The organism is Pseudophaeobacter sp. A-200-2, from assembly GCF_041008815.1.
Lineage (GTDB): Bacteria > Pseudomonadota > Alphaproteobacteria > Rhodobacterales > Rhodobacteraceae > Phycobacter > Phycobacter gallaeciensis_A.
Genome location: NZ_JAXGFU010000002.1, coordinates 337634 through 393006, shown reverse-complemented (window position 1 = coordinate 393006; position 55373 = coordinate 337634). Strand labels below are relative to the sequence as shown.

Genomic DNA, 55373 nt, shown 5'->3' with positions numbered 1-55373 from the left:
TGTGCATAGGCCATATCGATGGCCTCCCCGATCGAGGCGCAGACGGTATCCGCTGCGGCAGGATCTGATGACACAACGATATTCAGGCGGTTTTTCAGCGGCTTGAACGGCAGGCTGTCCCAGGTCCGGCGCCCCATCACGATGGCACCGCCCAGTGTTTCACGCTGAAACGCCTTCAGATCCTCGGGCGCGTGCCAGGGTATCGTGTTGTCCTTGCCAATGGCGCCATCTCGGGCGCGGGCCGCGATCAGTGTAATCATCTCTGCTGCCCCCGTTAAACCGCGACCGGCGCCTTGATGGCCGGATCGGGATCGTAGTTCAGGAATTCAAAGTCCTCGTAGCGGAAGTCGAAAATCGATTTCACGTCCCGTTTGATCCGCAGCTGCGGCAGGGGTTTCGGCGTCCGCGACAGCTGCTCCTGCACCTGATCCATATGGTTTGCATAGATATGCGCATCCCCCATGGTGTGAATGAAATCACCCACCTCATAGCCTGTCACATGTGCCAGCATCGCCTGCAACAGCGCGTAAGAGGCGATATTGAACGGCACGCCCAGGAACATGTCCGCCGAGCGCTGATAGAGTTGCAGATGCAGCTTACCGCCCAGGATCCGCACCTGCCACAGGGTATGGCATGGCGGCAGCGCCATATCCGGCACATCGCCCGGGTTCCAGGCCGACACGATCAGGCGGCGGCTGTCGGGCGAGATTTCGATCATCTTCACCAGATCCGCGATCTGATCGACACTGCCCGCGCGATAGAGGGCTTCGTCCCCCGTGGTTCCGGGCACCAGATCCAGACGCGGGAAACGGCGCCACTGATAGCCATAGACCGGCCCCAGATCGCCATTCTCATCCGCCCATTCATCCCAGATCGACACCCCGTTGTCCTTCAGGTAGCCGATGTTGGTATCCCCGGAGAGGAACCACAGCAACTCGTGAATGATCGAGCGCAGGTGTAGCTTCTTGGTGGTGACCAGCGGGAACCCATCGGCCAGAGAGTAGCGCGCCTGCATGCCGAAACAGGACAGCGTCCCGGTCCCGGTGCGGTCGCTGCTACGGGTGCCATTCTCCAGAATGTGGCGCAAGGCGTCGTGATATTGCTGCAAAGGTCGTCCCCTCCCCGGCCGCGCCCGGTTGCCGGGCTGTTTCGCCTTTGGTCATACCCGTTGCACCGGCTCGCGCCAAGGCCTTGCGCCGCAGCGCCTGCTGCCAACACCCCAAAGACGAACTATGGCATTCAGGCCAGCCCCGTCGACAAAGTTTTCCCCATCCCGCAAATCCGTTGACTTTTTGGGAGCTGCGGCAAATTGTGAGAAAAAAACCGCCCAGAAGTTCGAGCAGAGGCAGGCACATCATGAATAAGATTACTGGCGCATTTATTGCGGCGCTTGCGCTATCGGCGTGCGGCAACGGGAATCCGTTCACCGAAGACACGGCTGATAACGGCGGCGACACAGGCACCGACACCGGAACAGATACCGGTATCGACGGGGACGGCCGCCCACCGGGGACCCCCTCCCCGACCGCTGACACCTCGATCTTCCGCCGCGAAGGTACCAGCACCGAAGACGCCTATATCGGCAATGGCTACGCCACCGAAATCAGCTATGACAGCAACAACGATACGTTCTCGGTGGACAACCTCGCCTTTGACGGGGACGGCACCTATGCCCGCGGCACCGCCGTCAGCAGCCTTGGCCCCTTTGCCGTTTACGAGGCCGACGCCCAGTACAGCGACATTACCGACAACGAGCCAATCAACCAGTTCACCCACCGGGCGATTTACGGCGTCAGCACCTCCGGCAACAGCAAATTCGCCATTGTCCGCACAGGCGCCTATGCCGGTTATGGCTTTGGCGGCTTCGTCTATCAGCGCGACAATTCCGTCACCCTGCCCAGCAGCGGACAGGCGCAGTATAATGGCTCCCTGGCCGGCCTGCGGGACTACAACGGCGCCGCGGGACTGGAGTACACCACCGCCGACGTGCAGATCGCTATCGACTTTGACGACTTTAACCCGGCGACCGGCGGGCGTGGCGATGCCGTGAGGGGCAGCCTGACCAACCGGACCATCTACGACACAGACGGCAATGACATCACCAATGACGTGATCAACCGGATCAACGTCGACAAGAACCTGACGCTATCCAGCATTCCGGTTGCCGTCTTCGATGTCGGCCCGAACAATCTGGATGACAACGGCGAAATCATAGGCACCCTGCAAAGCACCTATGTCGATGCCAACGGCACGGCCCAAACCTATGAAACCGGCAATTACTACGCGGTGGTCTCGGGCGACAATGCCGAGGAAATCGTCGGCGTCGTTGTGCTGGAAAACTCGCTTGACCCGGCTGCAAATTCCGTCCGCGAGACGGGTGGCTTCATCGTCTACAATAACTGAGCCTGAGATGCCTCGCGTTCAGCCGCTCAGCCAAGGTCTGGGCAGGGCTGCACTGGTCCTGCTCTGCGCGACGGTTCCGGCCTCTTTCGGGGCCGTGACCACGGCTGCGCCTTCGGGTGAAACGGTGCTGACCCCGGCTCAGATGCGCGCTGCGGCGACGCAGCTCCTGAAGGTCAGCAATCCGAAACAGGCCATGGCCCTGGCCGAGGCGCTGATCTCACGCGACCCAGAGGACCGCACCGCGCTCCTCATCAAATCGCGGGCGGCGCGGGATCTGGGCGACTATCCCACCGCACGAAAAACAGCCAAACAAGCCTGGTCACTGGCCGAGACCGACAGCGACCGATACGCAGCCGCCCTGATCATGGCGCAAGCGCTTTCCTCGGGCGGGCAACGCACCATGGCGCAATTCTGGCTGCGCCGCGCCGTGGAACATGCCCCGGACGAACAGCTGGAGCGCCGCGCAGTGCGCGATTTCCGATACCTGCGCGCCAGCACCCCCTGGCTGCATCGGTTTTCCTTTTCGGTTTCTCCCGAATCCAACATCAACAACGGCTCCTCCGAGCGGTCCTCATTCCTGAATTACGAGCTGGCAGAGGTGCTTCTGGGCCAACCCGTGGAGTTCGAGCTGGGAGGCACCCAGATGGCGCTCTCTGGGATCGAATACGCAGTGGGCTTGCGATCCCGATACCGGTTTCACGAAACCGAAACCCGGGCTCATGACCTCGCCTTCTCATTGGATGCGCGTAGCTATACCCTCTCTTCCGAAGCCAAGGCACAGGCGCCCGGCGCCGAGGGCAGCGACTTTGCCTTTGCCACATATCAGATGGGCTATGGCTTGCGTGGCATCAATCTGGACCGTAGGGGCGAATTCCGCGTCGCCGCCGATCTGGGGCAAAGCTGGTACGGCGGTGAGGAATACGCCCGCTTCCTGCGCCTTTCTGCCGGGCAAAGCTACAAGCTGGACCGCGGCCGCCGGATCAACGCGCGCCTGTCGCATGAAATTCAGGACGGTGTCGCGACCAGCGACCAGGACACCTGGCGCGCAGATCTTTCCTACAGCTTCAAGCTGCCCTCTGGCGCAACGCTCTGGACCAACCTGTCTGTGGCCGGGGCAACGTCAAACTATGCCCCCGACGAATTTGAGGAGGTCGGCCTGCGCACCCAGCTGACGCTGGGCAAGCCGATCCTCGGCGCGACGGCGCAATTTGGTCTTTGGGGGCGGGTCCGGGATTATGACGTCTCCCCGCACAGCCCGGACGGGCGCCACGATGACCGCTACCAGGCAGATGTCTCGCTCACCTTCAACAAGATTGATTACTACGGTTTCAACCCGACGGTCAGCATTTCAGCATCCAAGCTCGACAGCAATATCGGCCTCTATGAATCGCATCGCTTCGGCGTGAACTTCGGCATTCAGTCAGCTTTCTGACCCCCGCCCCCTCGACTTTCCGGACCTGAAGGTTACTGTCGGCCCGAACGTGATCAGATCAGGGAAAATCACATGCCCCTTACCTATTTGCACACTATGGTCCGCGTTAAGGACCTTGAGAAATCCATGGCCTTTTACAAGCTTCTGGGCCTTGTAGAGACGCGCCGCTATGACAGTGAGCAAGGCCGGTTCTCTCTCATCTTCCTCGCGCCTCCGGGTCAGGAAGATGCCCCGATTGAGCTGACCTACAACTGGGATGGCGACGACGGACTGCCGAGCGACAGCCGCCATTTCGGCCATCTCGCCTATGGCGTCGATAACATTTACGAGATGTGCCAGCACCTGATGGACAATGGCGTCACCATCAACCGCCCGCCGCGCGACGGGCGCATGGCCTTTGTGCGTTCCCCCGACAATATCTCGGTCGAGTTGCTGCAGAACGGTGAAGCTCTGGAACCGGCAGAGCCCTGGGCCAGCATGGAAAGCTCCGGGCACTGGTAAAGCCAGCAGCCCTCCGGCTGCTGGGCCAGAGCACAGGAGCCGGTTCAGGACACCAGAACAGAACACGTGAAAAAGGCGGCCCCGTTTCCGGGGCCGCCTTTTTCTGTTTTTGTCGCCTTTATTAGCGCTCGGCGCCGCGGTGATCTGCGGGCAGCGCGTGTACCTCTATACGCCCCCTGCCGTGTTCGGTCTGTCGGGGCCTTGATCTTTACTGGCTAAACACCGTTTCCCTTTGGGGCCATGTATTGATCTGTTGAGGCATTCTTGCCTGTGCGACACTCACCCTCGCGGCTGAGCTCCTGTAGGTCGCAAACGGTTCACTCTTGAATTCTTCAAGTCGGGGTTTTGGCTGCGTTTTACAGCCGTACTAGGGTCTTCTTAACAGGTAGATCGAGCAGCCTTTCTGGCTGCATGGCAGCGGCTTTGGACCAAACGGTCCAGCACCATATCAGTAGATGTAGCGGATCTGGTCAGACCAGTAGCGCTCCACACGTTTCAGCGAGGCGGTAATGTCTGCAATACCTTCTCCGCTGATGACACCTTTGCCTTCCAGGCCTTCTGCGTGACGCGAGAACAGCCCAGCCACGATATCGCGGATTTCCCGGCCACGCGGCGTCAGACGCACACGCACCGACCGGCGGTCGATTTCGCAGCGCTGGTGATGCATGTATCCCATGTCGACCAGCTTTTTCAGGTTGTAGCTGACGTTGCTACCTTGATAGTAGCCACGCGTCTTCAGTTCGCCAGCGGTGACTTCATTGTCGCCGATGTTGAACAGTAATAGCGCCTGGACGGCGTTGATTTCCAGAACGCCTACGCGTTCAAATTCATCCTTGATCACATCCAGCAACAACCGGTGCAGACGTTCTACCAGCGCCAGTGCTTCAAGGTAGCCAGTCATGAACCCTTTTCGGTCCTGCTGGCCAATTGGCAATTCCATACTCATTCGCATCTCCGACTCGAATTTGCTGAGAGACAGAATGCCTACAATTTCCGAAAAATCAGTTAAGCTGAATTTTTATGATTATTGATAGGTTTGCGCAATGTGTTGAACCAGCTCAGAAAACGCTTCGGGCGCCGGGACCTGCCCCGTAACCCATTGATATAAATCCTGATCATTTTCATGAAGCAGCCGGTCATAGAGGTCGAGATCCGCCTCTGACATGGCCGCAAGGTTGGCCTCAGCATAAGCGGACAGAAGAATATCCATCTCTTTGATTCCACGCCGCATCGACCGCATCTGCAAACGCTTCAGCCGGTTTTCGCGTGTTTCTGCCCCAGGGGTCTGTCCGCTCATGTGAGTCGCTCTCGTCTTATTGTGCTGCGTTCTGTAGCAGGTTCCGCAGTTTCTTTTCCAGACGCGCAGCGCGGTCCGAACCGGCGCGCAGCTCGGCGCGCAACTCGCGCAGCTCGCTCAGCACGGAAGAGAAATCGCCAGCTTCCAGTTCCAGCTCGCCCGGCTCGGGCATGCCGTCGCCTTCGCCCGTCAGCAGCCAGGTCATCGACACGTTCAGCAAGCCGGACATCATCGACAGTTTATTGGCGCGCGGCTCGGACAGGTCCTGTTCCCAGCCCGACAGGGTGCTTTTCTTGACGCCCAGACGCCGCGACAGCTGGCCCTGGGTCATGCCGGCCGCCTCTCTTGCAGCTGCCACGCGGTCGCCGAACGTCGCGGCCTCCGGTCCGAACCAGTCTGTTGTATCGTTGGCCATTTTGGCTCTCCCTTAATTGAACGCGCCAATGCCGCTTGATCGCGATTTGGCCGCACCCTATGACAGTTAACAGCAACATACAAACCGGGGCCACTCCGCCATGTCTTTTCTGTCAGCAACACTTTCTCGCGTAAAACCGTCACCCTCTATTGCCATCAGCACCCTTGCCGCCGAGCTGAAGGCGCAGGGGCGCGATGTGATCGGTCTAAGCGCCGGTGAGCCGGATTTCGACACGCCCCAGAACATCAAGGACGCTGCCGTCGCCGCCATCGCGGCGGGCAAGACGAAATACACCGCACCCGACGGCATTCCCGAGCTGAAACAGGCGATCTGCGCAAAGATGAAGCGCGATCACGGGCTGGATTATACCCCGAAACAGGTCTCGGTCGGCACTGGCGGCAAACAGACGCTTTATAATGCGCTGATGGCAACGCTGAACCCGGGCGACGAGGTGATCATTCCAGCCCCCTATTGGGTCAGCTATCCCGACATGGTGCTGCTGGCCGGCGGAACCCCGGTCTCGGTCGAAGCCTCGCTGGAAAGCGATTTCAAACTGACGCCCGAGCAGCTGGAAGCCGCAATCACCCCGAAGACCAAGTGGTTCATCTTCAACTCGCCCTCCAACCCCAGCGGTGCGGGCTATAACCGGGCCGAGCTGAAGGCGTTGACCGACGTCCTGATGCGCCATCCGCATGTTTGGGTTATGACCGATGACATGTATGAACATCTGGTCTTTGACGGGTTCGAATTCTGCACTCCTGCCGAGGTGGAGCCGGGCCTTTACGAGCGAACCCTCACCTGCAACGGCGTTTCCAAGGCCTATGCCATGACCGGCTGGCGCATCGGTTATGCTGCAGGCCCCGAGCATCTGATCGCCGCCATGCGCAAGGTGCAGTCGCAATCGACCTCGAACCCCTGCTCGATCAGTCAATGGGCCGCAGTCGAAGCGCTGAACGGTCCGCAGGATTTCATTGCCGAGAACAACGTTGCTTTCAAACGTCGCCGCGATCTGGTGGTGGCTGCGCTGAATGATATCGACGGGATCACCTGCCCGACGCCCGAAGGCGCCTTCTACGTCTACCCCTCCATCGCCGGGCTGATTGGCAAGAACACGCCCAAGGGCACCGTCATCAGCGATGACGAAGCCTTTGCCACCGCGCTTCTAGAAGAGCAGGATGTGGCCGTGGTCTTTGGCGCGGCATTCGGTCTGTCGCCGAATTTCCGCATCAGCTACGCCACCTCGGACGAAGCGCTGGTAGAGGCCTGCCGCCGCATCAAAAGCTTCTGCGACACCCTCAGCTGAACCGGAGAGACCGCCTATGTCCGCTGCGCTGCCCGAGTATTACTTCCGTGTCCGCGAAAACGGGGCCTTTGTGTTCCGTGTGGATACGGAGAACCGCCAGCGCCGGATCGACATGGATCAGATCGCCGTTGTGAACACACGCAACGGCGAGATCCGCCCGCATGGGGACCGCCAGCTTTCCGCCCGCGACATGGAGGCGATCGAGACCTGGATGGCAGACCGCATCGCCACGCTGGCGCGGCGGGACATTGATGACATCCACCGGGCGGTGGACCATTTGAACCTCACCGCCCATTGGGTGCAAAGCAAGGCCACCGACGAACAGCTGGATGAAGTCTCGGATGCATTGTTAATGGCGATGCACGACCTGCGCTCGGTTCTGGTGCGCAAGAAGGCCGACCAGCTGATGAAATCTCGCAAGGACTAAACCGGCCTGTCGCCGTTTCCCGTAACCCTGATCAGATCGCGGCGGCAGGTACCCTATGGGCGGCCTGACGCCAGAACCGGATCAGCAGGAAGAACCCGGCACAGCTGAGCCCCAGCGCCAGCCCGTACCAGACCCCGACACCGCCCCAACCGAAGGTAAAGCCGAACAGGTAGGAGGCCGGGATGCCGACCACCCAATAGCTGAGCGCGGCGATCACCATCGGAACGCCGGTGTCCTGCACCCCGCGCAACAGCCCCAGAACCACCACCTGCATACCATCCATCAGCTGAAACAGCGCCGCCGCGGCCAACAGCCCGGCCCCGATAAGCAGGATTTGTGGCTTGTCCGGATCCTCGGTGCCCAGAAACAGCGAAATCAGCGGATCCGGCGCGGTCAGGAACAGGATGATCGTCGCAACCGACATGGCCAGCGACAGGGCGATCACGACCTTCGCCCCACGCGCCATATGTGGCCAGTCGCGGCGCCCATAGGCGTTGCCGGACCGGATCGTCGCCGCATTGCTGAGACCGAGGTGCACCATGAAGGTGAGGCCCGACAGCGTGATCGCAATCCCATGCGCCGCCAGGGTGGCCGTGCCCAGCCAGCCCATCATCATCGCAGAGGCGGTGAACAGGCTGATCTCGCTGAGATTGGTCAGCCCGATCGGCACGCCAAGGCGGAAGACCTCTCGCAACATCTCCCAGTCGGGGCGGTGAAAATTACGCATCAGCTCGTGCTCGGCCAGCGCCTTCAGCGCATATGCAAGCACTGCCACCAGCGACACAAGCTGCGTCAGCACCGAGGCAATCGCCGCACCCGTAATGCCCAGCTCTGGCGCGCCCCAGTGGCCAAAGATCAGCGCATAGTTCACCACGGCATTGACGAGAGCCGCCAGCACCGTAACCCAAAGCACGACCTGCGTGCGCTCCAGCGCCGCCAGATAGGATTTCAACACCATCACCAGGAGCGCCGGGAACAACCCCCAGCCTGCAATACGCAGATAGGCCGAGGCATCCGCCGCCACCCCCGGTTTCTGCCCCAGCATCAACAACAACGGCTCGGAATACCACAGCACCGGCATCGCCAGAACGCCATAGGCCAGCGACAGCCACAACCCCATGCGGGTGGAGCGTCGGATCTGGCGCTCTTCCCCAGCGCCTGCTGCGGCCGCCACCAGCGGCATCACTGCAAAGGCAAAGCCAGCCCCCAGCATGAAAAAGACAAAGAAACAGGATCCGGCCAGCGTCACCGCCGCCAGTTCATCGACGCCATACCAACCCAGCATGATGGTATCGGTCATGTTGATCGCGAACTGGGCCACATGGCCACCGATCAGTGGCAGGCCCAGAACCGCCACGGCCCGGGCATGTGCACGATATGTCATCACAGTTTCCATGCTCTCGCATTAGGGCCGCCCGCCCCCTCTGGCAAGAGGTTACGTCTCATCTTGAAACGTTCCTCCCTGGCTGCCAGTCGAACACTGCCAAATCCGAATGACGCAGTGTCGCGCGGAAATTGCACAACATCCGCTACACATGTCGTGACCACGGGCTACCGTGGGGCCATTGGTTTCAACAGGAGAGCATTATGCGCGAACAGATTGCAGCGATCGGACTTGCGGCGGGACTGGCTGCGGGCACGGCGGCAGTGGCCGAAAACCGGATTGACCGGATCCGCCCCGATGCGCCCGAACTGGCGGCCTTTGGACCCCATCCGATCGGGGTACAGACGCTGACCTTCACCCATCCCGGACAACACGATATCCTTAATACAACGGCCGACAGTCAGCCGATCTATGACCGCCCTCTGACAGTCGAAGTCTGGTATCCGGCCGCCCCCGGCACCGAACCCGGCGGCAGCTATCGCACCGTCCTGCGTGATGGCGCGACCGAAGTCACGTTGCAGGGCCACGCTGCCCGCGCAGCAGAGCCCGCAACCGGCGCCCGCTTTCCGCTGGTGGTGATCTCTCACGGCTATCCCGGCAACCGCTTCCTGCTGTCGCATCTAGGCGAAAACCTGGCCTCCAAAGGCTATGTGACCGTCTCCATCGACCATACCGACAGCACTTACTCCGATCAGGCGGCCTTTGGCTCGACCCTGCTGAACCGCCCCATCGACCAGAGGTTCGTTATCGATCAGATGGCCGCGCTTGATGGCCCGCTGGGCGACATCACCGATGTCTCGCAGACCGGCGTGATCGGCTATTCCATGGGGGGCTATGGCGCCCTAATCTTTGCCGGGGCGGGCGTGACCCAAGCCTCGACCGAATACAGCTGGGGCACGCCCGCCGGGCTGTTGTCACGGCATCTGGTCGGATCGGACAGCCACAAGGCGCTGGTGGACGAGCGGGTCAAGGCGGTGATCTCCATCGGTCCCTGGGGCATGAACACCGGGTTCTGGGATGCCACCGGGCTGGCAGGCGTGGAAAAGCCGGTGATGATGATGGCAGGCAGCGCCGATGATGTGTCGAAATACCCCGCCATGCGGCAGATCTTCGAAGGCATGGTCAACACCGACCGGCATCTTCTGACCTTTGAGGCAGCCAACCATAATGCCGCCGCCCCGATGCCCGCCCCGATCGAAAGCTGGCAACCGGTGGAAACGCTCGATTTCGTGCCGTTTGAACACTATGCGGATGCGGTCTGGGACACCAACCGGATGAACAATATCGCACAGCATTTCGCCACGGCCTTCATGGATCTGCACTTGAAAGGCGCCAAGGACAAAGCCGCGTATCTGGAGGTGATCCCGCGCGCGGCGGATGGCGTCGTCGACACGGACGATGCGGGCAAGGAAGGCCCCGGTCATACCTATTGGAAAGGCTTTGCGCCGCGCACCGCGCAGGGGCTGACTTTTGAAACCCTGCCCAAAGGCGAATAGTAACTTAGAAAGCCAAGCCCCGCTGCCGGAGCAACCGGCTGGCGGGGCTGATCAGCACGACAGGTCAGATCGCCCGCGGCATGATCTGAAACGCCAGAAGCGCGATCACACCGCCCGCCAGCAGTTCCAGCCCCGCTGCCAACGCCAGCGCGCCGCGCCCCTGCATCCGGTCCAGTGCGCCCTGTCGCAGGCTGACCGAGGCAATGGCCACCGCCACAGTCACACTGGCCGTGCCAAGCCCCATGGCAAAGGCCCCGGCGATCCCCGCAGGCAGCACATCCATACGCCATGTCACCAGGAGCAGGAACACCGCGCCGGTACAGGGACGCAGCGCCACCGCGCCGATGATTGCCAGCGCATCGCGCAGCCCATGAACCTGTGCTGCCTCCTCCAATGTCGGACCATGCCGGTGACCGCAGCTTGGGCAGGCATCTGCTGAGTGATCATGGTCGTGGCTGTGCGCATGCCCGTGATCACAGGCGACAGCCTGCCCACCCATCCCGGCCTCGGCAAAGCCGCGCCGCGCGCGCATCAGGCGGCGCGCCCCGCGCTGGAACAGGTACACACCAACCAGCGCGATCAGACCATAGGACAGCGGCGCCAGAACCTCTTCGGCTATGCTGGTCATGCGCTCCCGGCCCCAATCCATCACGGTCAGGCCGCCCGCGACCAGCACGACCGCCGTCGCTGCCTGCGCCAGCGAGGAGGCCACCGCCAGCACCGCCAGCCGTCCCATGGCCACCGAGCGGTCCATACCGTAGCCGCCGATCACCAGCTTCCCGTGCCCCGGCCCTGCTGCGTGAAAGAACCCGTAAGCGAAACAGAGTGACAAAAGCGAGATCAGCGCACCCGGTTGACCGGCCTTCAGCGCCCGCAGGCCCCGCGCCAGCGCCGATTGCGCCTCGCGCTGGCCAGAAGCCGCCCAGCGCGCCACATCCTGCGCGCCGCCAAACCCCCAAAGCCAGATGGCAATGACAAGGACCGCGAGTGCGGCGAGTGCTGTAAAGGCCCGCATCTCAGTCCCCGCAGATCAGCTGCACTGTATCGGCAAAGGCCTCTCCGACCTCCGGATAGGCGGCCTCGGCCTGATCAGCAGGCATGGCATACAGCAGCTCTTCGACCAGCGTGTAGGCACGGTCGAGATCCGGTTCGGTGATTTCGGCCCGGCACCCTGCCCCGACCGAGACGCCCTGATTGACCGTATAGGCCGTGTAATAGGTGGGATCATAGGCCCGGATCACAACGGCCTCCGCCGGGACCGGCGCCTTCAGTCCGCGCCGGTGGCGGGTAGTGATCCGCCCGTCCACCACTTCGGTCGACAGGTGTTCAGGCGCCGTCAGGGCCAACGACGCGTCGTTCCGGGTCAGGTAGGTGTCCCCGTCGTAGCCTGCGCTCCAATTGAGATCAAAGCCTTTGAGGCGCGCCAGTTCATCGTCGGTCAGGACCCCGTCCGCATCCGGGTCCAGCCCCAGATCCTCGAAAATCAGCAGCGAATAGAATTCGTCGTAGGCCCAAGTGACCTCGACCGCCTCAAGCGCTCCGCCCGCGCCAATCTGCACCGCCAGACCGGTATCCACAAAGATATGCGGATGCGCCTGCACAGCAGCAGGCGCAAGAGCGACGCAGGTGGCAAAGACCGGCCCTGTAAGGCGTTTTTGCAGCGTTTTCATGTCCTTTGGTTTAGCCGCAAGCCCCGCTCCCAACAAGACGGCATCCCGCCGCGCCAAGGCGGATCGGCAAAGGTCAGCGCAGCCGGGAATTGGGGTGCAGCGCCTTGCCCAGAATATGGTCCGAGCGGTGGATCACATGATGTGCCTGACCGATGATTAGCGGATCCGGCGCCGTGGCGATTTCAGGGTCCTTTCCAGGATAATCCAGCGTGCTGAGGAAATGGCGCATGCAGTTCAGCCGCGCCCGTTTCTTGCAGTTGGATTTCACCACCGTCCACGGCGCATCTGCGGTGTCGGTGTAAAAGAACATCGCCTCTTTCGCCTCGGTATAGTCATCCCATTTGTCCAGCGAGGCCTTGTCGATCGGTGACAGCTTCCACTGTTTCAGCGGATCAGTCTCGCGCGATTTGAACCGGCGCAGCTGTTCGTCCTGCGTCACCGAGAACCAGTATTTGTAAAGCCGGATACCCGAGCGCACCAGCATCTGTTCCAGATCCGGCGTCTGGCGCATGAACTCCAGATATTCGCTCGGCTCGCAAAAGCCCATCACCCGCTCGACCCCGGCGCGATTGTACCAGGAGCGGTCATAAAGCACGATCTCGCCGCTGGTGGGCAGGTGTTGCAGGTAGCGTTGGAAATACCATTGCCCGCGCTCTTCGTCGGTCGGCTTGTTCAGCGCCACGACGCGTGCATGGCGGGGGTTCAGGTGCTCGGTAAAACGTTTGATCGTGCCGCCCTTGCCCGCCGCATCACGCCCTTCGAACAGCATGACGAACTTTTCCCCGGTCTCCAGCGCCCAGTGCTGCACCTTCAGAAGCTCCGCCTGCAGCTTTGCCTTCTCTTCTTCATAGGCTTTGCGGGCCATTTTGCGGGCATAGGGGTACTTGCCGCTTTCAAAGGCGCGGCGGATTTCCTCCGGCGCGGGCGGGCGCGGCGTAGCGCCTGGCTGGGGGGTGCTGGTGTTCGCGGCGGCTGGCCCTGCGGGAACTGGCTGTGCGGGGGGTGTGGACATATGGAACTCCTTACAATCACATTTGCCGCCAGCTTACCGGCTTTGCTGCGCGAACGCGCTGACCTGTATCAAAGGACTGGCGCAAATTGGGTGTCACGTGACGAAATCGTTGCGCCCTGTGCGGTCTGGCATCAGCCTGTTCTTGATAGCGCGGAGGATATCAGCATGCAGGCAGGTTTCGAGACACTGAACGGCAAAGCCTTTTTCGTCCGCCGCTGGGGCGACCCTGCCCTGCCGCCACTGCTGATGCTGCACGGGTTTCCCGAATATGGCGGCGCCTGGCAGGAACTGGCCGAACGCCTGTGCCACAGGTTTCACTGCATCGCACCGGATCAGCGCGGATATGGCCAAAGCTGGGCGCCGCAGGACGTAGGCGACTATGCCACTTCCAGATTGGTTGCCGACATGGCGGTTCTGATCCCAACGACCGGCGCCCCGGTCACCGTGCTGGGACACGACTGGGGTGCAGCAGTGGCCTATGGTCTGGCGATGTTCCGACCCAATCTGGTGTCGCGGCTGATCATCGCCAATGGTGTGCACCCCGTGCCCTTCCAGCGGGCGCTGGCTGCCGGTGGACCACAGGCCGCCGCCTCGCAATACATCGCGGACCTGCGGCGCGACGGATCGGAGGCAGATCTAATGGCCAATGATTTCGAAAAGCTACTGGCCCTGTTTGGTGCCCCGATGGATATGAGCTGGCTCAGCGGTGAACGGCTGGAGGCCTACAAGGTGGAATGGTCCCGCCCCGGACGCCTTCGCGGCATGGTGAACTGGTACCGAGCCTCGCCCTTGCAACTGGCCCAGCCCGGCAGCCCGATCCCAATGCCGGACCTGCCGCTGAACCGGTTGCAGGTTCCCCAGCCGCATCTGCTGATCTGGGGCGCGGATGACAGCGCCCTTTTGCCCGAAGCGACCGAGGGGCTTGAGGATTTCGCCCCCAACCTGGCACGCATCACCCTGGAGGGCTGCGATCACTGGCTGCACCATCAAAGACCCGATGAGATGAGCCATGCGATCCAGACATGGTCAGAGCAGAACGTCTGACTCGGGGCTGAATCGCAGGCGCATCTGTCTTGCGCCTTTGTCGCGACTTACTTGTGCCCCCAGTCGTTCGGATCTTCCGAATTGTTGGGGCTGAGCCCCAGCACATCGCCATCGGTCGAGCAGCCAAGCCCCAGAACGGTCCGGTTGGCGTAGGAAAAATAGGCTGTGACCTGATTGATTTCGAGGATCTCCCCATCGTCAAACCCGGCATTGCGCATCGCCTGAATGTCGGATTGCTCGACGCTGGCAGGCGCCTCGGTCAGCTTGCGGGCGTAGCCCATCGCAACCTTCTGCGCAGGCTCCAGCGGTGCCGCCTCGGGATCGCGCGCCTCGATCGCCGCCCGGATCGCCAGACCGCGTTCTTCGTCCTGCAACAGGCGCTGCAGGCCGGCAAAGTGATGCTCGACGCAATAGGCGCAGTCATTTAGAGAAGACACCCAGACGCCAAGCACCTCCAAGAACCACTTGGGAATGGTATTGCCGGTATGGTGCAGGACGTTCTTGTAGATCGCCATATGCCCTTCCATCGAATGCGGGCGCAGGCTGTGCACCATCATGATGTTATCGACATTGCCGCCCGGCCCGGTCACCCGATCATAAAGTTTCTTCAGCTTCCCGGTGGCCTCGTCAAAGGGGACGGTTCTGATCCACGCCATATGCACTCTCCTCTTGCTTTGCGGCAGCTTACCCAACCGCAGCGCCGGGGAAAGAGGCAAAGCCGAAACGAAGTGATCACAAATCGGACAGTCCTGCCCGGCGCGCCACCGCGGCAATGGCCGCAGTGATATCCTCGTCCCGCGTGCGGTGGTTCGTCAGCGCGGCGCGCAGCAGGACCCGGCCCCCCATGCGTGTGGTGGAAAACACAGCCTCACCGCTTTCCTGCAGGTCCTGAGCTATTGCAGTATTAAGCCGCGTTTGCTCCGCAGCAGGCAGATCCTTCCGCGCGGTGAAGACGCAGACGTTCGACACCACCGCAGCGCCCAGCGCCATGCGCGGCTGTTTCTCGACCTCATCGGCCATCAGAGCCGCAAGTCGGCAATTGTCGGTAATCGCTGCGGCAAACGCCTCTTCACCATGCATTTCCAGCGCGCACCAGACCTTGAGGCCCCGATTGCCGCGTGACAGATCGATGCCATAGTCACAATACCACGGATCGCCGCCTGCCAACCCGCGCTCGGCGCCCTCCAGATAGGCTGGGCGGGCGGCAAAGGCGGCGCGATGAGCGGCCTCATCCGCGATCAGAACCAGACCGCAGTCATAGCCCACATACATCCATTTGTGGAAATCCAGCGCAATACTGTCGGCCCGCCCGATCCCGTTGCTGAGGCAGCGCCATGGCTCTGCCGCGATGCGCGTCCAGGCGCCAAAGGCCCCGTCCACATGCAGCCACAGCCCGTGATCCGCTGCCAGATCCGCAAGAGCGTTCAGATCGTCGAACAGGCCCAGATCCACAGAGCCAGCAGTCCCGACAAGAAGAAAGGGAACCGCACCTGCTTCCCGGTCCGCCGCGATCATGTCGGCCAGCGCCGCGGGGTCCATCTGCCCGTCCACCAGTGGCACCTGCCGCAGGTTCTCCGCGCCCACCCCGATCAGCTCCAGCGCCTTGCGGGTCGCATTATGCACCCCGACGCCTGCATAGGCCGTGAGCCGCACCGCGCCCTGCCCTGTCTGGCGCACCTCGGGCAAGGCCCGCACCCGCGCGGCCTGAAAGGCAATCACCGTTGCCTGCGACGTGCCCGTGGTCAGAACGCCACTGGCGCCCTCTGGCATCCCCATCCGGCGGCGGGTCCAGTCGATCACAGCGCGCTCCATATAGACGGCGCCGTGATCGCGCCCGCCGACATTGGCATTGACCACCGCGCCCGCCATGCCCGCGATCAGGTCGGAAGCCAGCCCAGAGCCCTGCACCCAGCCCCAAAACCGGGGATGCACATTGCCGCCATGATGCGGCAGCACATCCTGTTCGATCCGTCCCACCAGATCACCGCCCTGCCCTATCCGGTAGCGCGCAGGCAGATCTTCGGGAACCGGTTGCCAGGGACGGTCACGGATCTGTTCCAGTTGGTCCAGCGATGCCTCCAGCATCCGGTGCGCCTCGGCACGGAATGCGGTCCAGTCCTTTGGGTCCAGCCCATCACCCTTGCTCATGCCCGCCCCCTCTCTCGCGCGATTTGCCTCCTTACATGGCACAGCGCCGCAGGGTTATCCACAGGCCCCGTCGCCCTCTTCCCCGCGGCGCTGACACCTGCCATAATGCCCCTTAACCAAAAGCAACCAAGAGCAGCCCGAAACAGATGGCCAACGATCTCCTGAGCACGCCTGACGCCGAAACCTATGACGCCTCCTCGATCGAGGTTCTGGAGGGGCTTGAACCCGTCCGCCAGCGGCCCGGCATGTATATCGGCGGCACGGACGAACGCGCGCTGCACCACATGGTGGCCGAGATCCTCGACAACTCGATGGACGAGGCGGTCGCCGGCCATGCCAACCGGATCGAGGTAGAGCTGCACGCCGATTACTCGGTCACCATCCGCGACAACGGCCGCGGCATCCCGATCGACCCGCACCCCAAATTTCCCGACAAATCCGCGCTTGAGGTGATCCTCTGTACCCTGCACGCGGGCGGCAAATTCTCGGGCAAGGCCTATCAGACCTCGGGCGGCCTGCACGGGGTTGGCTCCTCGGTGGTGAACGCCCTGTCTGATCTGATGGTCGTTCAGGTGGCCAAGAACAAGGAGCTGTTCGAACAGCGCTTCTCCCGCGGGATTCCGCAGGGGCCGGTGGAAAAGGTCGGCGCGGCCCCCAACCGGCGCGGCACATCGGTCACCTTCCACGCGGATGAGCAGATCTTTGGCTCGCACCGCTTCAAGCCCAAGCGGCTGATGACGCTGGTGCGCTCCAAGGCCTACCTCTTCTCGGGCGTGGAAATCCGCTGGAAATCCGCCATCGACGACGGTGAAACCCCGACCGAGGCGACCTTCCACTTCCCCGGCGGGCTCAGGGATTACCTCTCCGAGGTGCTGGGTAAGGCCACGACCTATGCCGATGCGCCTTTTGGCGGCAAGGTGGAGTTCCGCGAAAAATTCGGCGAGCCGGGCTATGTGGAATGGGCGATCAACTGGACGCCCGCCCGCGACGGCTTCATCCAGAGCTACTGTAACACCGTCCCCACCCCTGAAGGCGGCACCCATGTCGCCGGTTTCTGGGCCGCGATCCTGAAAGGCATCAAGGCCTATGGCGAGCTGGTCGGCAACAAGAAGGCCACGCAGATCTCGCGCGAAGACCTGATGACCGGGGGCTGCGCGCTGGTTTCCTGCTTTATCGCGGACCCCGCATTCGTCGGCCAGACCAAGGACCGCCTGTCGACCGAAAGCGCCAGCAAGATGGTGGAAAACTCGGTCCGCGACCACTTTGACAACTGGTTGGCCGCCGATACCAAATCGGCTGGCGCCATCCTCGATTTCCTGATCCTGCGGGCCGAGGAGCGCCTGCGCCGCAAGCAGGAGAAAGAGACCCAGCGCAAGAGCGCCACCAAGAAACTGCGCCTGCCGGGCAAGCTGACCGATTGCACGTCAAAAGACCGGCGCGGCACCGAACTCTTCATCGTGGAGGGCGACTCGGCCGGTGGCTCGGGCAAGGGCGCGCGCAGCCGTGAATATCAGGCGCTGCTACCGCTGAAGGGTAAGATCCTGAACGTTCTGGGCGCGGCCTCGAACAAGCTCGGCTCGAACCAGGAGATCAGTGACCTTTGCGAGGCGCTGGGGGTTGGCCTTGGCACCAAGTTCAACCTCGATGATCTGCGCTATGACAAGATCATCATCATGACCGATGCGGATGTCGACGGCGCGCATATCGCCTCGCTGCTGATGACCTTCTTCTTCACCCAGATGCGGCCACTGATCGATGGCGGTCACCTCTACCTCGCCTGCCCGCCCCTGTTCCGCCTGACGCAAGGCGCGAAACGGGTCTATTGCCTGGATGAGGCAGAGCGGGACAAATGGCTGGAAAAGGGTCTGGGCGGCAAGGGCAAGATCGATGTTTCCCGCTTCAAGGGTCTGGGTGAAATGGATGCCAAGGACCTGAAAGAGACCACGATGGACCCCAAGACCCGCAAGCTGATCCGGGTCACCATCGACGAGGACGAACCGGGCGAGACCGGCGATCTGGTGGAGCGTCTGATGGGTAAGAAACCCGAGTTGCGGTTCCAGTATATTCAGGAGAACGCGAAGTTCGTGGAGGAGCTGGATGTTTAGGAGACAAAATTGATCTGGGAAAGTAGCTATTGGAAAAAGCCGCTATTGCGAGCTTCGACAAAGATTACAGAACTCTCACAAACACCCAATCCGTCAGATGATGATCTCGGCAATCTAGAGTACCTTGCAATGAATGGCTTCTACGCCATCAGAAAACTCTTAGAGGCCGAAACCAAACTTTCGAGAACCACTAGCGAAGGGCATTATCGATCAAAACGCTATCCTCTCAGGCAGGAACACGCAGAATCAAAGAAATACCCCGATAGAATATTCAATAAATCCCCGAACCATTATTATGATTTGGCCAATCCCATTCAGGCCTCGTCCAACCTAGCCTACATTTGTAACCAGTTCATCCACTCATATGTGTTCGTGTTCTCAACAGACGCAAAGGGGCAGTTGGACGGCATTTTTCTCAGCTCAGATCGAGATCGCAAGACTCACTGCAATTACATAAGCTTAAAAGAGGTATCTAGAATTTTCAAAATCGTCGGAGAAGACTATCCTACCGATGCGCTGCTGGTACGCAACGGTGACGGTGATTGGAAAGTTCTAATGTAGCCAGCTTGCACTTCCCAAGGACCGCGCCTGACCTTGGGGAGGCGTAAAGCGCCTTCCCGGGGGGAAGGTCAGGCGCGGGCCGTGCGGCTACGCGCCACGCCCCAACGGGTACCCAGCAGGCGGTGCCTCTTGGGGCAAGTGTTTCGGCGTGGGGCTCCGCCCGTTCTTACCCCAAACAGTGCCCCGCACTGTTTGCCGCTACGCGGTCCGGGACGAACTCCCGAGGGGAAGGTTAGGCGCGGGCCGTGCGGCTGACGCCTCACGCCCCAAGGGACCACCTTGCAGGCGGTGTATCTTGGGGCATGTGTTGAAGCGTGGGGCTCCGCCCGTTCTCGCCTCAAACAGTCCCCCGGACTGTTTGTCCCTTCGGGATCCGGCGTGAACCCTGGATGTAAGGCCAGGCGCGGGCCGTGCGTCTGACGCCTTACGTCCCAAGAGGTACCCAGCAGGCGGTGCATCTTAACTTCCCTCCTCCCTAGGCTGCCTGAAATCACCGTGGCTTTCGCGCGGGTCAGCGGCTAACCTCCGGCGCAAAACAGGGAGACAGACATGACCGCCACCATGACCGCCGCGGATCTGCAATCCGTTCTGGCCGAAGGCTTTGCTGATTGGGTGCAGGCGCTGGATCTGACCGTCACCGCGGCCAGCCCGGAGGAGACCACCCTGCGCATGCCGCTGACGCCGAACCTGGCGCGCATGGGCGGCATCGTCTCGGGACAGGCGCTGGCGGCGCTGGCCGATACTTCGATGGTGCTGGCGGCCTTTGCTCATCAGGGCGGCGTGCGCCCGCTGGCGACAACGGACCTTCACACGCAATTCCTGCGCCCCGGGGTGGGCAGCGCGATCCTCTGCCGGGCGCAGGTGGTGCGGGCAGGCAAGGCGCTGGTCTTTGCCCGCGCCGAGATGAGCGAAGAGGACAGCGGCAAACTGGTCGCCACCGCCACAGCCAGCTTCTTTGCCGCCTGAGCGCGGGCGCAAAACGGCTATACCGCCCTTCCTTGCTGCGCTAGCGTGACCTCATGATCCTGCGTCTTTTCCTGATTGCCCTGATCCTCGCATCCTGCGGGCGCGAGCTGACGCAGCAGGAGCGTGCCTTTCTGTCGGACATTCACGGCAGCGACCTGAAGCCGGAAAAGGTACGCATCATGGACGGTGCGCCGGTGGCCGCGACCACCTTCCGCCGCAAACCGCGCCCGCGCGTGGCCTGCCGCGAACGTATCCTGCCGCCAGTGAAGGACGAGATCGTCACATCCTCCCCCGCAGCGGTGACGCTGTTCAACCGGATCTATTATATCCGCGACTGGTACACCGAGAATTACCTGCCCGCCTACCCCGAGCGCCTGTATCTGGTGGAGGCGATGCTGCTGGCCCATGAGGTGACCCATGTCTGGCAATGGCAGAACCGGGCCCGCACCGGATATACCCCACTGCGGGCCGCAGCCGAGCATCGCGGCAACCCCGATCCCTATCTGTTCGAACTGGACCAGAGCCCCGATTTTCTGAGCTATGGCTATGAACAACAAGGCGCCATCGTCGAGGAATACGTCTGCTGCCGCGCATTGGCGCCGCAGGGCGCCCGCACCCAGCGTCTGCATGCCATGCTGAAGGATGTGATGCCGGTTTCGGACCTGCCGCAAAGCCGCCAGAGCGACGTCTACCTGCCCTGGAAAGGCGCCGATCTGCGCGGCATCTGTAGCTGAGGCATATGCTGCGGCTCAGCCTTCGGCCTGGATGCTTTCGAGGTAGGTCATCAGCGCGGCCAGCGGGCGCGGTGTCGGCGTCAGGGTGCCTTCGACCTCAACCGGAATCAGCTCGCCTTCCAGCAGGGCGCCGAATTCCGGCATGTATTCGGCGCTGACCTTGCCGCGTCCGTAGCCATCGATCTGCGACAGCACTGCAGCGCGCGGGAACGCACCGTCATGGCGCGCGTTGATCTTGCGCAGGTCGGGCGCATCAAGCGTGGTCTCACGCTGGGCGATATCACCATTTTCGCCATGGCACAGCGCGCAGTTCTGATTGAACAGAATCTGTCCTTCCTGCGCGGTAGGCATACTGTTGACGATTTCGGTGCAGGCCACGGCAAACCCGGCCACAAGCGGCAGCATGCAAAGGATCGTTTTGGTCTTCATGGCATCGTTCCTGTCGTTCTGGCCGCAACCGTCTCAGTCAGGGGCACTGTAACCGGCAGGTTTTGCAGCGTAAACCGGCCGCGGCAGAGATGCACCCAGAAACCGGGGCCGCGTGCGCGCGGGCCTATTGCGGCGCGGCCGCCACCGCCCCTTCCTCCAGATGCAAAACCCGGTCCATCCGCGCGGCAAGGTCAAGGTTATGGGTCGCAATCAGCGCCGACAGGCCAGAACTGCGCACCAGATCCATCAAGACGCCAAAAACCTGATCCGAAGTCCTCGGGTCCAGATTTCCGGTCGGCTCGTCCGCCAGCAGCACACGCGGCTGGTTGGCCAGAGCCCGGCAAAAGGCAACCCGCTGCTGCTCGCCCCCGGACATTGCTGCCGGACGGTGCCCGGCGCGGGCCGAAAGGCCGACAAGATCCAGCAACTCTGCCGCACGCGCCCGAGCCGCCTTCTGACTGGCGCCATTGGCCAGTTGCGGCAGGACGATGTTTTCTGCGGCGGTGAATTCGGGCAACAGGTGGTGGAACTGGTAGATAAAGCCCACATCGCTACGCCGCAGACCGGTGCGCGCCCGCTCGCCCAGCCCGGTGACATCCTGCCCGCCGATACACAGGCTGCCCTCGTCCGGGGTATCCAGCAGACCGGCGATATGCAGAAGGGTCGACTTGCCTGCGCCAGACGGCGCGACAAGGGCCACGACCTCGCCCGGTTTCAGGGACAGATCGACGCCCCGCAGCACATCCACCTGCGCCGTGCTGCCCCGGTTATAGGACTTGCTGATGCCTTTCAGCTCCAGCGCCAATGCGGCTGCCTGCGATACCTGATCATTCATAGCGCAGGGCCTCCACCGGGTTCAGCCGGGCCGCCCGCCGGGCCGGAAAGATCGTCACCACGAAGGACAGGCCAAGCGACAGGGCAACGGCCGAGAGCACATCGGGCAGGTTCAGCTCTGCCGGAAGCGCATAGATGCCCCGGATCGACGGATCCCAGACCCCGCCGCCCATTGCGTAGTTCACGAAGGAGAAGATCTGATCAATATAGATCGCGAAGAGGCAGCCCAAGACCACACCGCAAAGCGTTCCAATCACACCGGTAAAGGCACCACAGATGAAGAACACCCGCATCACCGATCCTTCGCTCAGGCCGATGGTGCGCAGGATACCGATATCGCGGCCCTTATTCTTGACCAGCATGATCAGCCCCGAAACGATGTTCATCGTGGCGATCAGCACCAGAATGGACAGGATTATGAACATCACGTTGTCCTCCACCTCCAGCGCGCGCAGGAACCCACCCGAGGCATCGCGCCAGGTCCAGGCCCCGATCCCCTGTCCCGCCGCGCGCAGCAGCGGCAGCACCAATAGATCGACCTTTTCCGGGTCAGCCACCATGACCTCGATCTCGTCAGCAACGCCTTCCCGGTTGAAGAACGCCTGCGCCGCGTCAAACGGCATATAAAGCCGGGTGCGGTCGATGTCATAGCGCCCTGCCGTGAAGATATAGACCACCTCATAGGCGTTGATGCGCGGGCTGGTACCAAAGGGGGTCTTGACCCCGTTGGGAGAGATCAGCTTGATCCGGTCGCCGACACTGACGCCTAGTTCGCGCGCCACGCCGGACCCGATCGCCACGCCATCCCCGAACCGCTCCAGATCGCCAAGGCTTTCCTCGCTTTGGGCGACGCCGGGAATGGCCTCCAGATCCGCGGCAGCGATACCAAAGACCTCGACCCCAGCATTGCGCTGGCGCAGGTTGGCCATCACCTGCCCCTTGATCAGCGGCGCGGCGCGGATCACACCGGGCACCTGCGACGCAGCTGCGGCCATCTCGGCGTAGTCTTCCAAGGTCCGGTCGATATTGCCCTCTGCCGTGACCTGCCCATGAGAATAGAGCGTCACATGCGCGTTGGCGCCCAGGATGGTGCCGACAAACTCAGACCGGAAGCCCGAGCGCACCGCCAACGTGGCGATCAGCGCAAATACCGCCAGAGTGATCCCGATCAGGCTGATCCAGGTCATCACGCTGACGCCGCCCTCGGCCCTGCGCGCGCGCAGGTAGCGCCAGGCGATCATCCATTCAAAACGTGAAAACGGCGGAGGTGTCGTGGCCATGTGTGGTCCTGCCCGGGAGATTTGCGGACAACCTGTGCTGTCCGGCGTGCAGGGTCAAGGCAAGGCTGCATTGCCAAGGCGGTTTTGGTTTCGTGGCTGGCCATCTCGCGACGGTTCCGCGCGACGGCGGGTCCCCTGCCCTCACTCTGGAAGCCACCAAGAGACGCGCGCTCCCCACTTACGTAATTCTACTTAAGATTGCAGAAATTGCCGATTCATCCGATTGTATATATTCAAATATGTCCGAATACATCGGCGTCAAAATTTCACCTGAAACGTTACTTTTTCGTTTACTTTCAGTATTTTAATTACCCACAAAGTAACCATTTCGTGACTTCACCCCCAGGATCACAGCGACGTCAGAGACTGTGAGGGAGCCTCCCCTTGGCATCTCCACAATTCCCCCAGAAAGTGCACAAACTTCAATTCAAACTGAGGATAACTCAATGACCGATCTTCGCATCGTCGCAACCAACACCTCTGCCCACGGCGGCACCTACACGACCCCTTTCTGGTTCGCCGCCCACGACGGCAGCTTTGACCTCTACAACACCGGCGAAGCTGCATCGGCTGCTCTGGAAGCCCTGGCCGAAGACGGTAACTTCGCTCCGGCAAACGAAGCGGTTGTGGCCGCAGACGCGGATGCCGTAACCGGCGCAGTGCTGGGTGCAGGCACCCCGCCGATTCTGGCACCGGGCGAAACCGCAACCGCAGAATTCTCCGTCGACGGTTCCTCCAACGGTCACCTGTCGCTGGCCGCAATGGTCATCCCCTCGAACGACGCCTTTGTCGGCACCGCAGACTCGCTGCAACTGTTCGACGAAAACGGCCACTTCATGGGCGAGCAAAACATCTCCTTCGCAGGCAGCGACGTGCTGGATGCGGGCACCGAAGTGAACTCCGAGATCGCAGAAGAAGTGCCGCTCCTGGGCCAGATGGCTGCCAACACCGGCACCACCGAAGGTGGCGTCGTCGGCGCGCATGAAGGTTTCCTGCCCGAAGGCGAAGGCAACATCCTGGGCGGCACCAACGCGCTTGGCGAACACATCGACGCGGTTGCAGCAGACTTCACCCGTGAGGGTGCTCAGATCGCCGACATCCACATCAACGAATACGCTGTGACCGAAGGCTCCAATGGTTTTGACTTCTTCCGTGGTTCCTCCGTGGATGATCTGGTCAACGGCGCCGGTGGCCGTGACGTTCTGATCGGCCGTGGCGGCTGGGACGAGCTGGACGGCGGCGAGGGCAACGATGTCCTGATCGGCAACAGCGGCAACGACATGCTGACCGGCGGCGAAGGTAACGACATCCTGAAAGGCGGTAGCGGTAGCGACACTCTGGACGGTGGCGCTGGTCGCGACATCCTGAAAGGCAACAAGGGCAGCGACGTGCTGGACGGTGGCGCTGGCCGTGACCGCATGAACGGCGGCCACGATGCGGACCTCTTTGTGTTCCAAACCGGCTACGACCGTGACCGCATCATTGGCTTCGATGCGAACGAAGACACGATCGCGCTGCACATCGAAGGCGTCGAAAGCTTTGACGATCTGAGCGGTCTGGCCACCGACCACGGCAACCGCACCATCCTCGACTTCGGAGAAGGCGATGCGCTGGTAATCAAGGGTGTGACCTTTGATGAGCTGAGCGCAGCTAACTTCGACTTCCTCTAAGCAGGCGAGCGCAGCAAGCTTTTCGGTTTGCTGCGCAACGTCCTGTAGGAATGGCGATAGATACAAAAAGGGGGGCATCACTGCCCCCCTTTTCCATTTCAGTCTCGCGTTTGGAGGTTTCAGCCTAGTACCTCAACCCTCTGCGCGCCGCCGCTCAGAAGCCGCGGCCCGAGGCGTGCTCGGCGTAGATCTCGGCGATCTTTTTCACGGCGTCTTCCGGGGGCAGTTCCACGCTTTCGCCAGTCCGGCGCGAGGTGAGTTCCACCACGCCGTTCTTCAGCCCGCGCGGACCGACCGTAATACGCCAGGGCAGACCGATAAGATCCATGGTGGCGAATTTGCCGCCCGCGCGTTCCTTGCGGTCATCATACAGCGGGTCAAGACCAACCGCAGTCAGCGCGGCATAGATCTTGTCACAGGCCGCGTCGGCTTCTTCATCGCCTTGCTTCAGGTTGACGATACCGCAGTGGAACGGGGTCACGCCTTCAGGCCAGATGATTCCCTTATCGTCGTGGCTTGCTTCGATGATCGCGCCGACCAGACGGGAAACACCGATGCCATGGCTGCCCATGTGTACGGGGATGGATTTGCCATCGGGGCCTTGCACCGTTGCCCCCATCGGTTCGGAATATTTAGTGCCGAAGTAGAAGATCTGACCAACCTCGATACCACGAGCACTGCGCTGACGCTCGGCCGGGATCTGGTCGAACAGCGCCGCGTCGTGGGTTTCGTCGGTCCGGGCATAAAGGGCGGTGAATTCTTCCATTACTGCGCGGCACTGGTCGTGATCATCATAGTCGATATTGCGCTGGCCAAGGCGGATATCGGTCACCGCGCTGTCGTAGAACACTTCGCTCTCGCCTGTGTCGGCCAGCACCAGGAACTCATGCGTGTCATCGCCGCCAATGGGGCCAGAGTCCGCGCGCATCGGGATCGCCTGCAACCCCATGCGCTCATAGGTACGCAGGTAGCTGACCAGATGACGGTTATAGGCGTGCAGCGCGTCTTCCTTGGTCAGGTCGAAGTTATAGCCGTCCTTCATGTAGAATTCGCGTCCCCGCATCACGCCGAAACGCGGGCGGATCTCGTCGCGGAATTTCCACTGGATCTGGTACATGGTCAGCGGCAGATCCTTGTAGCTGCTGACATGGCTGCGGAAGATATCGGTGATCAGCTCTTCGGCGGTGGGTGTGAACAACAGATCGCGCTCGTGCCGGTCGGTGATGCGCAGCATTTCTTCGCCATAGGCATCATAGCGGCCGCTTTCGCGCCACAGGTCTGCCGATTGCATGGTGGGCATCAGCACCGGGATATGGCCCGCGCGCATCTGTTCCTCATGGACGATGCCTTCGATTTTCTTCAAAACCTTGAAGCCCAGCGGCAGCCAGGAATAGATCCCGGCGGCGGACTGTTTGATCATGCCGGCCCGCAGCATGTAGCGGTGGCTGACGATCTGGGCCTCTGAAGGCGTCTCTTTCAGAACAGGCAGGAAGTAACGGGACAGGCGCATGTCGCTCTCATTCGTTCAAAGGGGTTTTCAAGCGGTCTAAGCCATCGCCGCGCCTCAGGCAATCGGGCTTTGGAGTGGCGGCAGCGGACAAACCGGATATTAGCCCGGAAACCACTTGAACCACTGGTCAGTTTTGTAAATGCTGGTTCAAATTTATTGCGGAGGCCCAGATGCGCGACACCATTACCGAACCCGCCCGGGAAATCCCCGTCGTGCATCGCACCGATGTGCTTGTCGTAGGCTCTGGCCCCGGCGGGCTGGCGGCGGCACTGGCAGCAGCGCGCTGCGGGGTCGATGTGACCCTGCTGGACCGGTTCGGCTGCTTTGGCGGCAATATCACCGCTGTCGGCGTCGAAGGTTTTGCCTGGTACCGGCACGAGCAGACGGTCGAGGCCGGTGGCATCGGCTGGGAATTCGAGGAACGCGCCAAGGCGATGGATGCTGCCGTGCCGGAAAGCCAGTCTCTGTCTTACGAACTGGACGCCGAAGGCTTCAAACTGGTCGCCGATAGACTGGTCGAGGAAGCAGGCATTCACCCGATGCTGCACCGCATGTTCGTGGCCCCGATCCGCGAAGGCAACCGGATCACCGGCGTGATCGTCGAATCAAAGGCAGGGCGCGAGGCGATCCTGGCGCAACGAGTGATCGATGCGACAGGAGACGCCGATATCGCGCAGATGATGGGCGCCCCCACCATAAAGACACCGGTCGAGGAAATGCAGGCCGCTAGCGTGATGTTCCACATCGCAGGTGTCGACAAGCAAAAGTTCATGGAAGGGGTCAAGGCCGACCCGCAGACCTACAGGGACTGGTCCACCGGGGAGTGGGAGGTGGAGACCTCCGGCAAGGAGGATGAGATGTTCTCTCCCTTCCTCGCCAAGCCCTTTGCGCAGGCGCTGCGCGACGGGCTGATCCCTGCGCATCTCAATACCATCGGGGGCACCTGGGGGGCTGTTCATGACAGTGGTGAGATGACCTATATGAATCTGGTGCATCTGGCAGGCTGCGACGGCACCGACCCGGACAGCATGACCCGGTTCGAGATCGAAGGACGCAAGCAGGCCATGCACGCGATCAATGCGCTGAAGGCCTATACGCCTGGCTGCGAAGGCGCGCGGCTGCGCAATTTCGGCATGACCATCGGCATCCGTGACACCCGCAAGATCGACGCCCATCACAACATGACCGAGGATGAGACCCGCAATCAGGGCCGGTTCGAAGACACCATCGGCATCTACCCGGAATTCATCGACGGCTATGGCATCCTGATCCTGCCCACCACCGGGCGCTATATGCAGATTCCCTATCGCGCCATGCTGCCCAAAGGGGTGGAAAACCTGCTGGTGACGGGCCGCGCCATCGGCGGCGACAAGGTCGCCCATGCCGCCACCCGCAACATGGCCTGTTGCGCGGTGGCCGGTCAGGGCGCGGGCGTTGCCGCGGCACTATCCGTCAAATCCGCCTGCAGCCCGCACGCGGTGGACATTGCCGCCGTACAAGGTGAACTGACCCGTCAGGGCGTGCGCATCCACTGACGCAGACCGTGCAGAAACGCCCCTGCCCTACCCGGTACTCATTTGGCGGCACTTGCCGCTTGGCTGTTGCATGAGGCAACCGCATGGGCAATGACTGGGGTGATTGGCAAACAGATCTCAGAGAGGCGCTTGGCATATGGCACTTCCGGCGAAGAAGCAGTTTCAATACTGGGGCGTTGCTGCCGTGGTTTTCGCAATCGTCCTCTGGGCTTTGGGAGACGTGCTGCTACCCTTTGTGCTGGGCGCGGCGATTGCCTATCTGATTGATCCCATTGCCGACCGGCTAGAGGCCGCGGGCCTCAGCCGTACTGCCGCAACTGCGGTGATTACTATCGGCGCCATGCTGGTCTTCATGCTGCTGCTGCTGGTGGTGGTGCCGACGCTGATCTACCAGCTGAGCGATCTGATCCGGGTTCTGCCCGAAGCCTTTCGCGATCTGCGCAACTTTGCGCAGGAACACTTCCCGTCGATCTTCACCGAAGGTAGCCGCGCGCAGCAAACCATCGCCTCCATCGCTGGCACCCTTCAGGGCAAGGGGATCGAGCTATTTGAATCCCTCGTCGGCTCGGCCGTCTCGGTCGTCAACCTGCTGGTGCTTTTCGTGATCGTTCCGGTTGTCTCGGTCTATCTGCTGCTGGACTGGGACCGGATGATCGAACGGATAGACGCGCTGCTGCCGCTCGACCATGCGCCAGTGATCCGCAATCTGGCCGGTGAAATCGACGATGTGCTTGCCTCCTTCATCCGCGGCATGGGCACGGTCTGCCTGATCTTGGGCGTTTACTACGCTGTCGCCCTGATGCTGGTTGGTCTGAATTTCGGACTTGCGGTGGGGTTCATCGCCGGGCTCGTCACCTTCATTCCCTATCTGGGGGCGCTGGTGGGCGGCGCTCTGGCTATCGGACTTGCCCTGTTCCAGTTCTGGGGCGAATGGTGGTCGATCGGACTGGTAGCCGGGATTTTTGCACTGGGTCAGGTGATCGAGGGCAATTACCTTACTCCGAAACTGGTTGGCGGATCCGTTGGCCTGCATCCGGTCTGGCTGCTGCTGGCCCTGTCGGTCTTTGGTGCGCTTTTTGGCTTTGTTGGCATGCTGGTTGCCGTGCCTGTTGCGGCAGCCTTGGGCGTAGTTGCACGTTTCCTCACGGGACAGTATCTGCACAGCCGTCTGTACCAGGGACTGAGTCACCGGGATTCGAAAAAGTAATATGGCGCAACAACTCAGCTTTGACCTGCCCGCCAAAACGGCTTTGGGCCGGGACGACTTTTTTGTCGCCCCGTCGAATGCCATGGCTGTGGCGCTGCTGGATCCGGGGTTCTCATGGCCCAGTGGCAAACTGGTTCTGACCGGCCCTGCCGGATCGGGAAAGACGCATTTGGCCCATGTCTGGGCCAGCCAGTCCGGCGCCCGGATCGTATCGGCGGCAGATCTGACCGAGGCGATGGTGCCCGAGCTGGCAACCGCGCCCGTGGTCCTGGAGGACGTGCCGCAGATCGCCTCTGACAAATCCGCCCAGGAGGCCCTGTTTCACCTGCACAACTTGGTGCTGGCGAACGGGTTTGCCCTGATGATGACGGGGCGCGCGGCACCCAACCTTTGGGGGCTGAGCCTGCCGGACCTGCAAAGCCGTGTTCAGGCCGCCACACATGCCGAGCTGCAGCCGCCGGACGATGCCTTGTTGGCTGTGGTTCTGGCGAAGCTCTTCAATGACCGCCAGATCACCCCGAAACCCGACGTGATCCCCTATCTTGTGGCCCATATGGATCGTTCGTTTGCTGCGGCAGCCCGGATCGTCGAACAACTAGACCGGCTGTCGCTGGCGGAAAAACGCAACCTGTCGCGCCCCCTGGCGGTGCGGCTGATGTCCGAAGACCGCAGTGTTGCGGGCGAAACCCGGGTTGCCGGGACCGGCGGTTGACCCCGGCCCCACCCTAAACCATCCTAGATTCGAGACCCAAGACGGAGCGCCGACACCCGTGACCGAGGATCCTGCCACCCCCGACGCCACCGCCGACTGGGGGCCCTTTGGCCGCCCGCTGTTCGATGATCCCGATTCAAGGGCGCTGTCCCGGGTCGGGGTGGTGGATGTCGGATCAAACTCCGTGCGTCTGGTCGTCTTTGACGGCGCGGCCCGCAGCCCGGCCTATTTCTACAACGAGAAGATCATGTGCGCCCTGGGGGCTGGCCTCTCGGAAACCGGGCGCCTGAACCCCGAGGGACGCAAACGCGCGTTGGCCGCGCTGCGCCGGTTCCAACACCTTGCCGATGGGATGGGATTGCCCCCCCTGTCGGTGGTCGCCACAGCTGCCGTGCGCGATGCCGAGGATGGCCCTGAGTTCTGCGCCGATGTACTTCGCGAAACTGGGCTGAAGATCTGGGTGATCGACGGTCAGGAAGAGGCGCGCCTGTCCGCACAGGGCGTGTTGTTGGGCTGGCCCGGCTCTTATGGCCTGGTCTGCGATATCGGCGGCTCCTCGATGGAGCTGGCGGAAATCCACGACGGCGAGGTCGGCAAACGCGTCACCTCCTCTCTTGGCCCGCTGAAACTGCGGGACATCAAGGGCGGGCGCCGGGGGCGCAAGGCTCATATCGCCGAGGTCATGGCGGAACTGCGCGAGGAAATGGGCAAGCAGACCGACCGTCTGTTCCTGGTCGGCGGCAGCTGGCGCGCCATCGCCCGCATCGACATGGCCCGGCGCGGGTATCCGCTGAAGGTTCTGCACGAATACCGGATGAGCGCCAAGGACGTGCGCGCCACCCTGAAATATATCGAGAAACGCGACATCGAGGAACTGCGCGCCGAAACCGGCATCTCCAACGCGCGGATGTCCTTGGTGCCCTATGCGATCGATGTGCTGTCCCGACTGGTCAAGACCTTCAAGCCCAAGGATATCGCCGTCTCAAGCTATGGCATCCGCGAAGGGCTGCTCTACGAACAGATGCCCCAGCGCCTGCGCGAACGCGATCCGCTGGTCGAAGCCAGCCGTTTTGCCGAGGCCAAGGACGCCCGCATTCCCGGCTTTGGCAAGACGCTCTATGATTTTGTCATCCCGCTGTTCAGCAATGGGCCGCACACCAAAAAACGCCTGATCAAGGCTGCTAGCCTGCTGCATGATGTCAGCTGGCGCGCCCACCCGGATTACCGCGCCGAGGTCTGTTTCGACAATGCCACCCGCGCCAACCTCGGCGGGCTGAAACATTCCGAACGTGTGTTCCTCGGCCTGGCGCTGCTGCATCGCTACCGCAACAAACGGCAGGGCACCGCCTTTGAGTATCTATACGATCTTCTGGATGAAAAAGGGCAGAAAGAGGCGGAAATCCTGGGCAAGGCGATGCGGTTTGGTGCCATGCTGATGGTCAGCGAAAACGGCGACATCGGCAAGCTGAAATGGCAACCGCGCAAGAAGCACCTCACGCTGGAACTGCCGAAAGCCTCCGAAGCCCTCTATGGTGAGGTCGCCGAGGCCCGCCTGAAATCGCTCTGCGACACGCTGGAGGCAGAGCTGACCGTCAAAATTGTTGGCTAACCCGGTCGCCTGGATAGACCGATTGGATCAACGGATAACAAAGGCGCGCGTCACCCTACGGCTTGCGCCCCTTAGAGATCCGTAATCCCGTTCTCCGGAACGTCGTTCTTCTCTTCAGGAGAGGGCGCCTCTGGCTTCTTGCGGATGATGATATCGCCATTGGGCAGGATTTCCGGTAGCTCGTAGCTGCTCCAATCCTCGACCTCGGCCGCAATCGCCGCCAGCGCCGGTCCCATCTCGGACAGAAATTCCCGCATGGAGGGGCCGATTTCCGCGGCAAGCCCTTCCAGATCTTCCAGCGCCGGGGCCATCTCCTTGCGCAGCCCTTCCCAGAACAGCTCGGCGCCCTTTTCCATCAAACCTTTGCCGTTCTCTTCGCGCTCCTGCGCCGCCACAGGGGCGGACAGGCACAGCAAGCAGGCGGCACTTACATGTAAAAACCGTTTCATGGGTCCAATATAAGCTTCCTGTGCGATGATTTTAAGTCAGATCGATATCGAGGCTGACAGGGAAATGATCCGAGGCCATGAGCAGCGCCTCGCGTAGGACCTCATCGGCATAGCAATCAGCGTCCTCGAACGGGTGCCAGATCCGCCAGCGAGGATTATAGGCCGTCAGGCTTTGTGAAATCATCACATAGTCAAGGCACGCCCGGAAGAACCGTTTCTTTTCCTCATCATAAAACCGCGCGGTGCTGGGCACGATGCCTGGCCGGGGCTTTTTCAGGCTTTCGGCATGGGGGTCGGTCAGATCCTGCCCCATGATAATCTCAACCGAGGATTGCCCGAAAAGGCGCTCGTATTCATCCAGACCCGGACCATCGTTCAGATCGCCCATCAGGATCAGATCATCCCCTGCCGCGATATGATCGGCAATGCGCCGGTGCAGCCAAATCGCCTGTGCCAACTGCGTGCGCCGGTTCTCAATGGCGCGCTGGATGATGGCGTCATGCCCCTTCACCCCATAGGGCGCCTTGGATTTCAGATGCGCGCCGATCATCCGCAGGGTCTTCCCCCCGGCTGTCGTGACACTCAGCTCCAGCGGGGGCTTTGAAAACCTCACATGTTCCGGGATGGAATCGGTGTCGAGGTCCAGCTCGAAACGGGTATCGAAACGCGGCGCTTCCTTGCTGCTCCGGGCATCGTGTTCGGCGCTCAGCACCGCAGGATCGTACATCAGGGCGATTTCCTGATGGGTATCGGTGGCAAAGCCGCTGATCACCTCATTGGCGCGCAGCCCCGCTTCGGCGGCAAAAGCGCCAAGAGCGCGCACGGTCCGCTGCCGCCGCCCGGTATTGGGCGCCTCGATCACCATCACCGCATCGGCATCGAGGGTCTGGAACACATGCGCCAGCGATACCCCTTGGGTATAGCGATCCACCCCGTGCCGCCCCGAGGGCTTATTGTCCAGAATAAGCTGGTCATTCTTGTCGAAGAGGTGTGAAAACCACTCGATATTATAGGTGACCAGCCGCATGTGCCCCGCATCCGTTGATCTCGTCCCAGGCGCGGTTGATGTCGATCATCCGCTTTTCCGCCAGACGCACCGCCTCTTCGGGGACGCCCCGAGCCAGCATCGCATCGGGATGGGTTTCCCGCACCAGCTTGCGCCAGTGCTTGCGGATTTCATCAATCGGCATATCCGCCGACACCCCCAGCACCGTGTAGGGATCCTTTGGCGCATCGGTCACAAACCGCGCGCGCAGGGCGGTGAACTGTTGCGGAGTCTGACCGAAGATGCGGCTAACCTCTTCCAGAAACTCATTCTCGCCGGGATGATAGAACCCATCTGCCAGCGCGATGTGAAACAGCCCTTCCATCAGATCGCAAAGGGTCGCCGGATCATTGGCAAACATGCGCTGGATACGCGCCGCATAGTCCTGATAGCCCGCCACATCGGTGCGCGCCATGTTGAACACCCGCGCCGCGCCTGCCTCGTCATCGCGGGCGATCTGGAACACCTCGCGAAAGGCAGTCACCTCGTCCCGGGTGACCTGCCCGTCCGCCTTAGCCATCTTGGCCCCCAGCGCGATCACCGCGATGGCAAAACCCACGGTACGTTCAGGTGGCGCCCGCAGGCGATCAAAAACATCCGCCAGGCTTTCACCCTTGGCCAGCGCGCCCAGCGCATCAGATATGCGGCTCCAAAGAGACATAAGAAAAGCCTAATGCGGTTTGCGCGACCTGTCAGGACCACAGGCACCGGAAACAGGTGGTTTTTTAACGCAGCAGACGAATACCGTGCGGCGTGTCGAATTCTGCCTCCATGGCGGCAGGTCCGGTTTCAAACACCAACCGACCGTCGTTGAGCGGCAAAAGCGCTTCAAGATCGGCCGCATCGGGATGCGCGATCACAAGGCGCCGCAACGCGCAGCCCTGCTGCTCCAGCCGGGGCGCGGGATGGGCGCTGTGCCATTCGATGAGCGCCGGAAACAGATTGTCAAAAGGCAGCTTGCCATCGGCGGGCACTGCCATATCCCAGACCAGATCGCCTCGGGTCAGCGGCACCGGGGTCCCGGCCCCATCGGGCATCCGCTCCAGCAATTCCGGCAGGCCGGTTGCGCGGCAGATCCAGTTGGTCAGGCGCGGCATCCCGGAGAAACTATCGAGATCGAACCAGCGCGGGCTGCGTTCCGGCGTTGCTTCGGGATCAATGGCGATGGCCTCCAGATAAAGCCCGTCGGCCAGCCCCAAAAGCCGGTTGTGCGTGCCGAATACCGGGTGCTGCCCGCCTGTCTGAAGCGGCACGCCAAGCGCGGCTTCGACATGGGCCGTGGCCTCCGCAAGCGTTTCACCGGCGACGGCAATGTGATCCAGTTCCATGGCTAAGCCCCTGTTGCGACTGATTTGTGTCGTTGTCTTTCGCGCGGACCCTAGCAAATTCACAGCGGAAGGAAACCCGCCACCTGAGCCGAAGGGCGCATAGCAACATCGCGGGTCTGACTGGGGGGGCCGATTTCAGCTTGATCTAAAGTCAACTTCAGAAATTAGGCTTGGAATCATCTGGCGCCCTGCCCGGCCTCGCGCCGCGTAGAAACGCGCATCATGACATACAGCAAAGACCCGCGGGGCGCGCCCCGCCGGAACCGGAGAAGATCATGCACGACCAACTGCCCCCGGAACAATGGGCCGCTCAACATATCCTTGGCATCTATGAAACCCACCTGCCGGTGCGGGATCTGGACCAGTCGCTGGCGTTTTATTGCGGCCAGTTGGGGTTGCCGCTGGCCCGGCGGCTGCCGGAGCGCAATGTCGCGTTTCTCTGGGCCGGACCAAAAGAAACCGGGATGCTGGGGCTTTGGGGCGCGGGTAGCGCTCCGCTGAGCATGCAACTGCATTTTGCGTTTCGCGCCACGAAAGAGGCGGTACTTCAGTCCTTTGAGCGCCTGCCCACCCAGGGTATCACACCGCTTGGATTTAATGGCGCACCGGCGGATGAGCCTGCAGTTCTAGGCTGGATGCCCGCGGTCTCTGTCTATTTCAAGGATCCGGACGGCCATTCCATCGAGATGTTGCATATGCTGGATGAGGCGCCAGATGCGGATTTTGGCGTGGGCGGTTATTCAGTATGGGAGAACCGGACGCACCGCTGATCCTGACGAGGGGAAGGCGGCTGCAACAGAAAACCCGGCGCCACGGGGCACCGGGTGTCTCTTTTTCAGGCTTGCGCCAACGCGCGGATCGCAGGGATCAGCTGCGCGCCTCGCGGATCAGTTTCAGGATATCCTGCGCCGCCTCGGGGATATTGGTACCGGGGCCGAAGATCGCCTTGACGCCATTGTCATAGAGGAACTGATAGTCCTGCTGCGGAATAACACCGCCGCAGATCACGATGATATCCTCGGCGCCTTGCTCTTTCAGCGCCTGAACCAGCTGCGGTGCCAGCGTCTTGTGACCTGCGGCCTGGCTGGAGATCCCGACCACATGCACATCGTTGTCGATGGCATCCTGTGCGGCCTCATCCGGGGTCTGGAACAGCGGGCCTACGTCGACGTCAAAACCGATATCAGCAAAGGCGGTCGCGATCACCTTGGCGCCGCGGTCGTGACCGTCCTGCCCCATTTTCACCACCAGAAGACGCGGACGGCGTCCTTCATCTGCAGCGAATTCATCGATCGATTTCTGGATCGCGGCAAAACCTTCGTCGCCTTCGTAAGCGGCGCCATAGACACCGGCCAGAGTTTTCACCTCGGCGCTGTGACGGCCGAATTCCTTTTCCATCGCCATGCTGATCTCTCCGACCGAAGCCCGGGCGCGGGCAGCTTCGACTGCGGCGGCCAGAAGGTTGCCACCTTCCTTGGCCACGCGGGTGACTTCATCCAAGGCAGCCGTGCAGGCCGCATCGTCGCGGGTGGCGCGGATCTTTTCCAGCCGCGCGATCTGGCTTTCGCGGACCTTGACGTTATCCACATCCAGAATGTCGATCGGGTCTTCTTTTTCCTTGCGGTACTTGTTGACGCCGACGATCACCTCTTCGCCGCGGTCGATCATCGCCTGGCGACGGGCAGCGCTTTCTTCGATGCGCAGCTTGGGCATGCCAGAGGCGACCGCCTTGGTCATGCCGCCCATCTCCTCGACCTCTTCCATCAGGGCCCAGGCCTTGTCGATCAGCTCATTCGTCAGGCTTTCCACGTAGTAAGAACCGGCTAGCGGGTCGACCACATTGGTGACACCGGTTTCTTCCTGCAGCACCAACTGGGTGTTTCGGGCGATACGGGCCGAGAAATCCGTCGGCAGGGCAATCGCTTCGTCCAGCGCGTTGGTGTGCAGCGACTGGGTGCCGCCGAGGACAGCCGACATCGCTTCATAGGCGGTGCGGATCACGTTGTTATAGGGATCCTGCTCTTGCAAGCTGACGCCCGAGGTCTGGCAGTGGGTGCGCAGCATCTTGGAACGATCGTTCTTGGCGCCAAAGTCGGTCATCACCCGGTGCCACAGGGTACGCGCGGCCCGGAGTTTAGAGATCTCCATGAAGAAGTTCATGCCGATGGCAAAGAAGAAGGACAGACGGCCTGCGAACTTGTCCACGTCCATGCCGGCCTCGATCGCGGCGCGCACGTATTCGCGCCCATCAGCCAGCGTATAGGCCAGTTCCTGCACCAGGTTCGCGCCGGCCTCCTGCATGTGGTAGCCGGAGATCGAGATGGAGTTGAATTTCGGCATCTCGTTCGACGTATATTCGATGATGTCCGAAATGATCCGCATCGACGGTTCGGGCGGATAGATATAGGTGTTGCGCACCATGAACTCTTTCAGAATGTCGTTCTGAATGGTGCCCGCCAGCAAGCTCTTGTCGTGGCCCTGCTCTTCACCTGCGACGATGAAATTCGCCAGGATCGGGATCACCGCGCCGTTCATGGTCATCGACACCGAGACCTTGTCGAGCGGGATACCGTCAAAGAGGATCTTCATGTCCTCGACACTGTCGATGGCAACGCCGGCCTTACCGACATCGCCCACCACGCGGGGGTGGTCGCTGTCATAACCGCGGTGCGTCGCCAGGTCGAAGGCAACCGAGACGCCCTGCTGGCCGGCAGCCAGGTTACGGCGGTAGAATGCGTTACTTTCTTCGGCGGTAGAGAATCCGGCGTATTGCCGGATAGTCCAGGGGCGGCCCGCATACATGGTCGCCTTCACGCCGCGCGTGAACGGGCCGAACCCTGGAAGCGTGCCCATATGGGGCAGCGCCTTGGTGTCTTCCTCGGTATAAAGCGGCTTGACGTCGATCCCTTCGAGCGTCTGCCAGGTCAGGTCCTCAAGCGGGCGGCCACGCAGCTCTTTTTCAGCCAGAGCCCGCCAATCGTCTGTCTTCGTCATGGGGTCTTCCTCTCGTCAAGTCGGTACGGAGCGGGTTTTGTCCCGCCACCTGTTTTTCCGGGTCATACATTATACGGGCCAGGCCATCGGCGCCCGAGGCCAGCCACATGAGGTCATCAGCGTAACGCTCGCGCAGCACCGCGCTTTGCACCTCGTCCAGGGGGCGCCAGCGACCCTCTCCTTCGGGCAGGCTCCGGGCGGCCGAGGTTGGGATCATGCCGCGCAGTTCTTCCAGTCGCGGGGACGCCGCATGGCGCATGCGGGCGTTTTCGCGTGGCGCCTTGCACCCGGTCAGCAGCTCCAGCTGCAACTCGGGACGGCCCCCAAAGGTTTCAAAGGGCAGCACCCGGATTTCAGTATCCGGCATACTGCAGGCCATGTCGGTCAGCACATCACGCCAGCTGCGGGTGTTTTCCAGCAGCCGGTTCAACTGCCCCGCGGCAGGCACCCGATGGCCACGCGCAACTGCATAGGTCAGCGCTGAGGTCCAGTAAGCTTCGAGGCTGCGCAGGTTCACCGCCAGCACCGACACCCTGCCATCAAAGGCTTCGTTGAAGCGCGCCAGACGCTCTCCGATCCCGCAGTAGAGCCCGGCAAGTCGCAGGTTTTCCCGCACGCTGCCGATCATGTTCTCGTCGCTGATCAGCAACTGCTCGGTACCCGCATCGCGGCTCTGGTCCAGACGCATCCGAAGCCGCCCACGCGCCCGTTTAGACGCCGCCGCAGCGCTGCCCACGGACGGGGTTGGTTGAATGCCGTGAAACAGCCCGTCCCGGGTCAGATCCGGGCCCCAGACCTCCAGCCGCTGTTCGGCCAGCGTGGCGGCATTGAACCGCAGATAATCCTGAAACGAGGTGGTGGCGCACCGATGAGCACCGACATGAACAATTACTTGCATCGCTTTTCCAGTCCTTTGGACGGGGTCCGTTTTTGCGGACCATCAGAGGGAGACGGACGGATCATGCCCTCTTCACCCTCTCAAAGCGGTTAATGTCCTCTGAATTTTTTTCGGCTCGGACACATTCGGCCATCGCATTCGCACCGGCGCGGCATATATTGACAGCAACAGGAGAGATCATGAAACCAATCCTAGCCCTTGTTCTGACAGCTTTTCTTCCCTGCGCCACCATTGCAGCCGGCGCCAGCGCCGAGGAAGCAACCACCGCCGATACCACAGGGTGGATCGAACCGGAGTACAAAGGCGATCTGAGCGATTTCCTGTGGCACAAACGGCCCGTTGTGGTCTTTGCCGACAGCCCCGAGGATCCGCGATTCCACGACCAGATGGAACGGCTGGCAAAACGTGCGGCGGATTTGCTGGACCGGGACGTGGTTGTTCTGACCGACACCGATCCAAGCGCGCGGTCCGACCTGCGCAAGAAACTGCGCCCGCGCGGCTTTATGCTGGTGTTGGTGGGCAAAGACGGCGGTGTGAAACTGCGAAAACCGCATCCCTGGACAGTGCGGGAGCTGACCCGGACCATCGACAAATTCCCATCGCGCCTGCGCGAGGTCGAAGAACGCCGCGGCAGCTGAGGCGTCAGCCGCTGCCGCGCACGTAGATCAGCGCCCCGGCCTGCCGGTCGAGCACGATCATCGCATCGCCATCCGGCACGAAAATCAGCTGCGAAGTCGGGTTCATGATGGCCTGATAGTAGACGCCCTTGACCAGTTCGGTCATGCAGTGTGCCCCAGCCAAACCGGAGTTCAGCACGCTGATCCCCTGCGGCAGATCGCGGGACATGATTTCCTCGGTCAGCGCGTTGGGTGTTTTGCCCCGAACATCGAAATAGACCGGTTTGCCTGCCGAGAGCATATTCATGCCCGTCGCCATCGACCGTGCCCGGGACACCAACGAGCTGATACGCGGGCTTTCGATGTAGAAGACCGCCGCAGTGCAACTGCTTGAGGATTCGAAGAAATATGTCTCGCCCAGCTTGACCCAGGGCGCGATCTGAGCGCGCACTTCCTCTTCCTTGTCCAGCGCACAGGCCGCCAGCACCAAAAGGCCCGACAGCAGACTGACAGCAATGCGGATCATGTGGCGCCTCCGGAAACCCTTGATACCTCTCGCGTGCGGGCTGGACGCGGCACGAAACCACCCCCACCATGCAGGAGCGGTCGCGGGCCCATCGCCCCGTCCGGATTAATCTGCCAGCCAATTCTGAAGAATTCGTGCATGGGTTGTCATACCCGGCATAAAAAAGGGCAGCCCCGGCCTCAGGGCGATGCCCTGTCCGGCCTCGCAGGCGGGCTCGCGCGGCAGATCGCCCCGCAAACCCTCCGGCAAGTATGGCTGCCCCCTGCTGCACCTTATTCGAACTCCATGATGACATCGTCCACGGCGAGGCTGTCACCGGCGCTTGCGTTGACCTTGGACACAATCCCCTTGCGTTCGGCGCGCAGGATGTTTTCCATTTTCATCGCTTCAACGGTGCAAAGCGGCTGGCCTTCCTGCACTTCCTGACCAACCTCGACATCGACTTTGACGATCAGGCCAGGCATCGGGCAGAGCAGCATCTTGGAGGTGTCCGGCGGCAGCTTCTCGGGCATCAGGCGCGCGAGTTCCGCCTGACGCGGCGTGCGCACATGCACCTTCAGATCGGCGCCGCGGCTGCGGATGCGGAAGCCGCCAGAGATCTTGCCAACCTTCAGAACCAGCCCGCTGTCATCCGTCGAAACCCGCGCCAGCTGATCACCCGGCGTCCAGTCCGAAGCCACCCGGACCGTTTCCCCGTCGGCAAAGCGCACGGTAGAGCCGGAGGGATCTGCCTCGATTGTCACATCGAGGGACTGGCCCTGAAGCGTCACAACCCAATCGGTTCCCACCTTGCGTTCGTGGTTGTCCATACGGCCCGACACACGAGTGCGGCGGATTTCGGCGACGCGGTGCATGGCTGCGGTGGCAGCTGCGATGCGGCGCAGCTCTGCCTCGGGCAGTTCGACGCCTTCAAACCCGTCCGGGTACTCTTCGGCGATAAAGGCAGTGGTCATGTCGCCGCTAACGAATTTCGGATGATCCATCACAGCCGACAGGAACGGCAGGTTGTGACCGATGCCCTCAACCTCGAACCCGTCCAGCGCATCACGCATGGCGGCAATCGCTGCCTCACGGGTCGGCGCCCAGGTGCAAAGCTTAGCGATCATCGGATCGTAATACATCGAGATCTCGCCACCCTCGTAGACGCCGGTGTCATTGCGCACTGCGACGGGACCTTCGGGCGCTTCGCCCTGCCATTTGCCGTTTTCCAGCAGCGGGCCAGAGGCTTGCTCTGCCGGGGGACGATAACGGGTCAGACGACCGATGGAGGGCAGGAAGTTGCGATAGGGATCTTCGGCATAAAGGCGGTTTTCAATCGCCCAGCCGGTCAGTTTCACATCCTCCTGAGTAATGCTCAGCGGCTCACCACCGGCGACACGGATCATCTGCTCCACCAGGTCAACGCCAGTGATCAGCTCGGTCACGGGGTGTTCCACCTGCAGGCGGGTGTTCATTTCCAGGAAATAGAAGTTCTTGTCGCCATCAACGATGAATTCCACCGTACCGGCAGAGGCATAGCCCACCGCCTTGGCCAGGGCGACTGCCTGCTCACCCATCGCCTTGCGGGTGGCTTCATCAAGGAAAGGCGACGGCGCTTCTTCGACGACTTTCTGGTTGCGGCGCTGGATCGAGCATTCGCGCTCGCCGAGGTAGATGCCGTTGCCGTGGGTGTCGCAAAGTACCTGAATTTCGATGTGGCGCGGCTGTGTGACGAATTTCTCGATAAAGATCCGGTCATCGCCAAAAGAGTTCGCCGCCTCGTTCTTGGAGGACTGGAAGCCTTCGCGGGCCTCTTCGTCGTTCCAGGCGATCCGCATCCCCTTGCCGCCGCCGCCGGCAGAGGCCTTGATCATCACCGGGTAGCCGATCTCGTTCGAGATCTTCACCGCCTCATCGGCGTCCTCTATGAGGCCCATGTAGCCGGGAACCGTGCTGACGTTTGCCTCCTGAGCAATCTTCTTGGAGGTGATCTTGTCACCCATGCTTTCGATGGCGCCCACCGGAGGGCCGACAAAGGCCACGCCCTCGGCGGCCAGCGCCTCGGCGAATTTGGAGTTCTCCGACAGGAAGCCATAACCCGGATGCACCGCTTGGGCGCCGCTCTGACGGATGGCGTCCATGACCTTGTCGATCACGATATAGGACTGGTTCGCGGGCGGCGGGCCGATGTGCACGGCCTCATCCGCCATCTGAACATGCAGCGCCTGCTTGTCCGCATCAGAATAGATGGCAACGGTCTTGATGCCCATTTTGCGCGCCGTCTTGATGACGCGGCAGGCGATCTCGCCCCGGTTGGCGATCAGGATCTTATCAAACATTGGCAGTCCCTTGTTCTCTTTTGAGCCGGAATGCAGAACGCCGCCCCCGGGACGCACCCGGGCGCGGCATCTGCGCGGTGGTTGAACCGGCCTCAAGGGGCCGGAATGTCAGGGCAAGGGCCGCGGCAATGCGATCAGCATTTGCCAGGGTTTTCCTTGCAGTAGATGAGATTTGCAGCTGTGCCGACAGCGGCGCCGGTGACCGGGTTGCCGTCGAGCAAAAGCGAGCCGAGCGCGCCTGCGCTGGCGCCATAGACGACCTGCTCGCCGGTTGACTGCCCACAGGCCGCCAATCCGCCGCACAGGGCCAGGAGCGAGAGTATCCGTGTTGCCTGCATTGCCGTTTTCCTTTTCTGACCGAATTTATCTGGCCAGAGAAGATTGCAGGACGCCCAACGAGCCGCAACGCGCGGGGCCTCTGGGTGCCGGAATGAGCGATGGACCGCCCGCTTTCCCGCAGCCTGTGGCGGGGTTCCGCGCACTGGATGCACTCAAGGAACAGGCAAATGTTGCGCCGCAAAAAAAGAGGCAGGCCGCGGATGGGGGCGCGGTCCTGCCCATCCAAGTCAAGGGACTGGAACAGATGCGTGACAGCGCGAGCATTCCGTACTGTCACATCCAGAATGCAGCTATTGGCAGGGGTGGAAAGCCCGGTGTTCTGCAACGCCACTGACTGCGCAGCTTCCCGCTGAAAGGCGCGCCCCATGTGCGAATTCACGCCGACGCAGCGCACAGAATCCCGGCATTGGCCGCCAAACATGCGGGCGGACGGACCACCAGTCACCGGGCCTGCCGCGCATTCGCGCAGCGCCGCGATATGGTAGCCCGCCAGAGCCATCAGTCTGCGGTCCCGTCAAAGGCTTCAGGGAAGGACAGGCGCGCGACGTCCACATCGATGACAAGCAGTGCCTCGTAATCTTCGGGATCAAAGGGATCTTCGGCGGCCACGACTTCGCGCCCGAACAGCCAGCTCAGCCGCCCGGCATCAAGGTTGCCCCGTTCGAAAGGCTGGTCGCCAAAATTCTCCCACAGCGCCCGCATAAAGGCCGCATCGGCCCTGCGGTCCGGCGGACGCCGGTCGCGGAACCGCTCACGTTGAGTGATCGGCGTGACTCCCTTGGGATTTGGACGACGAATGGTGAACTGGAAATCGGTACCCGGAAGACGGCCGGGAAACCCGCGGTGTTTCAGCATGGTGATGCCTCCAGTCCGGCACCCCGCGCGGCGACTGGGGCCGGCCACAGGGCCGGACCCCTGACGATGTTACTTGTATTTGCCGGTATAGGTCGGTTCGACCGAGATGGGCTCGGGCTCAACCACGACAAATTCTTCTTCTTTTGAGCCGCATGCAGCGACGGTCGCCAGCAAACCTGCCAGCGTGAAAAGCTTGATGCTCTTGGACATTTCTGTCTCCTGATTATTGTCCTGAAACCCGCCGAGGGAAGTACCTCTGCAGGGTTCGACCTCAATATGCGGACGGCATTTGCGCCGCCCAGCCGCATCATAGCCGAATGACAGGTCTTTTCACATCGAAAACACGCGGAGCGGTAGCTTTGTGATCGCAAAGCCGCAGGCAAAGGTGCGCCGCAGCCGGGGGTCGCAAGATCTTGTAGATACATCAGAAACCCTCCCAGATGCAGGTGTCGCCACTCGGACGATAGGCTTCGAAATACTGGGTGGCGGCGGGATCCTGCGCACCAAATGGCACAGCGCGATCGGCAAATGAGATGACGATACGTTCCGGCTGCAGCGCGTGTTCCTGCATATAGGAGAGCGCCAGCTCCTGGCACAGGTGATCCATATCCGCCATCGCCTGATCATGGGTGGCTGTGCCGCCATTGCGGGAAATCTGCGGCGCCACGAAACGCAAGCGCAGCCACAGTGCACCAGGATCACGATCCAGCAGCACTTCAGACAGGGTGACCGGCTGACCAGACGGTACAGAAATCGGCGCCACTCCGGCCTCACCTGCCGAAGCGGCAGACGCTGCGAGCATATTCAGGAAACCAGAAACGACGGCCACAAAATATCCGCAGCCCCGACCCCAAAAACGATGGGCTCCTCCTGCCGGGGCTGCAGGCGCTGCGCACGCGGCGCGCGCTGTCCTTATGCCGATGAGGCGGATCATGGAGCCGATTCGCCCTCTGTGTCAAACGTTGTTACAAATTTGTGCAAAATGATTTGCCCAAGCGGCATTCTTTGGCGCCGCAGAAACTCCGTACACGCATATGCAGAGCTTTGGATTGCTGCCTCTCCCACCACTCGTGCAGGACCACCGGAAAGGGCGCACATCAGGAAAGTCACAGATCCGCCCCCTGCCCGCGCGCCGCATGGCGCAGCCAGCGCCCGCGGTTTGCCGGATTTTCCAGCACAGCTTCAATCCGCTCGGCCAGCACCGGAGACACCAGCCCCAGAACGCGACCGCCAGCCGTCACCCTGACGCCCTCGGCGGTCTGCGCCACCCGAACCACCGGAGAGAACCCCCGCACGTCCTGCAACGCCCGCCACATATCCTGCCGGATCTGATGCGCCAGCCGCAAGGAATCTCCATCGGGCAGCATGGTCTCCACAGCGAGGTCGAACCGCGCAGGTAGACACCGCGACAGTGTCAGCGTGTCACTGGTTCGGGCGATATGCCAGGAGTTGCGCGTCATTCAGAAACCTCAATCCGCATCAACTGTCCGGTTTGCCAGTTTTCATTATCAAGGCCAAAAACGGCGCGCCGCGCAGGCGGAATGGTCACGTAATTCGCCTCCACTCCCTCTGCGAGCTCAACAAAGTAATCATCTGGCAGACCAGCGCTTGTTGTGGCGGCAAGCCGTGCCATCAATGAAACAGTTTCGCGTATCGAGGCAATTTCTCCAGACGATGGCTCGCGGGAGTTCAGCTCACTGCCGAGATCAGAGCGAAACACTGCAAGCATGACTTCTCGCGTTTCACGGCCATTGGACACCTCAAAGAATTCAAGATGCTCCAAGGGAATACGGCCCGGACCGAAGGTCACACAATCAATGTCGCTCTGATCTGCCATTACCAACTCACAACGGGATGTTGTCGTGTTTCTTCCACGGGTTCTCGAGCTTCTTGTTACGAAGGCTCGCGAAGGCCCGGCTGACCCGCTTGCGGGTGGATTGCGGCATGATCACCTCGTCGATGAAGCCGCGCTCGGCCGCGACAAAAGGGTTGGCGAAGCGGTCTTCGTAATCCTTGGTATGAGCCGCGATCTTGTCTGCGTCACCCAGATCGGCGCGGTGAATGATTTCGGTCGCGCCCTTGGCGCCCATCACAGCGATCTCGGCCGTGGGCCAAGCGTAGTTGAAATCGCCGCGCAGGTGCTTGGAGGCCATCACGTCATAGGCACCGCCATAGGCCTTGCGGGTGATGACGGTCACTTTTGGAACCGTGGCTTCACCATAGGCAAACAGCAGCTTGGCACCGTGCTTGATGACGCCGCCATACTCCTGCGTGGTGCCCGGCAGGAAGCCCGGCACGTCGACCAGCGTCAGGATCGGGATTTCGAAACAATCGCAGAAGCGCACGAAACGCGCTGCCTTGCGGCTGGAGTCGATGTCGAGGCAACCGGCCAGAACCATTGGCTGGTTGGCGACAACACCCACGGTCTGCCCTTCGAGGCGAATAAACCCTGTGATGATGTTCTTGGCGAAATCTTCCTGGATCTCGTAGAAATCACCTTCGTCCGCGACCTTGGTGATGAGCTCCTTCATGTCGTAAGGCGTGTTCGGGTTTTCCGGGATCAGGGTATCGAGACTCTCCTCGATCCGGCCCGGCTCATCAAAGAAGGGGCGCACCGGCGGCTTTTCGCGGTTGTTGAGCGGCAGGAAATCGACCAGGCGGCGCACTTCGGCCAGTGCTTCGACATCGTTTTCAAAGGCGCCATCGGCAACCGAGGATTTCTTGGTGTGGGTCGAGGCACCGCCCAGCTCCTCGGCGGTGACGACCTCATTGGTAACGGTTTTCACCACGTCGGGGCCGGTCACGAACATGTAGGAGCTGTCTTTGACCATGAAGATGAAGTCGGTCATGGCAGGCGAATAGACCGCGCCGCCCGCGCAGGGGCCCATGATAACCGAGATCTGCGGCACCACGCCCGAGGCCATGATATTGCGCTGGAACACCTCGGCATAACCGGCGAGCGAGGCAACGCCTTCTTGAATGCGGGCCCCACCCGAGTCGTTGATGCCGATCACCGGCGCGCCGTTTTGCACGGCCATGTCCATGATCTTGCAGATTTTCTGCGCGTGGGTTTCGCTGAGCGAGCCGCCAAAGACGGTAAAGTCCTGGCTGAAAACATAGACCATACGGCCATTGATGGTGCCCCAGCCAGTAACAACACCGTCGCCGGCAGGCTTTTGTTTTTCCATACCAAAGTCGGTGCAGCGATGCGCGACGAACATGTCGAACTCTTCAAAGCTGCCTTCGTCCAGCAACAGATCAATCCGTTCGCGCGCTGTCAGCTTGCCGCGTCCATGCTGCGCATCGATCCGCTTTTGCCCACCGCCCAGCCGCGCGGTGTCGCGGCGCTCTTCCAGCTCGGAAAGGATATCTTTCATGGCACAGGTCCCCTTTAGATTTCCGGGGGACCATAGCCCGGGGGTCGTCTGGGCCAAAGCCCTTTGTCGCAAATTTGCAAACTGTTTGCATACGCCATGTGTAAATTTGCATACTCTGCAAAATCGTCGGCAGATTACGGCCGCATCTTCTGCATCAGCCTCTGCCGCCTCTTTCCCCAGCACCGGCTGCACAGTAGGCTTTTCATCACCGGCAGCGTATCCCAGCAACCAGTGAGGAGCATTACCAGATGCTGAGTAAAGCGGAAATCATCCAGGCCCTGCAATTCAAACGCTTTTACGAGAGTGATCCTCTGAACCTGAGCTCAGCACCACGGCTCGAGATTACCTATCAATATGCCGGAACGCAGCAGCCTGGTGACCTACCGGATGACGAGACTTACAGCGGTTGGCGGGATTTCACCGCCGCCGAGAAGGCAAACTTCGAAGCCGCGCTGGCGCATATCGAAACGTTTCTGAACGTTGACTTTGTCGAGGTCAGCGGTGAGAGCGATCCGAACATCAACGTCGGGGCGGTCACGCTCTCTGGCAATACCTCGGGCTATGGCGGTTACGGTGTCAGCTATTCTGGCACCACCATCACGGAATGGGACGGCTTCGTGGTCTTTGACGAGACCCGCGATCTGTCCTCGGCCGATGCAATGAATCTGCTGCTGCACGAACTGGGCCACGCGATGGGCCTGCGGCACACATTCGACCCGGACGCCAACCTGCCGGAGGAATACGACAGCAACCTTTATTCCATCATGTCCTACACTACCAACCCGATCAACGGCCAGGACAGCGATGCGATGATGCTGTTCGACGTCCTGGCGCTGCAGGACATCTGGGGCTCAGCCGACTACAACACCGGCGACACCCGCTACACCGGATCGCGCACCAATACCGTTGATGCGATCTGGGACAGCGGCGGAGAGGACACCCTTGATGCGAATGGCCGGGCGGATGGCGTTGTCTTTGACTTGCGCGCGGGCAGCTTCTCCAGCTTTGATGCCGAAAGCGACGTGGTGATCACCTTTGGCAGCGCGATCGAGAACGCCACCGGCGGGCTTGGCGGTGACCGCATTACTGGCAATGGCGGCAACAACACCCTTCTGGGCGGCGGCGGCAAGGACACGATCTTTGGCCAAAGAGGCAGCGACCAGCTCGAAGGCGGCGCCAGCCGGGATCGCCTGTTTGGCCAGGGTGGGCGCGATGATCTGGAAGGCAACGCCGGACGGGACGTTCTTCGCGGCGGCAACAGCAAGGATTTCCTGAGCGGAGGCGGACACCGGGACCGGCTGTTCGGCGGCAATGGCAACGATACGCTGAAAGGCAACGGCGGCAACGACATCCTGAACGGTCAGTCCGGCAATGACAGGCTGTTCGGCGGTCGCGGGGATGACAAGTTCGTGTTCAACAACAGCTTCGGCAACGACACGATCAGAGATTTTGCCGATGATTTGGATAGCCTTGAGATCACTGGCCACGGCGATCAGGCCACCCTCCTTGCCGCGGCAAGTGACACGGACAAAGGCGTTTTGTTCGACTTTGGCGCCGACGCCCTGTTAGTTAACGGCATTACGCTGGCCGATCTCAGCGACGATATTCTGATCTGACGGCATCGCCATTCGGCGCGGGGGCACATTGATGGCCCCGCCCGCGCACAGGGGGTGTGTAATATCACCAATAGACAATTTGTCGCTGCTGCACTAACCCCTTAGCATGACAACTACTCCGCGCATGAACACCTCTCCCCGGGCGCCCCGAACGGCGCCCCATATCGGTACGCTCATCCTTCTGGCCGGCATCTCTGCCCTCGCGATGAATGTCTTTCTGCCTTCCCTGCCGGGCATGGCAGTATATTTTGAGGTCGACTACCGGCTGATGCAGCTCTCCGTCGCGCTTTATCTGGCGGTGAACGCGGTGGTGCAGATTCTGGTTGGCCCGATTTCGGACAAGATGGGCCGCAGGCCTGTGATTCTTGCCAGTATCATCCTGTTCCTGATGGCCACACTCGGCTGCATCTTTGCCCCGAATGCGGAAATTTTTCTGTTCTTCCGAATGGCACAGGCTGCGATTGCCGCCACCATGGTGCTGAGCCGTGCCGCAGTGCGTGACATCTACGACACCGACAAGGCTGCCAGCATGATCGGCTATGTCACCATGGGCATGGCTGTGGTCCCGATGATCAGCCCCGCGATCGGCGGGTTTCTGGACCAGATCTTTGGCTGGCAGGCCAACTTCTGGCTGCTGGTGGTGCTGGCACTGGGCACCTACGCGCTGACCTATTTCGATTTTGGGGAAACCGCGCAGAAAAGCGGCAAGACCCTGCTTGCGCAGTTCAAGGAATACCCCGAACTGTTCCGCTCGCCGCGCTTCTGGGGTTATTCGCTGGCCTCTGGACTGGCCTCCGGCGCCTTCTTTGCCTACCTCGGCGGCGCGCCCTTTGTCGGCACACAGGTCTATGGCCTTGACCCGGCGACGCTCGGCATCTGTTTTGCCGCGCCCGCAGTCGGGTACTTCCTGGGGAACTTTGTTTCCGGGCGCTTTTCCATGGCCTTCGGCGTCAACCGTATGGTGCTCTGGGGCTGTATCATCAACGGGGTCGGCGTTGCTATCTCTCTGGGGATCGCGCTGGCCGGGCTGGACAGTCTTTATACCTTCTTCGGCTTCATGACCTGCGTCGGCCTCGGCAATGGCATGGCGATCCCGAATGCCACTGCGGGCGCGATTTCCGTGCGCCCGCACCTGGCCGGGTCTGCCTCGGGCCTTAGCGGTGCCATTATGATTGGCGGCGGTGCAGGCCTGAGCGCGATGGCGGGCTGGGTTCTGGTACCCGGCGCCACAGCCGTACCGCTGCTTGCTATCATGTTTGTCACCGCTGTGCTGGGGCTTCTGGCCATCATCCTCGTGATTCAGCGAGAAAAATCTCTGCAGCTCTAGCGCCTTGCCCCATCGGGTTTGCAATTATACATTGAACGTGGAGATAATTTGCAAAGGTAGACCCGATGGCCACCCAAAAGCTTTATGCCGGAGCCAAGCTGCGCGAGATGCGGACACGGCTTGAGCTGACGCAAAAGGATTTTGCCGCCAAGCTGGGTGTCTCCCTGCCCTATCTCAACCAGATGGAGAACAACAACCGTCCGGTGTCGACCACCGTGGTGCTGGCGCTGGCGCAGGAGTTCGGCATGGATGTCACCGAGCTGAGCACCGGTGACAGCGAGCGTCTGGTCAGCGACATGCGCGAGGCGATGGCCGACCCGGTTTTTGCCGACGATCCCCCGCCCTTGGCCGATCTGCGCCTGACCGCATCGAACGCACCGGCGCTGGCGCGTGCCTTCCTGACGCTGCACCGGGCCTACCGGCAGACCCACGAACGGCTTGCCTCTCTTGATGAAGCGCTGGGGCGCGAGGATGCCCGCATCCAGGCCAGCCCCTGGGAGGAAGTGCGCGATTTCTTCCATTATTGCGACAACTACATCGACGCGGTGGACCGGGCCGCAGAACGCTTTGCCGGCGCGGCAGACGTGCGCGCTGCGGCGCTATCGGCGCTGGAAAACGCCGGGATCACGGTTCAGATGACGGATATGACCGGGCTGCGCAGCTACGACGCCGAGAGCCGCACCTTAAGGCTCTCAAACCGCAGCGCCCCCTCTACTCAGGTATTTCAGCTGCTGCTGCAGGTGGCGCTGCTCAGCCAGGACAGCCTGCTGGAGGCGACGCTGGATTTTGCCCGCTTCCAGACCAGCGAAGCCCGCGCCATCGCCAAGATCGGCCTCGCCAATTATTTCGCGGGCGCCGCCCTGATGCCCTATGGCCGGTTCCTCGCCGCTGCGCAGGAGACCCGCCACGATCTGGAGCGACTGGCCACCCATTTTGGCGCCTCGATCGAACAGGTCGCGCACCGGCTATCGACCCTGCAACGGCCGGGCGCCAAGGGGATTCCCTTTTTCTTTGTCCGAGTGGATCAGGCCGGCACCATCACCAAACGCCATTCTGCGACAAGGCTGCAATTTGCCCGCTTTGGCGGTGCCTGCCCACTGTGGAACGTGCACCGGGCCTTTGAAACGCCGGGCCGGTTCCTGCGCCAGCTGGCCGAAACCCCGGATGGGGTACGCTACCTGTCGCTGGCCCATGACGTATCCAAACCGGGGGGCTCCTTCGGCTCTCCGGTACGGCGCTATGCCATCTCCCTGGGCTGCGAGGTGCGCCATGCCGATGCGCTGATCTATGCGGATACGCTGGATGTGAACAACGCCTCGGCCTATGAGCCGATCGGCATTTCCTGCCGCATCTGCGAACGCAAGGACTGCCATCAACGGTCTGTTCCACCGCTGGAGCGCCGTCTTAGCATCAATGCCGATACGCGTGGCGTACTGCCCTACGAGGTCAGCTGACACAAAATGGGGCCCGCATTGCGGACCCCGGAACTATTTACCAACGCTCTGTGCTTCAGGCCTTTTCGGACAGAAGGCTCCAGATTTCGTCCTTGAGTGCGGCACGTTTCTTGCGCATCTCAACCTCGGCCAACTCCTCGACCGGCTCCACATTGGTTTCGGCACGGTGTACGGCGCGGTTCACCTCGTGATACTCATCCGCAAGCTTGGCGAAATGAGCATCGGATTGTTTCAACTGGCTGATCAGCTCCGCCTTGTCGGGGAATTCCTGGGCCAGTTCATGAGGCGTGTTGGACATCTGTTCGCTCCTTTATCTGTATTGTTTGACAGGACATTAGATGCTGGTTTGAAGCCTCACTTTGACCGGGATCAAATCAAAGGCCCGCAAGCAACATTTCTGCTGCGCTTTAAAAAGAGGTGCATCAGATCCAACAAAAAACCGCCCCGCTGCGTGGTGCAGGGGGCGGCCTTATCAAACAGAAATTGAGGGGCTTACCTCTGTGCGGCTTGCCAGCCCGGATGGAACCAGGGTTCGGCATTTGAAGACGGCAGGCGGCGCCCCAGAATGTGATCTGCGGCCTTTTCGCCGGTCATGATCGACGGGCCGTTGAGGTTGCCATTGGTAATGCGCGGGAAGATCGAGCTGTCCGCCACCCGCAGGCCATCGACGCCGATGACGCGGCATTCGGGATCCACAACCGCCATCGGATCATCCTCTGCTCCCATCTTGCAAGTGCCACAGGGGTGATAGGCGCTTTCGGCATGCTCGCGGATGAAACTGTCGATCTCATCGTCGCTCTGCAGTTCATTGCCGGGCTGGATCTCATGCTTGACGAAAGGTTTGAAGGCGTCCTGCGAAAAGATCTCCCGTGTCAGGCGGATGCATTTGCGGAAATCCTCCCAATCCTGCTCGGTGCTCATGTAGTTGAACAGGATCTTCGGCGCCGCCTTGGGATCAGAGGAACGCAGGCTGACATTCCCGCGCGAGGGTGATCGCATGGGGCCGACGTGAGCCTGGAACCCATGTCCTTCGGCGGCCGCCTGTCCATCATAGCGCACCGCCATCGGCAGGAAGTGGTACTGGATATCCGGATACTCCACCCCCTTGTCCGAGCGGATGAAAGCCGCGCTTTCGAATTGGTTGGAGGCGCCCAGACCTGTCTTGGTGAACAGCCACTGCGCCCCGACCAGTCCTTTGCCCAGGAGATTCCAGTATTTGTAAAGTGTGATCGGCTGACTGCAGGCCATCTGCATGTAGACCTCAAGGTGGTCCTGAAGGTTCCGCCCCACGCCCGGACGATCCGCCACCACGTCAATCCCGTGTTCGGCCAGATGGGCCGCCGGCCCGATGCCGGACAGCATCAGCAGTTTCGGCGAGTTCAGCGAGGACGCCGAGACGATCACCTCCCGGTTTGCCCGGATCACCTCGACCTTGCCGCCGCGCTCCACCTCGACCCCGGTGGCACGCCCCTCTTCGATCACGATGCGGCGCGCCAGGGCGCGGATGACATCGCAGGTGTCGCGCTTCAGGGCCGGCCTAAGATAGGCATTGGCCGCTGACCAACGCCGTCCCTTCCAGACGGTCATTTCCATCGGGCCAAAGCCTTCCTGCTGCCGACCGTTATAGTCGCCCGTCACCGGGTAGCCGGCCTGGCGCCCAGCCTCGACAAAGGCATCGTGCAGGGGATTGTCGCGCGGGCCGCGGCTGATGTGCAACGGACCATCGGTGCCGCGCCAGTCGGGATCGCCGCCGTGGCCCCCATCGTGCCAGGTTTCCATCCGTTTGAAATAGGGCAGCACATCCGCATAGGACCAACCCCGGGCGCCGCTTTCGGCCCAGTGGTTGTAATCGCCGGCATGGCCGCGCACATAGACCATCCCGTTGATCGAGGAAGAGCCTCCGATCACCTTGCCACGCGGGCAGACCAATTCGCGCCCGCCCAGATGCTGTTCCGGCTCGGATTTATAGCCCCAGTCATAAAGCGACATGTTCATCGGATAGGACAGCGCCGCAGGCATCTGGATAAAGGGCCCCATATCGGTGCCCCCATGCTCGATCACCAGCACCCTGTGCCCGGCCTCGCTCAGCCGGTAGGCCAGCGCACAACCAGCAGATCCGGCGCCCACAATCACATAATCAGCGTTCATCGCATTTCTCCGTCACCGGTCAACGACCCGTCCAAACCTGGCCTACCCTCTGCCCCGGTTGCCCTTCCGGGCGACGGGGCGGGTGGGTGGGCGTTGACCGGAAGGGCAATCAGAAGGCCGCTTCGACATCGCCCATGCGCACATAGACGGATTTGACCTGGCTGAAGTGTTTGATGGCTTCCTTGGAGTTCTCGCGCCCCACACCGCTGGCCTTGACCCCGCCAAAGGGCGCCTCGACCGGCGCGTCGTTGTAGGAGTTGATAAAGCAGCTGCCCGCCTCCAGCGCCCCGATCACCCGGTGAGCCCGAGTGAAGTCACGAGTAAAGACACCTGCGGAGAGACCGAATTCCGTCGCGTTGGCGCGTTGGATCACCTCTTCCTCGGTTTCGAAATCCAGAACCGACATCACCGGACCAAAGATCTCCTCGCGCGCGATCACCATATCGTCCGTCACATCGGCAAAGACGGTCGGCGCAATGAAATAGCCGGGTCGGTCCACACGTTCGCCGCCGCAGATCAGGCGCGCGCCCTCGGCCTTACCCTTTTCGATATAACCCAGAACGATCTCCATCTGCCGTTCTGACACCATGGGGCCAAAGTTGACCGCCTCGTCCTGCGGATCTCCCAGAACCGCGCCTTTGGTCCGCTCGGCCAACCGCGCGAGGAACTTCTCCTTGATGCCCTTTTGCACAAAGACCCGGGTGCCGTTCGAGCAAACCTGCCCGGAAGAATAGAAGTTGCCGTTGATCGCACCGCCAACCGCGTTTTCAATATCGGCATCGTCAAAAATGACCAGAGGCGACTTGCCGCCCAGCTCCATGGTAACGTGCTTCATGTCGGCCGCGGCGGCAGCGTAGACCTTTTTGCCAGTCGGTACCGATCCGGTCAGCGACACCTTGTCGACGCGCGGGTCGGCAACCAAGGCTCCGCCAACTTCGCCCATGCCCTGAACCACGTTGAACACCCCGGCAGGTAGGCCCGCCTCGTGCAGGATCTCGGCAACCTTCAGGGCGCAAAGCGTCGTCGTCTCGGAAGGTTTGAACACCATGGCATTGCCACAGGCCAGCGCCGGCGCCGCCTTCCAGCAGGCGATCTGCGTGGGATAGTTCCAGGCGCCGATCCCGACGCACAGCCCCAAGGGTTCGCGCACGGTATAGACCCAGTCCTCGCCCAGCGGGATATGCTCGCCAGTCAGGCTGGCAGCCAGACCACCAAAATACTCCAGCGCATCTGCGCCAGAGGTCGCATCCGCCACCAGCGTTTCCTGCAAGGGCTTACCGGTGTCATAGGTTTCCAGCACCGACAGCTCGTGATTGCGTTCGCGCATGATGTCGGCGGCGCGGCGCAGGATACGGCCGCGCTCGGTACCCGTCATCTGCGCCCAGGCCTTTTGCGCCGCCTGGGCCGAAGCGAGCGCCTCTTCGACGATCTCGGGCGTCGCGGCATGCACGGTGGCGATCTCTTCGCCGGTGGCCGCATAGATCACCGGAATGGCGGTCCCAGCGGTGTTTTCGACATAGGCGCCATTGATGAAATGGCTGGCCTTGGGGGCTGCGGGATGGGTCATGATATAGGCCTGTCCAGTCTTGAAATTGGGTTATTCGCCGCGCGGGAAGCGGGCGTTTTCCTCAACCACATTGAGATCCATGTGGTTGCGCATGTAACGTTCCGAAGCCTTTTGCAGCGGCTGGTAGTCCCAGGGGTAATAACCGCCCTGGCGCAGCGCTTCGTAGACGATCCAGCGGCGCGCCTGGCTAGCGCGCACCTCGGCGTCGAACTGTTCCAGGTTCCAGCGCGCTTCGGATTTTGCCCGCAGAGTTTGCAGGGTGCCCGCATGGTCGGGGTGATCCGCCAGATTGGTCAGTTCCTTCGGGTCGGCCTCCAGATCAAACAGCTGATCAGGGTCGAGCGCGCAGCGGTTGTACTTCCACTTGCCATAGCGCAGCGACACCAGCGGCGCATAGGACGCCTCGGCTGCGTATTCGATGGTCACCGGTGCACTGCGTTCTTCGCCCTTGGCCAGCGGCACAAGGTTCTCGCCGTCGGTCCAGGGGGCGATCTCCTCCATCGACACCCCGGCCAGAACACCCAGCGTCGGGGTGACATCCAGCGTCGACACCGGCGCATCGATACGCCCGGCGGGCAGATCCGGGGCCGAGATCATCAGCGGCACGCGCGAAGAGCCTTCAAAGAAGCTCATCTTGAACCAAAGTCCGCGCTCTCCCAGCATGTCGCCGTGATCGGAAACGAACAGAATGATCGCCTCCTGACGGGTGGTTTCCAGCACCTCAAGGATCTCACCGATCTTGTCATCCAGATATGAGATATTGGCGAAATAGGCACGGCGCGAGCGGCGGATGTCTTCTTCGGTGATGTCGAAGCTGCGCCAGTCGTTGGC

The 55373-nt window shown here is 61.5% G+C and carries 56 protein-coding genes (2 of these 56 running past the window's edge); 22 read left to right on the top strand and 34 right to left on the bottom strand.

Annotated elements, in window-relative coordinates:
* Both SM766_RS04495 and SM766_RS04490 read right to left on the bottom strand, forming a co-directional pair.
* Positions 1-260: the 5' portion of a dihydrofolate reductase gene (locus SM766_RS04495; protein WP_368947059.1), read on the bottom strand. The gene continues 217 nt to the left of window position 1, outside the view; only the first 260 of its 477 coding nucleotides appear in the window; it begins with the start codon at positions 258-260; the stop codon falls past the left edge of the window.
* A gap of 14 nt (positions 261-274) precedes the next feature.
* Positions 275-1108, bottom strand: coding sequence for a thymidylate synthase (locus SM766_RS04490; RefSeq protein ID WP_368947058.1), 834 nt, complete (start codon positions 1106-1108; stop codon positions 275-277).
* A 248-nt stretch (positions 1109-1356) separates the two neighbouring features.
* Between SM766_RS04490 and SM766_RS04485 the strand changes: the two genes are divergently transcribed.
* From SM766_RS04485 to SM766_RS04475, 3 genes are all read left to right on the top strand, one after another.
* On the top strand, positions 1357-2403 hold the full coding sequence (locus SM766_RS04485; RefSeq protein ID WP_368947057.1) for a hypothetical protein: 1047 nt from the start codon (positions 1357-1359) through the stop codon (positions 2401-2403).
* 7 nt (positions 2404-2410) lie between these two features.
* Positions 2411-3835, top strand: a complete 1425-nt coding sequence (locus SM766_RS04480) for a surface lipoprotein assembly modifier (RefSeq protein WP_368947056.1) — start codon at positions 2411-2413, stop codon at positions 3833-3835.
* Positions 3836-3907: 72 nt separating this feature from the next.
* Complete coding sequence (locus SM766_RS04475) at positions 3908-4336, top strand: VOC family protein (protein WP_065270720.1); 429 nt, start codon at positions 3908-3910, stop codon at positions 4334-4336.
* Between the two features lie 448 nt (positions 4337-4784).
* Here the strand turns inward: SM766_RS04475 and SM766_RS04470 are convergent, their stop codons facing one another.
* The 3 genes from SM766_RS04470 to SM766_RS04460 form a co-directional block, all read right to left on the bottom strand.
* On the bottom strand, positions 4785-5282 hold the full coding sequence (locus tag SM766_RS04470; RefSeq protein WP_197492335.1) for a MarR family winged helix-turn-helix transcriptional regulator: 498 nt from the start codon (positions 5280-5282) through the stop codon (positions 4785-4787).
* A gap of 78 nt (positions 5283-5360) precedes the next feature.
* On the bottom strand, positions 5361-5633 hold the full coding sequence (locus SM766_RS04465) for a succinate dehydrogenase assembly factor 2 (protein WP_274838493.1): 273 nt from the start codon (positions 5631-5633) through the stop codon (positions 5361-5363).
* 16 nt (positions 5634-5649) lie between these two features.
* Positions 5650-6048 carry a helix-turn-helix domain-containing protein gene (locus SM766_RS04460; protein WP_274828393.1) on the bottom strand — a complete coding sequence of 133 codons (399 nt, stop codon included), beginning with the start codon at positions 6046-6048 and terminating at the stop codon, positions 5650-5652.
* A gap of 100 nt (positions 6049-6148) precedes the next feature.
* On the opposite strand from SM766_RS04460, the gene SM766_RS04455 reads away from it, so the two are divergent.
* A complete protein-coding gene (locus SM766_RS04455; RefSeq protein WP_368947055.1) occupies positions 6149-7351 on the top strand; it encodes a pyridoxal phosphate-dependent aminotransferase in 1203 nt (400 codons plus the stop codon).
* Positions 7352-7367: 16 nt separating this feature from the next.
* Positions 7368-7778 (top strand): hypothetical protein, encoded by a 411-nt coding sequence (locus SM766_RS04450; protein ID WP_065270725.1) that lies wholly within the window; start codon positions 7368-7370, stop codon positions 7776-7778.
* Positions 7779-7809: 31 nt separating this feature from the next.
* Here the strand turns inward: SM766_RS04450 and SM766_RS04445 are convergent, their stop codons facing one another.
* Complete coding sequence (locus SM766_RS04445) at positions 7810-9162, bottom strand: MATE family efflux transporter (protein WP_274828391.1); 1353 nt, start codon at positions 9160-9162, stop codon at positions 7810-7812.
* 203 nt (positions 9163-9365) lie between these two features.
* Between SM766_RS04445 and SM766_RS04440 the strand changes: the two genes are divergently transcribed.
* On the top strand, positions 9366-10658 hold the full coding sequence (locus tag SM766_RS04440; RefSeq protein WP_368947054.1) for an alpha/beta hydrolase family protein: 1293 nt from the start codon (positions 9366-9368) through the stop codon (positions 10656-10658).
* A 64-nt stretch (positions 10659-10722) separates the two neighbouring features.
* Here SM766_RS04440 and SM766_RS04435 read toward each other — a convergent pair whose 3' ends face one another.
* The 3 genes from SM766_RS04435 to ppk2 all read right to left on the bottom strand — a co-directional run bounded on the left by SM766_RS04435 (position 10723) and on the right by ppk2 (position 13340).
* The gene (locus tag SM766_RS04435; RefSeq protein ID WP_368947053.1) at positions 10723-11673 is read right to left on the bottom strand and encodes a nickel/cobalt transporter; all 951 of its coding nucleotides are present in this window, start codon (positions 11671-11673) and stop codon (positions 10723-10725) included.
* Between the two features lies 1 nt (position 11674).
* Entirely contained in the window at positions 11675-12328 is a 654-nt protein-coding gene (locus SM766_RS04430; protein WP_368947052.1) for a DUF1007 family protein, read from the bottom strand.
* A gap of 73 nt (positions 12329-12401) precedes the next feature.
* Positions 12402-13340, bottom strand: coding sequence for a polyphosphate kinase 2 (gene ppk2, locus SM766_RS04425; protein WP_274828388.1), 939 nt, complete (start codon positions 13338-13340; stop codon positions 12402-12404).
* Between the two features lie 165 nt (positions 13341-13505).
* Here ppk2 and SM766_RS04420 point away from each other — a divergent pair, with 165 nt between their 5' ends.
* Positions 13506-14384 carry an alpha/beta fold hydrolase gene (locus tag SM766_RS04420; protein ID WP_368947051.1) on the top strand — a complete coding sequence of 293 codons (879 nt, stop codon included), beginning with the start codon at positions 13506-13508 and terminating at the stop codon, positions 14382-14384.
* Positions 14385-14431: 47 nt separating this feature from the next.
* Here the strand turns inward: SM766_RS04420 and SM766_RS04415 are convergent, their stop codons facing one another.
* Together SM766_RS04415 and SM766_RS04410 are read right to left on the bottom strand one after the other, a co-directional pair.
* Positions 14432-15040 carry a carboxymuconolactone decarboxylase family protein gene (locus tag SM766_RS04415; RefSeq protein ID WP_065270730.1) on the bottom strand — a complete coding sequence of 203 codons (609 nt, stop codon included), beginning with the start codon at positions 15038-15040 and terminating at the stop codon, positions 14432-14434.
* A gap of 76 nt (positions 15041-15116) precedes the next feature.
* On the bottom strand, positions 15117-16532 hold the full coding sequence (locus SM766_RS04410) for a pyridoxal phosphate-dependent decarboxylase family protein (protein WP_368947050.1): 1416 nt from the start codon (positions 16530-16532) through the stop codon (positions 15117-15119).
* Between the two features lie 146 nt (positions 16533-16678).
* Between SM766_RS04410 and parE the strand changes: the two genes are divergently transcribed.
* From parE to SM766_RS04390, 4 genes are all read left to right on the top strand, one after another.
* Entirely contained in the window at positions 16679-18637 is a 1959-nt protein-coding gene (gene parE / locus SM766_RS04405; RefSeq protein ID WP_274835703.1) for a DNA topoisomerase IV subunit B, read from the top strand.
* Positions 18638-18646: 9 nt separating this feature from the next.
* The gene (locus SM766_RS04400) at positions 18647-19198 is read left to right on the top strand and encodes a hypothetical protein (RefSeq protein WP_368947049.1); all 552 of its coding nucleotides are present in this window, start codon (positions 18647-18649) and stop codon (positions 19196-19198) included.
* A 549-nt stretch (positions 19199-19747) separates the two neighbouring features.
* Positions 19748-20164 carry a PaaI family thioesterase gene (locus SM766_RS04395; RefSeq protein WP_368947048.1) on the top strand — a complete coding sequence of 139 codons (417 nt, stop codon included), beginning with the start codon at positions 19748-19750 and terminating at the stop codon, positions 20162-20164.
* Between the two features lie 53 nt (positions 20165-20217).
* Positions 20218-20898, top strand: a complete 681-nt coding sequence (locus SM766_RS04390; protein ID WP_274832522.1) for a hypothetical protein — start codon at positions 20218-20220, stop codon at positions 20896-20898.
* 15 nt (positions 20899-20913) lie between these two features.
* Here the strand turns inward: SM766_RS04390 and SM766_RS04385 are convergent, their stop codons facing one another.
* The 3 genes from SM766_RS04385 to SM766_RS04375 form a co-directional block, all read right to left on the bottom strand.
* Positions 20914-21327: a c-type cytochrome gene (locus SM766_RS04385; RefSeq protein WP_368947047.1), complete on the bottom strand. Its 414-nt coding sequence runs from the start codon at positions 21325-21327 to the stop codon at positions 20914-20916.
* Between the two features lie 124 nt (positions 21328-21451).
* Positions 21452-22162, bottom strand: coding sequence for an ABC transporter ATP-binding protein (locus tag SM766_RS04380; protein WP_368947046.1), 711 nt, complete (start codon positions 22160-22162; stop codon positions 21452-21454).
* Entirely contained in the window at positions 22155-23441 is a 1287-nt protein-coding gene (locus tag SM766_RS04375; protein WP_368947045.1) for a lipoprotein-releasing ABC transporter permease subunit, read from the bottom strand. The genes SM766_RS04380 and SM766_RS04375 overlap by 8 nt, the downstream gene beginning before the upstream one ends.
* A 446-nt stretch (positions 23442-23887) precedes the next feature.
* Here SM766_RS04375 and SM766_RS04370 point away from each other — a divergent pair, with 446 nt between their 5' ends.
* The gene (locus tag SM766_RS04370; RefSeq protein ID WP_368947044.1) at positions 23888-25111 is read left to right on the top strand and encodes a spondin domain-containing protein; all 1224 of its coding nucleotides are present in this window, start codon (positions 23888-23890) and stop codon (positions 25109-25111) included.
* Between the two features lie 154 nt (positions 25112-25265).
* Here SM766_RS04370 and proS read toward each other — a convergent pair whose 3' ends face one another.
* Positions 25266-26621: a proline--tRNA ligase gene (proS, locus tag SM766_RS04365; RefSeq protein WP_368947043.1), complete on the bottom strand. Its 1356-nt coding sequence runs from the start codon at positions 26619-26621 to the stop codon at positions 25266-25268.
* Between the two features lie 170 nt (positions 26622-26791).
* Between proS and SM766_RS04360 the strand changes: the two genes are divergently transcribed.
* The 4 genes from SM766_RS04360 (at position 26792) to SM766_RS04345 (ending at position 31684) form a co-directional block, all read left to right on the top strand.
* Complete coding sequence (locus tag SM766_RS04360; protein ID WP_274867212.1) at positions 26792-28156, top strand: FAD-dependent oxidoreductase; 1365 nt, start codon at positions 26792-26794, stop codon at positions 28154-28156.
* Positions 28157-28292: 136 nt separating this feature from the next.
* Positions 28293-29363 carry an AI-2E family transporter gene (locus SM766_RS04355; protein ID WP_368947042.1) on the top strand — a complete coding sequence of 357 codons (1071 nt, stop codon included), beginning with the start codon at positions 28293-28295 and terminating at the stop codon, positions 29361-29363.
* A 1-nt stretch (position 29364) separates the two neighbouring features.
* On the top strand, positions 29365-30075 hold the full coding sequence (locus SM766_RS04350; protein ID WP_274828376.1) for an HdaA/DnaA family protein: 711 nt from the start codon (positions 29365-29367) through the stop codon (positions 30073-30075).
* Between the two features lie 58 nt (positions 30076-30133).
* Entirely contained in the window at positions 30134-31684 is a 1551-nt protein-coding gene (locus SM766_RS04345; RefSeq protein ID WP_274840522.1) for a Ppx/GppA family phosphatase, read from the top strand.
* A gap of 71 nt (positions 31685-31755) precedes the next feature.
* On the opposite strand, the gene SM766_RS04340 is transcribed toward SM766_RS04345, so the two are convergent.
* The 4 genes from SM766_RS04340 to SM766_RS04325 all read right to left on the bottom strand — a co-directional run bounded on the left by SM766_RS04340 (position 31756) and on the right by SM766_RS04325 (position 34506).
* On the bottom strand, positions 31756-32133 hold the full coding sequence (locus SM766_RS04340) for a hypothetical protein (protein ID WP_368947041.1): 378 nt from the start codon (positions 32131-32133) through the stop codon (positions 31756-31758).
* Between the two features lie 31 nt (positions 32134-32164).
* Positions 32165-33160 carry an endonuclease/exonuclease/phosphatase family protein gene (locus tag SM766_RS04335; RefSeq protein WP_368947040.1) on the bottom strand — a complete coding sequence of 332 codons (996 nt, stop codon included), beginning with the start codon at positions 33158-33160 and terminating at the stop codon, positions 32165-32167.
* Positions 33141-33839 (bottom strand): molecular chaperone DjiA, encoded by a 699-nt coding sequence (locus SM766_RS04330; protein ID WP_274828372.1) that lies wholly within the window; start codon positions 33837-33839, stop codon positions 33141-33143. The genes SM766_RS04335 and SM766_RS04330 overlap by 20 nt, the downstream gene beginning before the upstream one ends.
* A 64-nt stretch (positions 33840-33903) precedes the next feature.
* Positions 33904-34506, bottom strand: a complete 603-nt coding sequence (locus SM766_RS04325; RefSeq protein ID WP_368947039.1) for a VOC family protein — start codon at positions 34504-34506, stop codon at positions 33904-33906.
* A gap of 275 nt (positions 34507-34781) precedes the next feature.
* Between SM766_RS04325 and SM766_RS04320 the strand changes: the two genes are divergently transcribed.
* Positions 34782-35276, top strand: a complete 495-nt coding sequence (locus SM766_RS04320; protein WP_368947038.1) for a VOC family protein — start codon at positions 34782-34784, stop codon at positions 35274-35276.
* 97 nt (positions 35277-35373) lie between these two features.
* Here the strand turns inward: SM766_RS04320 and scpA are convergent, their stop codons facing one another.
* Positions 35374-37500: a methylmalonyl-CoA mutase gene (gene scpA / locus SM766_RS04315; RefSeq protein WP_065270747.1), complete on the bottom strand. Its 2127-nt coding sequence runs from the start codon at positions 37498-37500 to the stop codon at positions 35374-35376.
* Entirely contained in the window at positions 37466-38398 is a 933-nt protein-coding gene (locus tag SM766_RS04310; RefSeq protein WP_368947037.1) for a hypothetical protein, read from the bottom strand. The genes scpA and SM766_RS04310 overlap by 35 nt, the downstream gene beginning before the upstream one ends.
* Before the next feature lie 179 nt (positions 38399-38577).
* Between SM766_RS04310 and SM766_RS04305 the strand changes: the two genes are divergently transcribed.
* Positions 38578-39036 (top strand): DUF4174 domain-containing protein, encoded by a 459-nt coding sequence (locus SM766_RS04305; RefSeq protein ID WP_065270749.1) that lies wholly within the window; start codon positions 38578-38580, stop codon positions 39034-39036.
* A gap of 4 nt (positions 39037-39040) precedes the next feature.
* Here SM766_RS04305 and SM766_RS04300 read toward each other — a convergent pair whose 3' ends face one another.
* From SM766_RS04300 to SM766_RS04290, 3 genes are all read right to left on the bottom strand, one after another.
* Positions 39041-39541, bottom strand: a complete 501-nt coding sequence (locus SM766_RS04300; protein WP_065270750.1) for a hypothetical protein — start codon at positions 39539-39541, stop codon at positions 39041-39043.
* A gap of 272 nt (positions 39542-39813) precedes the next feature.
* Complete coding sequence (locus SM766_RS04295) at positions 39814-41859, bottom strand: acetyl-CoA carboxylase biotin carboxylase subunit (RefSeq protein ID WP_368947036.1); 2046 nt, start codon at positions 41857-41859, stop codon at positions 39814-39816.
* A gap of 134 nt (positions 41860-41993) precedes the next feature.
* Positions 41994-42197 carry a hypothetical protein gene (locus SM766_RS04290; protein ID WP_065270752.1) on the bottom strand — a complete coding sequence of 68 codons (204 nt, stop codon included), beginning with the start codon at positions 42195-42197 and terminating at the stop codon, positions 41994-41996.
* Positions 42198-42289: 92 nt separating this feature from the next.
* Between SM766_RS04290 and SM766_RS04285 the strand changes: the two genes are divergently transcribed.
* Positions 42290-42532 (top strand): hypothetical protein, encoded by a 243-nt coding sequence (locus tag SM766_RS04285; protein ID WP_274828368.1) that lies wholly within the window; start codon positions 42290-42292, stop codon positions 42530-42532.
* A gap of 164 nt (positions 42533-42696) precedes the next feature.
* Here SM766_RS04285 and SM766_RS04280 read toward each other — a convergent pair whose 3' ends face one another.
* The 6 genes from SM766_RS04280 to SM766_RS04255 form a co-directional block, all read right to left on the bottom strand.
* Positions 42697-43053: a hypothetical protein gene (locus SM766_RS04280; RefSeq protein ID WP_274828367.1), complete on the bottom strand. Its 357-nt coding sequence runs from the start codon at positions 43051-43053 to the stop codon at positions 42697-42699.
* A gap of 69 nt (positions 43054-43122) precedes the next feature.
* Positions 43123-43263: a hypothetical protein gene (locus SM766_RS04275; protein ID WP_165832697.1), complete on the bottom strand. Its 141-nt coding sequence runs from the start codon at positions 43261-43263 to the stop codon at positions 43123-43125.
* Positions 43264-43477: 214 nt separating this feature from the next.
* A complete protein-coding gene (locus tag SM766_RS04270; protein ID WP_274835474.1) occupies positions 43478-43855 on the bottom strand; it encodes a DUF6497 family protein in 378 nt (125 codons plus the stop codon).
* A 304-nt stretch (positions 43856-44159) separates the two neighbouring features.
* Positions 44160-44513 carry a hypothetical protein gene (locus SM766_RS04265; RefSeq protein WP_368947035.1) on the bottom strand — a complete coding sequence of 118 codons (354 nt, stop codon included), beginning with the start codon at positions 44511-44513 and terminating at the stop codon, positions 44160-44162.
* Positions 44510-44890, bottom strand: coding sequence for a hypothetical protein (locus tag SM766_RS04260; protein WP_368947034.1), 381 nt, complete (start codon positions 44888-44890; stop codon positions 44510-44512). Before SM766_RS04260 ends, SM766_RS04265 begins: the two co-directional genes overlap by 4 nt.
* A gap of 7 nt (positions 44891-44897) precedes the next feature.
* Positions 44898-46430, bottom strand: a complete 1533-nt coding sequence (locus tag SM766_RS04255) for an acyl-CoA carboxylase subunit beta (RefSeq protein WP_274828364.1) — start codon at positions 46428-46430, stop codon at positions 44898-44900.
* Between the two features lie 248 nt (positions 46431-46678).
* Here SM766_RS04255 and SM766_RS04250 point away from each other — a divergent pair, with 248 nt between their 5' ends.
* The 3 genes from SM766_RS04250 to SM766_RS04240 all read left to right on the top strand — a co-directional run bounded on the left by SM766_RS04250 (position 46679) and on the right by SM766_RS04240 (position 50827).
* Positions 46679-48046 carry a M10 family metallopeptidase C-terminal domain-containing protein gene (locus SM766_RS04250; RefSeq protein WP_368947033.1) on the top strand — a complete coding sequence of 456 codons (1368 nt, stop codon included), beginning with the start codon at positions 46679-46681 and terminating at the stop codon, positions 48044-48046.
* 124 nt (positions 48047-48170) lie between these two features.
* On the top strand, positions 48171-49373 hold the full coding sequence (locus SM766_RS04245; protein WP_368947032.1) for a multidrug effflux MFS transporter: 1203 nt from the start codon (positions 48171-48173) through the stop codon (positions 49371-49373).
* Between the two features lie 65 nt (positions 49374-49438).
* Entirely contained in the window at positions 49439-50827 is a 1389-nt protein-coding gene (locus SM766_RS04240; protein ID WP_368947031.1) for a helix-turn-helix domain-containing protein, read from the top strand.
* A gap of 55 nt (positions 50828-50882) precedes the next feature.
* Here the strand turns inward: SM766_RS04240 and SM766_RS04235 are convergent, their stop codons facing one another.
* The 4 genes from SM766_RS04235 to betC all read right to left on the bottom strand — a co-directional run.
* The gene (locus SM766_RS04235; RefSeq protein WP_274828360.1) at positions 50883-51125 is read right to left on the bottom strand and encodes an HP1242/YdcH family protein; all 243 of its coding nucleotides are present in this window, start codon (positions 51123-51125) and stop codon (positions 50883-50885) included.
* A 194-nt stretch (positions 51126-51319) separates the two neighbouring features.
* Positions 51320-52975: a choline dehydrogenase gene (gene betA, locus SM766_RS04230; RefSeq protein WP_368947030.1), complete on the bottom strand. Its 1656-nt coding sequence runs from the start codon at positions 52973-52975 to the stop codon at positions 51320-51322.
* A 109-nt stretch (positions 52976-53084) separates the two neighbouring features.
* Entirely contained in the window at positions 53085-54542 is a 1458-nt protein-coding gene (gene betB / locus SM766_RS04225) for a betaine-aldehyde dehydrogenase (protein ID WP_368947029.1), read from the bottom strand.
* Between the two features lie 30 nt (positions 54543-54572).
* Positions 54573-55373, bottom strand: partial view of a choline-sulfatase gene (gene betC / locus SM766_RS04220; protein WP_274832501.1) — the 3' portion only. 708 nt of this gene lie beyond the right edge of the window; only the last 801 of its 1509 coding nucleotides appear in the window; its start codon lies beyond the right edge, outside the window; it ends in the stop codon at positions 54573-54575.

Bases quoted from the DNA above. Each gene is read 5' to 3' on its own strand.
- SM766_RS04415 (WP_065270730.1), bottom strand. From the start codon at position 15,040: ATGGCGTGGATCAGAACCGTCCCCTTTGACGAGGCCACCGGGAAGCTG.
- SM766_RS04385 (WP_368947047.1), bottom strand. From the start codon at position 21,327: ATGAAGACCAAAACGATCCTTTGCATGCTGCCGCTTGTGGCCGGGTTT.
- SM766_RS04290 (WP_065270752.1), bottom strand. From the start codon at position 42,197: ATGCAGGCAACACGGATACTCTCGCTCCTGGCCCTGTGCGGCGGATTG.
- SM766_RS04320 (WP_368947038.1), top strand. From the start codon at position 34,782: ATGCACGACCAACTGCCCCCGGAACAATGGGCCGCTCAACATATCCTT.
- SM766_RS04440 (WP_368947054.1), top strand. From the start codon at position 9,366: ATGCGCGAACAGATTGCAGCGATCGGACTTGCGGCGGGACTGGCTGCG.
- SM766_RS04375 (WP_368947045.1), bottom strand. From the start codon at position 23,441: ATGGCCACGACACCTCCGCCGTTTTCACGTTTTGAATGGATGATCGCC.
- scpA (WP_065270747.1), bottom strand. From the start codon at position 37,500: ATGACGAAGACAGACGATTGGCGGGCTCTGGCTGAAAAAGAGCTGCGT.
- SM766_RS04240 (WP_368947031.1), top strand. From the start codon at position 49,439: ATGGCCACCCAAAAGCTTTATGCCGGAGCCAAGCTGCGCGAGATGCGG.
- SM766_RS04380 (WP_368947046.1), bottom strand. From the start codon at position 22,162: ATGAATGATCAGGTATCGCAGGCAGCCGCATTGGCGCTGGAGCTGAAA.
- SM766_RS04260 (WP_368947034.1), bottom strand. From the start codon at position 44,890: ATGGCAGATCAGAGCGACATTGATTGTGTGACCTTCGGTCCGGGCCGT.
- SM766_RS04370 (WP_368947044.1), top strand. From the start codon at position 23,888: ATGACCGATCTTCGCATCGTCGCAACCAACACCTCTGCCCACGGCGGC.
- SM766_RS04335 (WP_368947040.1), bottom strand. From the start codon at position 33,160: ATGCGGCTGGTCACCTATAATATCGAGTGGTTTTCACACCTCTTCGAC.
- SM766_RS04265 (WP_368947035.1), bottom strand. From the start codon at position 44,513: ATGACGCGCAACTCCTGGCATATCGCCCGAACCAGTGACACGCTGACA.
- SM766_RS04330 (WP_274828372.1), bottom strand. From the start codon at position 33,839: ATGTCTCTTTGGAGCCGCATATCTGATGCGCTGGGCGCGCTGGCCAAG.
- SM766_RS04410 (WP_368947050.1), bottom strand. From the start codon at position 16,532: ATGAGCAAGGGTGATGGGCTGGACCCAAAGGACTGGACCGCATTCCGT.
- SM766_RS04310 (WP_368947037.1), bottom strand. From the start codon at position 38,398: ATGCAAGTAATTGTTCATGTCGGTGCTCATCGGTGCGCCACCACCTCG.
- SM766_RS04275 (WP_165832697.1), bottom strand. From the start codon at position 43,263: ATGTCCAAGAGCATCAAGCTTTTCACGCTGGCAGGTTTGCTGGCGACC.
- SM766_RS04355 (WP_368947042.1), top strand. From the start codon at position 28,293: ATGGCACTTCCGGCGAAGAAGCAGTTTCAATACTGGGGCGTTGCTGCC.
- parE (WP_274835703.1), top strand. From the start codon at position 16,679: ATGGCCAACGATCTCCTGAGCACGCCTGACGCCGAAACCTATGACGCC.
- SM766_RS04300 (WP_065270750.1), bottom strand. From the start codon at position 39,541: ATGATCCGCATTGCTGTCAGTCTGCTGTCGGGCCTTTTGGTGCTGGCG.
- SM766_RS04305 (WP_065270749.1), top strand. From the start codon at position 38,578: ATGAAACCAATCCTAGCCCTTGTTCTGACAGCTTTTCTTCCCTGCGCC.
- SM766_RS04470 (WP_197492335.1), bottom strand. From the start codon at position 5,282: ATGAGTATGGAATTGCCAATTGGCCAGCAGGACCGAAAAGGGTTCATG.
- betA (WP_368947030.1), bottom strand. From the start codon at position 52,975: ATGAACGCTGATTATGTGATTGTGGGCGCCGGATCTGCTGGTTGTGCG.
- SM766_RS04395 (WP_368947048.1), top strand. From the start codon at position 19,748: ATGACCGCCACCATGACCGCCGCGGATCTGCAATCCGTTCTGGCCGAA.
- SM766_RS04480 (WP_368947056.1), top strand. From the start codon at position 2,411: ATGCCTCGCGTTCAGCCGCTCAGCCAAGGTCTGGGCAGGGCTGCACTG.
- SM766_RS04350 (WP_274828376.1), top strand. From the start codon at position 29,365: ATGGCGCAACAACTCAGCTTTGACCTGCCCGCCAAAACGGCTTTGGGC.
- SM766_RS04485 (WP_368947057.1), top strand. From the start codon at position 1,357: ATGAATAAGATTACTGGCGCATTTATTGCGGCGCTTGCGCTATCGGCG.
- SM766_RS04450 (WP_065270725.1), top strand. From the start codon at position 7,368: ATGTCCGCTGCGCTGCCCGAGTATTACTTCCGTGTCCGCGAAAACGGG.
- SM766_RS04325 (WP_368947039.1), bottom strand. From the start codon at position 34,506: ATGGAACTGGATCACATTGCCGTCGCCGGTGAAACGCTTGCGGAGGCC.
- SM766_RS04360 (WP_274867212.1), top strand. From the start codon at position 26,792: ATGCGCGACACCATTACCGAACCCGCCCGGGAAATCCCCGTCGTGCAT.
- SM766_RS04245 (WP_368947032.1), top strand. From the start codon at position 48,171: ATGAACACCTCTCCCCGGGCGCCCCGAACGGCGCCCCATATCGGTACG.
- SM766_RS04340 (WP_368947041.1), bottom strand. From the start codon at position 32,133: ATGAAACGGTTTTTACATGTAAGTGCCGCCTGCTTGCTGTGCCTGTCC.
- SM766_RS04420 (WP_368947051.1), top strand. From the start codon at position 13,506: ATGCAGGCAGGTTTCGAGACACTGAACGGCAAAGCCTTTTTCGTCCGC.
- SM766_RS04235 (WP_274828360.1), bottom strand. From the start codon at position 51,125: ATGTCCAACACGCCTCATGAACTGGCCCAGGAATTCCCCGACAAGGCG.
- betB (WP_368947029.1), bottom strand. From the start codon at position 54,542: ATGACCCATCCCGCAGCCCCCAAGGCCAGCCATTTCATCAATGGCGCC.
- SM766_RS04270 (WP_274835474.1), bottom strand. From the start codon at position 43,855: ATGCTCGCAGCGTCTGCCGCTTCGGCAGGTGAGGCCGGAGTGGCGCCG.
- proS (WP_368947043.1), bottom strand. From the start codon at position 26,621: ATGCGCCTGTCCCGTTACTTCCTGCCTGTTCTGAAAGAGACGCCTTCA.
- SM766_RS04285 (WP_274828368.1), top strand. From the start codon at position 42,290: ATGAGCGATGGACCGCCCGCTTTCCCGCAGCCTGTGGCGGGGTTCCGC.
- SM766_RS04445 (WP_274828391.1), bottom strand. From the start codon at position 9,162: ATGACATATCGTGCACATGCCCGGGCCGTGGCGGTTCTGGGCCTGCCA.
- SM766_RS04455 (WP_368947055.1), top strand. From the start codon at position 6,149: ATGTCTTTTCTGTCAGCAACACTTTCTCGCGTAAAACCGTCACCCTCT.
- ppk2 (WP_274828388.1), bottom strand. From the start codon at position 13,340: ATGTCCACACCCCCCGCACAGCCAGTTCCCGCAGGGCCAGCCGCCGCG.
- SM766_RS04460 (WP_274828393.1), bottom strand. From the start codon at position 6,048: ATGGCCAACGATACAACAGACTGGTTCGGACCGGAGGCCGCGACGTTC.
- SM766_RS04280 (WP_274828367.1), bottom strand. From the start codon at position 43,053: ATGCTGAAACACCGCGGGTTTCCCGGCCGTCTTCCGGGTACCGATTTC.
- SM766_RS04255 (WP_274828364.1), bottom strand. From the start codon at position 46,430: ATGAAAGATATCCTTTCCGAGCTGGAAGAGCGCCGCGACACCGCGCGG.
- SM766_RS04475 (WP_065270720.1), top strand. From the start codon at position 3,908: ATGCCCCTTACCTATTTGCACACTATGGTCCGCGTTAAGGACCTTGAG.
- SM766_RS04435 (WP_368947053.1), bottom strand. From the start codon at position 11,673: ATGCGGGCCTTTACAGCACTCGCCGCACTCGCGGTCCTTGTCATTGCC.
- SM766_RS04390 (WP_274832522.1), top strand. From the start codon at position 20,218: ATGATCCTGCGTCTTTTCCTGATTGCCCTGATCCTCGCATCCTGCGGG.
- SM766_RS04295 (WP_368947036.1), bottom strand. From the start codon at position 41,859: ATGTTTGATAAGATCCTGATCGCCAACCGGGGCGAGATCGCCTGCCGC.
- SM766_RS04465 (WP_274838493.1), bottom strand. From the start codon at position 5,633: ATGAGCGGACAGACCCCTGGGGCAGAAACACGCGAAAACCGGCTGAAG.
- SM766_RS04430 (WP_368947052.1), bottom strand. From the start codon at position 12,328: ATGAAAACGCTGCAAAAACGCCTTACAGGGCCGGTCTTTGCCACCTGC.
- SM766_RS04250 (WP_368947033.1), top strand. From the start codon at position 46,679: ATGCTGAGTAAAGCGGAAATCATCCAGGCCCTGCAATTCAAACGCTTT.